Annotated in this window: 49 protein-coding genes and 2 pseudogenes (1 of these 51 running past the window's edge); 34 read left to right on the top strand and 17 right to left on the bottom strand. The window is 70.3% G+C overall.

Going from position 1 to position 56,681, the window contains the following annotated elements; genetic code table 11:
* Positions 1–1,544, top strand: a 1,544-nt coding sequence (locus ACGFWI_RS10105; RefSeq protein ID WP_393905477.1) for a hypothetical protein, incomplete at its 5' end; no start/stop codon positions are given.
* A 308-nt stretch (positions 1,545–1,852) separates the two neighbouring features.
* On the opposite strand, the gene ACGFWI_RS10110 is transcribed toward ACGFWI_RS10105, so the two are convergent.
* Positions 1,853–2,026 carry a hypothetical protein gene (locus ACGFWI_RS10110; protein ID WP_393905478.1) on the bottom strand — a complete coding sequence of 58 codons (174 nt, stop codon included), beginning with the start codon at positions 2,024–2,026 and terminating at the stop codon, positions 1,853–1,855.
* 814 nt (positions 2,027–2,840) lie between these two features.
* On the opposite strand from ACGFWI_RS10110, the gene ACGFWI_RS10115 reads away from it, so the two are divergent.
* Complete coding sequence (locus ACGFWI_RS10115; protein WP_393905479.1) at positions 2,841–3,371, top strand: RNA polymerase sigma factor; 531 nt, start codon at positions 2,841–2,843, stop codon at positions 3,369–3,371.
* Positions 3,371–4,351, top strand: coding sequence for a hypothetical protein (locus ACGFWI_RS10120; RefSeq protein WP_393905480.1), 981 nt, complete (start codon positions 3,371–3,373; stop codon positions 4,349–4,351). The genes ACGFWI_RS10115 and ACGFWI_RS10120 overlap by 1 nt, the downstream gene beginning before the upstream one ends.
* A 193-nt stretch (positions 4,352–4,544) precedes the next feature.
* Here the strand turns inward: ACGFWI_RS10120 and ACGFWI_RS10125 are convergent.
* The 3 genes and pseudogenes from ACGFWI_RS10125 to ACGFWI_RS10135 all read right to left on the bottom strand — a co-directional run bounded on the left by ACGFWI_RS10125 (position 4,545) and on the right by ACGFWI_RS10135 (position 6,899).
* A pseudogene (locus tag ACGFWI_RS10125) lies at positions 4,545–5,791 on the bottom strand (IS701 family transposase).
* Positions 5,792–5,914: 123 nt separating this feature from the next.
* Positions 5,915–6,289 (bottom strand): VOC family protein, encoded by a 375-nt coding sequence (locus ACGFWI_RS10130; protein ID WP_393905711.1) that lies wholly within the window; start codon positions 6,287–6,289, stop codon positions 5,915–5,917.
* 376 nt (positions 6,290–6,665) lie between these two features.
* A complete protein-coding gene (locus ACGFWI_RS10135) occupies positions 6,666–6,899 on the bottom strand; it encodes a helix-turn-helix domain-containing protein (RefSeq protein ID WP_393905712.1) in 234 nt (77 codons plus the stop codon).
* A gap of 184 nt (positions 6,900–7,083) precedes the next feature.
* Here ACGFWI_RS10135 and ACGFWI_RS10140 point away from each other — a divergent pair, with 184 nt between their 5' ends.
* From ACGFWI_RS10140 to ACGFWI_RS10165, 6 genes and pseudogenes are all read left to right on the top strand, one after another.
* Positions 7,084–7,401, top strand: coding sequence for a transposase (locus tag ACGFWI_RS10140; protein ID WP_393905481.1), 318 nt, complete (start codon positions 7,084–7,086; stop codon positions 7,399–7,401).
* A gap of 483 nt (positions 7,402–7,884) precedes the next feature.
* Positions 7,885–8,673: pseudogene (locus tag ACGFWI_RS10145) on the top strand (ComEC/Rec2 family competence protein); the annotation flags it as partial.
* 241 nt (positions 8,674–8,914) lie between these two features.
* Entirely contained in the window at positions 8,915–9,733 is an 819-nt protein-coding gene (locus ACGFWI_RS10150; RefSeq protein WP_393905482.1) for a winged helix-turn-helix domain-containing protein, read from the top strand.
* Positions 9,730–11,049: an MFS transporter gene (locus ACGFWI_RS10155; protein ID WP_393905713.1), complete on the top strand. Its 1,320-nt coding sequence runs from the start codon at positions 9,730–9,732 to the stop codon at positions 11,047–11,049. The genes ACGFWI_RS10150 and ACGFWI_RS10155 overlap by 4 nt, the downstream gene beginning before the upstream one ends.
* Before the next feature lie 287 nt (positions 11,050–11,336).
* Positions 11,337–11,861, top strand: coding sequence for an RrF2 family transcriptional regulator (locus tag ACGFWI_RS10160; RefSeq protein WP_393905483.1), 525 nt, complete (start codon positions 11,337–11,339; stop codon positions 11,859–11,861).
* Entirely contained in the window at positions 11,861–12,655 is a 795-nt protein-coding gene (locus ACGFWI_RS10165; RefSeq protein ID WP_393905484.1) for an arylamine N-acetyltransferase, read from the top strand. The genes ACGFWI_RS10160 and ACGFWI_RS10165 overlap by 1 nt, the downstream gene beginning before the upstream one ends.
* 24 nt (positions 12,656–12,679) lie before the next feature.
* Here ACGFWI_RS10165 and ACGFWI_RS10170 read toward each other — a convergent pair whose 3' ends face one another.
* Positions 12,680–12,946: a hypothetical protein gene (locus ACGFWI_RS10170; RefSeq protein WP_393905485.1), complete on the bottom strand. Its 267-nt coding sequence runs from the start codon at positions 12,944–12,946 to the stop codon at positions 12,680–12,682.
* A 96-nt stretch (positions 12,947–13,042) separates the two neighbouring features.
* Here ACGFWI_RS10170 and holA point away from each other — a divergent pair, with 96 nt between their 5' ends.
* Positions 13,043–14,026, top strand: coding sequence for a DNA polymerase III subunit delta (holA, locus tag ACGFWI_RS10175; protein WP_393905486.1), 984 nt, complete (start codon positions 13,043–13,045; stop codon positions 14,024–14,026).
* 345 nt (positions 14,027–14,371) lie between these two features.
* Here the strand turns inward: holA and ACGFWI_RS10180 are convergent, their stop codons facing one another.
* Both ACGFWI_RS10180 and rpsT read right to left on the bottom strand, forming a co-directional pair.
* A complete protein-coding gene (locus ACGFWI_RS10180; protein WP_393905487.1) occupies positions 14,372–15,277 on the bottom strand; it encodes a hypothetical protein in 906 nt (301 codons plus the stop codon).
* A 762-nt stretch (positions 15,278–16,039) separates the two neighbouring features.
* On the bottom strand, positions 16,040–16,306 hold the full coding sequence (gene rpsT / locus ACGFWI_RS10185) for a 30S ribosomal protein S20 (protein WP_393905488.1): 267 nt from the start codon (positions 16,304–16,306) through the stop codon (positions 16,040–16,042).
* Between the two features lie 520 nt (positions 16,307–16,826).
* Between rpsT and lepA the strand changes: the two genes are divergently transcribed.
* From lepA to ACGFWI_RS10210, 5 genes are all read left to right on the top strand, one after another.
* Positions 16,827–18,701, top strand: coding sequence for a translation elongation factor 4 (lepA, locus tag ACGFWI_RS10190; RefSeq protein WP_393905489.1), 1,875 nt, complete (start codon positions 16,827–16,829; stop codon positions 18,699–18,701).
* 377 nt (positions 18,702–19,078) lie between these two features.
* Positions 19,079–20,968 carry an AMP-dependent synthetase/ligase gene (locus ACGFWI_RS10195; protein WP_393905490.1) on the top strand — a complete coding sequence of 630 codons (1,890 nt, stop codon included), beginning with the start codon at positions 19,079–19,081 and terminating at the stop codon, positions 20,966–20,968.
* A gap of 334 nt (positions 20,969–21,302) precedes the next feature.
* Positions 21,303–23,351, top strand: coding sequence for a SpoIIE family protein phosphatase (locus ACGFWI_RS10200; RefSeq protein ID WP_393905491.1), 2,049 nt, complete (start codon positions 21,303–21,305; stop codon positions 23,349–23,351).
* A 52-nt stretch (positions 23,352–23,403) separates the two neighbouring features.
* Positions 23,404–24,636: a radical SAM family heme chaperone HemW gene (gene hemW / locus ACGFWI_RS10205; RefSeq protein ID WP_393905492.1), complete on the top strand. Its 1,233-nt coding sequence runs from the start codon at positions 23,404–23,406 to the stop codon at positions 24,634–24,636.
* Between the two features lie 109 nt (positions 24,637–24,745).
* A complete protein-coding gene (locus tag ACGFWI_RS10210; RefSeq protein WP_393905493.1) occupies positions 24,746–25,333 on the top strand; it encodes a Uma2 family endonuclease in 588 nt (195 codons plus the stop codon).
* Here ACGFWI_RS10210 and ACGFWI_RS10215 read toward each other — a convergent pair.
* Positions 25,311–26,144, bottom strand: a complete 834-nt coding sequence (locus ACGFWI_RS10215; protein ID WP_393905494.1) for a DUF3097 domain-containing protein — start codon at positions 26,142–26,144, stop codon at positions 25,311–25,313. The two genes, ACGFWI_RS10210 and ACGFWI_RS10215, sit on opposite strands and share 23 nt — an antisense overlap.
* A gap of 179 nt (positions 26,145–26,323) precedes the next feature.
* On the bottom strand, positions 26,324–27,058 hold the full coding sequence (locus ACGFWI_RS10220; RefSeq protein WP_393905495.1) for an MBL fold metallo-hydrolase: 735 nt from the start codon (positions 27,056–27,058) through the stop codon (positions 26,324–26,326).
* 194 nt (positions 27,059–27,252) lie between these two features.
* Between ACGFWI_RS10220 and hrcA the strand changes: the two genes are divergently transcribed.
* From hrcA to ACGFWI_RS10240, 4 genes are all read left to right on the top strand, one after another.
* Entirely contained in the window at positions 27,253–28,269 is a 1,017-nt protein-coding gene (gene hrcA, locus ACGFWI_RS10225) for a heat-inducible transcriptional repressor HrcA (protein ID WP_393905496.1), read from the top strand.
* Positions 28,270–29,406 (top strand): molecular chaperone DnaJ, encoded by a 1,137-nt coding sequence (gene dnaJ / locus ACGFWI_RS10230; protein ID WP_393905497.1) that lies wholly within the window; start codon positions 28,270–28,272, stop codon positions 29,404–29,406.
* 97 nt (positions 29,407–29,503) lie between these two features.
* Complete coding sequence (locus ACGFWI_RS10235; RefSeq protein ID WP_393905498.1) at positions 29,504–30,592, top strand: nitronate monooxygenase; 1,089 nt, start codon at positions 29,504–29,506, stop codon at positions 30,590–30,592.
* Positions 30,589–31,332 (top strand): 16S rRNA (uracil(1498)-N(3))-methyltransferase, encoded by a 744-nt coding sequence (locus ACGFWI_RS10240; RefSeq protein ID WP_393905499.1) that lies wholly within the window; start codon positions 30,589–30,591, stop codon positions 31,330–31,332. The genes ACGFWI_RS10235 and ACGFWI_RS10240 overlap by 4 nt, the downstream gene beginning before the upstream one ends.
* 202 nt (positions 31,333–31,534) lie before the next feature.
* Here ACGFWI_RS10240 and ACGFWI_RS10245 read toward each other — a convergent pair whose 3' ends face one another.
* Positions 31,535–31,963: an OsmC family protein gene (locus tag ACGFWI_RS10245; RefSeq protein ID WP_393905500.1), complete on the bottom strand. Its 429-nt coding sequence runs from the start codon at positions 31,961–31,963 to the stop codon at positions 31,535–31,537.
* A gap of 235 nt (positions 31,964–32,198) precedes the next feature.
* Here ACGFWI_RS10245 and ACGFWI_RS10250 point away from each other — a divergent pair, with 235 nt between their 5' ends.
* Positions 32,199–32,558 carry a histidine triad nucleotide-binding protein gene (locus tag ACGFWI_RS10250; RefSeq protein ID WP_393905714.1) on the top strand — a complete coding sequence of 120 codons (360 nt, stop codon included), beginning with the start codon at positions 32,199–32,201 and terminating at the stop codon, positions 32,556–32,558.
* A gap of 6 nt (positions 32,559–32,564) precedes the next feature.
* The gene (locus tag ACGFWI_RS10255; protein ID WP_393905501.1) at positions 32,565–33,470 is read left to right on the top strand and encodes a ribonuclease Z; all 906 of its coding nucleotides are present in this window, start codon (positions 32,565–32,567) and stop codon (positions 33,468–33,470) included.
* Positions 33,471–33,510: 40 nt separating this feature from the next.
* Here ACGFWI_RS10255 and ACGFWI_RS10260 read toward each other — a convergent pair whose 3' ends face one another.
* Positions 33,511–34,326, bottom strand: a complete 816-nt coding sequence (locus ACGFWI_RS10260; RefSeq protein WP_393905502.1) for an HAD family acid phosphatase — start codon at positions 34,324–34,326, stop codon at positions 33,511–33,513.
* Positions 34,327–34,533: 207 nt separating this feature from the next.
* Between ACGFWI_RS10260 and ACGFWI_RS10265 the strand changes: the two genes are divergently transcribed.
* The 4 genes from ACGFWI_RS10265 to ACGFWI_RS10280 all read left to right on the top strand — a co-directional run bounded on the left by ACGFWI_RS10265 (position 34,534) and on the right by ACGFWI_RS10280 (position 39,085).
* Entirely contained in the window at positions 34,534–35,841 is a 1,308-nt protein-coding gene (locus ACGFWI_RS10265; RefSeq protein WP_393905503.1) for a glucarate dehydratase family protein, read from the top strand.
* Between the two features lie 169 nt (positions 35,842–36,010).
* On the top strand, positions 36,011–37,306 hold the full coding sequence (locus ACGFWI_RS10270; protein WP_393905715.1) for an MFS transporter: 1,296 nt from the start codon (positions 36,011–36,013) through the stop codon (positions 37,304–37,306).
* 64 nt (positions 37,307–37,370) lie between these two features.
* The gene (locus tag ACGFWI_RS10275; protein ID WP_393905504.1) at positions 37,371–38,456 is read left to right on the top strand and encodes an S-(hydroxymethyl)mycothiol dehydrogenase; all 1,086 of its coding nucleotides are present in this window, start codon (positions 37,371–37,373) and stop codon (positions 38,454–38,456) included.
* Entirely contained in the window at positions 38,456–39,085 is a 630-nt protein-coding gene (locus tag ACGFWI_RS10280; RefSeq protein ID WP_393905505.1) for an MBL fold metallo-hydrolase, read from the top strand. Before ACGFWI_RS10275 ends, ACGFWI_RS10280 begins: the two co-directional genes overlap by 1 nt.
* Positions 39,086–39,266: 181 nt before the next feature.
* On the opposite strand, the gene ACGFWI_RS10285 is transcribed toward ACGFWI_RS10280, so the two are convergent.
* Positions 39,267–40,607 (bottom strand): 6-phospho-beta-glucosidase, encoded by a 1,341-nt coding sequence (locus ACGFWI_RS10285; RefSeq protein WP_393905506.1) that lies wholly within the window; start codon positions 40,605–40,607, stop codon positions 39,267–39,269.
* Between the two features lie 66 nt (positions 40,608–40,673).
* Here ACGFWI_RS10285 and ACGFWI_RS10290 point away from each other — a divergent pair, with 66 nt between their 5' ends.
* The 4 genes from ACGFWI_RS10290 (at position 40,674) to ACGFWI_RS10305 (ending at position 44,921) form a co-directional block, all read left to right on the top strand.
* Positions 40,674–41,822: a carbohydrate kinase family protein gene (locus ACGFWI_RS10290; protein ID WP_393905507.1), complete on the top strand. Its 1,149-nt coding sequence runs from the start codon at positions 40,674–40,676 to the stop codon at positions 41,820–41,822.
* Positions 41,823–41,996: 174 nt separating this feature from the next.
* Complete coding sequence (locus tag ACGFWI_RS10295) at positions 41,997–43,001, top strand: PhoH family protein (RefSeq protein ID WP_030984499.1); 1,005 nt, start codon at positions 41,997–41,999, stop codon at positions 42,999–43,001.
* 66 nt (positions 43,002–43,067) lie between these two features.
* Positions 43,068–43,565 carry an rRNA maturation RNase YbeY gene (gene ybeY, locus ACGFWI_RS10300; protein WP_393905508.1) on the top strand — a complete coding sequence of 166 codons (498 nt, stop codon included), beginning with the start codon at positions 43,068–43,070 and terminating at the stop codon, positions 43,563–43,565.
* A 12-nt stretch (positions 43,566–43,577) separates the two neighbouring features.
* Positions 43,578–44,921, top strand: a complete 1,344-nt coding sequence (locus tag ACGFWI_RS10305) for a hemolysin family protein (protein WP_393905509.1) — start codon at positions 43,578–43,580, stop codon at positions 44,919–44,921.
* 262 nt (positions 44,922–45,183) lie between these two features.
* Here ACGFWI_RS10305 and ACGFWI_RS10310 read toward each other — a convergent pair whose 3' ends face one another.
* A complete protein-coding gene (locus tag ACGFWI_RS10310) occupies positions 45,184–46,707 on the bottom strand; it encodes an MFS transporter (RefSeq protein WP_393905510.1) in 1,524 nt (507 codons plus the stop codon).
* A gap of 153 nt (positions 46,708–46,860) precedes the next feature.
* Here ACGFWI_RS10310 and ACGFWI_RS10315 point away from each other — a divergent pair, with 153 nt between their 5' ends.
* The 3 genes from ACGFWI_RS10315 to era all read left to right on the top strand — a co-directional run bounded on the left by ACGFWI_RS10315 (position 46,861) and on the right by era (position 49,244).
* A complete protein-coding gene (locus ACGFWI_RS10315) occupies positions 46,861–47,724 on the top strand; it encodes a helix-turn-helix transcriptional regulator (protein WP_393905716.1) in 864 nt (287 codons plus the stop codon).
* Positions 47,725–47,813: 89 nt separating this feature from the next.
* Positions 47,814–48,179 carry a cytidine deaminase gene (locus ACGFWI_RS10320; protein ID WP_393905511.1) on the top strand — a complete coding sequence of 122 codons (366 nt, stop codon included), beginning with the start codon at positions 47,814–47,816 and terminating at the stop codon, positions 48,177–48,179.
* A gap of 117 nt (positions 48,180–48,296) precedes the next feature.
* Positions 48,297–49,244: a GTPase Era gene (gene era / locus ACGFWI_RS10325; RefSeq protein WP_393905512.1), complete on the top strand. Its 948-nt coding sequence runs from the start codon at positions 48,297–48,299 to the stop codon at positions 49,242–49,244.
* A 40-nt stretch (positions 49,245–49,284) separates the two neighbouring features.
* Here era and ACGFWI_RS10330 read toward each other — a convergent pair whose 3' ends face one another.
* The 4 genes from ACGFWI_RS10330 to ACGFWI_RS10345 form a co-directional block, all read right to left on the bottom strand.
* On the bottom strand, positions 49,285–50,532 hold the full coding sequence (locus tag ACGFWI_RS10330) for an MFS transporter (protein WP_393905513.1): 1,248 nt from the start codon (positions 50,530–50,532) through the stop codon (positions 49,285–49,287).
* Positions 50,529–51,905, bottom strand: coding sequence for a GH1 family beta-glucosidase (locus ACGFWI_RS10335; RefSeq protein WP_393905514.1), 1,377 nt, complete (start codon positions 51,903–51,905; stop codon positions 50,529–50,531). Before ACGFWI_RS10335 ends, ACGFWI_RS10330 begins: the two co-directional genes overlap by 4 nt.
* Positions 51,906–52,022: 117 nt before the next feature.
* A complete protein-coding gene (locus ACGFWI_RS10340) occupies positions 52,023–52,289 on the bottom strand; it encodes a protealysin inhibitor emfourin (RefSeq protein ID WP_393905515.1) in 267 nt (88 codons plus the stop codon).
* Positions 52,290–52,402: 113 nt separating this feature from the next.
* Entirely contained in the window at positions 52,403–53,488 is a 1,086-nt protein-coding gene (locus ACGFWI_RS10345) for a M4 family metallopeptidase (protein ID WP_393905516.1), read from the bottom strand.
* Positions 53,489–53,815: 327 nt separating this feature from the next.
* Here ACGFWI_RS10345 and leuA point away from each other — a divergent pair, with 327 nt between their 5' ends.
* Entirely contained in the window at positions 53,816–55,594 is a 1,779-nt protein-coding gene (gene leuA, locus ACGFWI_RS10350) for a 2-isopropylmalate synthase (protein WP_393905517.1), read from the top strand.
* 120 nt (positions 55,595–55,714) lie between these two features.
* Positions 55,715–56,681: the 5' portion of an SGNH/GDSL hydrolase family protein gene (locus ACGFWI_RS10355; RefSeq protein ID WP_393905518.1), read on the top strand. 137 nt of this gene lie beyond the right edge of the window; 967 of the gene's 1,104 nt are visible here — the first part of the coding sequence; it begins with the start codon at positions 55,715–55,717; the stop codon falls past the right edge of the window.

Genomic DNA, 56,681 nt, shown 5'->3' on the forward strand with positions numbered 1-56,681 from the left:
CGGTCCGAAAGCCGGTCATCCACCGACGACTTCACCTGTCCGGGCCTTGGCACACCACTCCCAACGACCCGAACACCCCAAAGTCACCGGTATTGGGTCTAGACGAGGTCCTCATCCGCAAGAACGAATCCGGTGGCACCCGTTCCCTGGCGCTGACCGATCTGGTGCACCTGTCCGTGGTTACGGAGGACCGCATGATCGCCATGCCCTCCCCGGTCCTACGCACCGGCACCGCCAGCACCCGCACCGCGGAGACGTCGGTCATGCGGTTCCTCCTGACCGGGGAGGGAGACCCTTCCGTCGACACCGGGCCCAACGCGGGACAGCGGCGTGTAAACAGGGGACAGATCAACCTCTTGGACCAGCTCGTGATTGACTTGTACGCGAAGCTTGAGTCGGACGAGACTGAGCGCGACCTCAAGGACCGCCTGGCGCGGGTCAAAACCGCGATCGATGCGCAGAGCACTGCCCTGCGCGCGGCCGACGAAGGTCACCGCGAAGCGGTACGCGAGCGCATGAAGCACGCCCGCCGACTTGCCGGGCTAGACGAGCGGCTGGCCGAGGTCAGCGATCTGCTGGGACGGTTTAGCTTGCTGGAGGACCAGTACCGCTCCGATCTGGAGCGTTTGGTCATGGTCAACGAGGCTGGCAGCATCCTCGGCTACTTCCGCGTCGGAACCTGCGTCTTTTGCGGAGCGGATCCCGAGCACCAGCACCCCGGCCACAGCCAGCAGGAGGCCACTCAGCTCCACATTGCGGTGCAGGCGGAGGCTGCGAAGACGACTGCTTTGCTCACCGACCTCCTGCCGACTATCGCCGACCTCGCCTGCGAACAGGAAGAAAGCGCCCAGACGTGGCAGGCCGTCAAGGATGACCTGGAGGCGCTGGACGAACTCATCGCCGAAACCGAGGACCGGCTCGCACCGCTCAGGGAGGGCCTCCAGGAGCTGCTGGACACACGATCTGCAGTCGAGCGGGGGCTGGAACTGCATGCGCGGATCACGGAACTTGAGGACAAGCGCTCTCGCCTCGATGGGGAGGGAGCGGTGCCCGCTACCCGGCCTGCGGAGTACATCGCCGCCCGGGTCGTCAACGACTTCGACTCGGTCCTCCAACGCACCTTGGGCAGTTGGGAAGTACCAGCAGTCGACAACTCTGGGTACGACCAGTACAACGCCGAGATCCGGGCCGGGGGCCGCCCGCGCGCTGGTCGTGGCAAGGGCGTGCGATCCGTACTGCATTCGGCCTTCACGACCTCCCTGGCCCAATTCTGCATCGAACGAGACCTCCCCCATCTCGGCTTCGTCGTCCTGGACTCCCCCGTGGTCACCTACCGCCAGCCGGTGAAGTACACCCCAGAGGACCCCGACGTACCCGACGTGCGCATCACATCCACCGTCGTGGACCGCTTCTACGAGGACATGCTCGCCTTCCCCGGCCAAGCTGTGATCATGGAGAATGGCGATCCGCCTCTCGGCGTCCTCTCCGAGGCCACCACCTACAATTTCACCGCCGCCGACGGCCGCCCTGGCTTCCTCCCGTGAACCCCGTCGATTCCACGATCTGCAGGGCCTGCGCTGCAGCAACGAAGCCTCTGGTGCCCGAATTGAACCTCAACGTCTACGGGGGCGGGCGAATCATGCAACCGCCCTCCCCCGACCGCTCACCCGGCAAGACGGACCTGTCGCGGTGGTTGCCGGGGGATCTCCTCGGCGCGCGAGCGTTGGACTACCACTCGGCCACCGACCTTCGCGGGACTCGCAGCATGGAAGGCGGTGGGCGACCTGCTGCCCAGGGGGCCGCCACATCTGGACCGCAGGACTCTGAGCGCCGGCCATGAGACTGGTGCGGCTCAGCGCATAACGATCGGCGTCACGAGCGCTCCCAGGGCGGCTGCAGCGGCGAGGCCCACGACCAGTGGTTCGCGTGCAGCTGGATGACGGTATGCCAGGTACGCCAGTCCGCCGGAGACGAGGGCGATGACAAGAACAAGCAGGACTAGGACGAGCAGGGCGATCGTGGTCATGGTGGTGTTCTCTCCGGGGTCGGGCGTGGGCGTTTCGCATGCGAAGGCTGGAGCGTGGACGGGTCACCCCTTGCGTCTGGCGACACGACAGGGCTCGAAGACTGGCTTAGCGGGGGCTTAGCCCCCGCAAGGGCGAGTCGGTAGCCGAGCGCAACGGGCGGACCATGCGCCCAGCTTCGAGCCCGCTCACAGATGTAGGACGTCCCATTTGGGCTGCCGTTACACAGGAATCCGGGTACGGCAGTTGCCGTACCCGGATTCCTCCGGCGTGCCTGGCTGAACCGCCGTCTGACACGTGCATGTAAGAGAGTCCACTCCCGATCCACACAAGTGGCGCCCGTCTCGGTGATAATTGCAGGCGGGCAGCCAAGGCATGAGTAGGCATACTGAGAGCCGATCCACGCCCCCCACATCGCGCAGGCCGGAGTGATCTCGGTCCCCTCCGACAACGGAGCACTCGTACGCTAAGCCCGCTGCGGAGCTGGGTATACGTATCGAGTTCTACGACAGGATGGTCGCGGAGGACGCGCCGTCCGAGAGGTACCTCGTTGCCTCTCGACCGGGCCGAGGGGTACCGGCCCGCGGCGGTGCTGGTGGTCGGGACTTCGTCATCGTGCCAGTCCTGCGGTGGTCACCGTCCGTGGGAAAGGAGCCTGCGACCACTCGACCTCAACTCATTCGTGTTCGGGTGTAACAGCGGTCCAGCCACGGGCGTCCTACCCCTGTGAGCGGGTCCCCCGAGGGCTCCTCCTGCGCGTCCTTGAAGCCGGGGCGCAATGTCAGCCCGAGCGATAGATGACGGAGTCAGGGAGCTGTGAGCAGTGAAGCGCCGCGCACGGACGATGAGTTCAGGACCTTCTATCGTTGGTCCTACAACCGGACTCTGCGTCGCCTGATGGCCAAGAGCCGCCTGTCGCAGCAAGATGCCGAAGACGTCCTATCGAAGGCCTACCAGGAGACGGCACGGTACTGGCGTCAGATCCGCGATCCGCAGGGCTTCCTCTGGGACCGGGTCTCCAAGCGGCTCCTGGACCATGTGGAGAAGGCGAAACGAGCGCGCGAACGAGAGTTCCTGTGCGACATGACGGACAACGTCATCGTGCAGGCGGCGCCGGCGGAAGGGGAGCCCGAGCAGTGTGTGGGCCTCCTCCGCCTCAATGAACTTTTCGGCAAGCTGTCGGCCGACGATCAGAAAGTGATTGCCCTCGCATATTCCGGTGCCAGCAAGGAAGAGCAGGCCAAGGCTTTTGGCTCGACGGTAGGAGCGGTCAAAGTCCGCCTCAGCCGGGCAACGACGAAGCTGCGAAAGATGGTCGCGCAGGACCAGGAAGCGGAGGTGCGGTGATGTTCGAGAACGCGGATCGAACGTACGTGACGGTGTCCACGGGGGCCGGGAAGACCTACAGCCTGGCCCTGGTGGCGTACTGGCACCTCATGCAGTCGCCGCCGGACGTGGAGGAGCCGGACTTCTCCGCCGCAGATGACTTCACGCCGGTACCCGACGATGAGCTGGAACGCCGGCTGGCCGAAATCGACGGCGGCGGTGTCGAGTCGCTCCCGGAAGAAATCGAAAGCATTTCGGACAGTAGCCTATTCCTTCTGGAGCCGCAGGATCGAGTCGACGGATCTTGCGCGGAGAGCGGAGTCACCTATCGGCGCCCTCACCTCCCGTCCAGCTTCGAACAGTTTCATCAGCGGCACGTTTCGAATTTTCCCTTCTCTGCAGAAATTACACTGGAGAAAATTCGAAGCAGGTCACAGGCGAATAGCCCCATCATTTTCGTCTCCTTCAACCTGCACGCAAGCATTCGCGCATTCCCGAGCAAGCTGACCGATAAATACCGGCGGCCTGATTCGCATCATTTGAATTGGCGCATCCGTGAGCCGTACACGCATTGGCGGGAGGGCGGTGGCGACTTGAAGAGGAAAGAGCCCACCCACGACGATGAACTCTTCAGGCAGCTTCGGCATGCCGTGTGGGAGTCCATCACGAGGAATGCTTGGACGATCCTCGTGGACGAGCTTGAGGAAGTCCACGATCCACACGAGGCCTTGTACTCGCTTATCTCGACAGCGACCATGTTCACCACTGCGACGGCGTCCGACGGCAGTTGGTCGCTGGTGTTCGCCGCGCCTCCAGACCCCGGCGTGGACATGTGCCGGCACTACGTGGGGCGACGGCAGCCGCAACTTGCCGTGATGGAACTACCAGGCAATCCGCCCGTCAGCAACGAGCAGCAAAACGAGATGATGCGGCGGCGGGAAAAAGATTGGCGGGCTGAGCTATACGGAGCGGTGGCAGCTTTGAGTCGGCTACAAAAATAAATCCATGTGCTCTAACTTTGACCGTGCCAGGGCAGGCGCGGATACTGCTGTGCCCGCATTCGGGACGTCGCGGCGCGGAGATAGACCCCTGCCTGATCGACCCAAGGCGAGTGCCGCCGTGCGTACGCGTCTAGTACGCGCGGGCGGCGCAGGGCGTGCCCCTCTAGTACTCCAGTAGTACTCCAGCTGTAGATCATGATCTTCGTGTCTGGGATGCGGCTTGTCGCTGGTAGTGGCTGGTGCGGGATCGCTGCTGGTGGCGGCGTCGCCAGTCGGACCAGCTGAGTCGGTGGGCGATGTCGTGGAGGGGCTGGAAGACGAGCGTGATGAACAGGTGCTGGATCTCGTTACAGGACAGCGGGACCAACGCGTCCGAGGCGGGGTTGCGGGCGTGTTCGTCGGCGCGGACGACGGCGAGGAAGGCGTGGGCGAGCATCGTGAGGGTGACCCAGCGGGTCCAGGAGGGGTAGCGGCGGACTTGGTGTTCATCGAGTCCGGCCAGCCCTTTCTCGGTCTGGAAGGTCTCTTCCACACGCCATCTGGATCCGGCGGCCCGCACCAGCTCGGTCAGCGGCACCGGCTGGGGTGAGAAGCAGCGGTAGTAGGCGAGTTCGCTGGTGGTGCGGTTGCGGCGGATCAGGAACGGGCGGCTGCCCGGGGCCGCCTCGGTGAGATCGATGACGGCCCAGTCGTAGAACCGCTGTCCCTTCGCACCGCGTCCGGCCGAGAGCTTCTGCCAGGCCCGCTTCGGCACCTTCTTCACCAGGGCATCGGCTCGGAACGTGCCCGCACTGGTGGCCACTTCGGCCGAACAGGCCACCGCGAGGACATAGCCGATGCCGCGTTCCTCCAGAGCCGTGCGCAGTTTGGGGTTGCCGCCGTAGACCTCATCCCCGGAGACCCAGCCCACGTGGTGTCCGGCGTCCAGGAACCGTTCGATCATCGTGCCGGCCAGTTCCGGCTTGGTCGCGAAGACGGTGTCCTCGCCGAGCCCCGCTGCCCGGCAGCGGTCCGGGTCGCATGTCCACGAGCGCGCGATGTACAGCTCCCGGTCCACCGCCGCGTGTCCCCGCTCGCCCGCGTAGACGAGGTAGACGGCGACCTGGGAGTTCTCGATCCGCCCGGCCGTTCCGGTGTACTGGCGCTGGACCCCGACCGTGTGGGTGCCCTTCTTCACATCGCCGGTCTCGTCGACGACCAGCACCGCCGCCTCGTCGTGGAGGTGCTCGGCGACGTATTCGCGCATGTCGTCGCGGACGGCGTCGGCATTCCAGGAGGCCCGGCACAGCAGATGCTGCATGCCGTGCGGGCTCGCTCCCCGGCCCACTCCGCGATCGTCCAGCAGTTTTTGCGCGGTAGGTCCGACAGCAGGCCCAGCACCAACCGCCCGGCCCGCAGGCGGGGTTCGTAGCGGCTGAACCAGCCCGCGATCCGGCTCATGGCCACCTCGAACGCCTCCCGCCATCGGGCGGGATCTATGCTGTGGCCTGCGGCCACCGTCTCGTCGTCAGTCCACACAACTCACGATGATCACCGGTGGCCGCACTCCTTCGGTGCCCCCTGTCAGTCCCGGACGAGGCAGAACGGGTGACCTGCCGGGTCGGCAAAGATGCGCCAACTCCGTTTTCCGTCACCCTCGTCGAGCAGTGTGGCACCCCGGTTGAGGACGTCTTCCTGGGCTCGTTCCAGGTCCTTGACACCCAGGTCGAGGTGGAACTGCTGGGGCCGAGCGGGGTCCGGCCACCGTGGTGGCTGATGGTCTTCCACCCGCTGGAAGGCAAGCACGAGCCCGTCGGTGTGGAGCGTCGCCCAGCCGTCGCCGAGCGACCACCGCGGATCCGGCTGGTTCACTACGCCGCCGAGAAGCGACTGGTAGAACCGGGACAGCTCAAGGACATCGGCACAGTCCAACACCACACACTGCAGCTTGGCGATCATGAAGGGCAGCGTCTCACGACGTCTGATCACGATCTACAGCTGGAGTACTAGCCATGACGACATCACGCATGCAACGTCAGTAGCCACATGACCTGCGCCAGCCAACCATCCCCCCGGGCCTGCTGCGGCGAACGCGGGCAGCTCAGGTTCAGAGCCCAGCCTTGCCAAGCGGCTTCGAACGCGGATCCACGAGCTCACCACGTGCCTGTCTGCGCATAGAGGGTCACCAGAAGCGGCCTAGACCAAGCTTGAAGTCAACGTTGGGGCATTGGGGCTGCCGTCCGGGTGGCAGCCAGCGCTCGAACAGCGACGAGTAACTCTGGGAGCGCCGCCGCACGTGTGGGCCTTCACGCCATGGCAGCCTCGGTGCATCGCTTCAATCCTGTGTCGGGCTGCTGGCCTCCGGAAACAACCCCTGCTCGGCGTCGAAGACGGCTAGAAGACGAGAAGGTTGGACGTGCAGGCCTCGAGCAAGATTGATCAAGGTTGTCAAGCTTGGGTTGCGCTGGCCGTGCTCGATATAGACCACTCCGCGGAAGCTCAGGCCACTTTGGGCCGCCAGCTCTTCCAAGGTCATGCCGCGAGCCTCGCGCATGCGCCGGAGGTGCATTCCGAACGCGTGAAGCACAGGGTCGGGCAGAGACAGAGGCACGGCACCGACTTGAACACTCGCGCCTCTTTGGTCACCATGAACAGCTGTGCATAATTCATCCAGGAATGCGTGGAGACCGCTCAGTAGGCTGCCGTCCGTAAAGCTTGTCCGGCCATGCCGAACGGCTTGGAGGTAACGAATCGTGCCCGCTCAGCGCAGGTATCCGCCCGACGTCATGGAACGCGCCGTGCGCATGGTCCTCGACATCCGCGCCCAGGACCCGGACCGCGCTGGCGTGGTCGGAACTGTCGGCGACCTCATGAAGATTCATCCTGAGGTACTGCGGCATTGGGTCAAGAAGGCCGAGGCGATCCGGCGCGAGCCCACGGCCGAGGCCCCAGGGGACGATCAGCTGCGCGAGCTGGAGCGCGAAGTCCGGGACCTACGCCGTGCCAATGCAGTTCTTAGGGCCGCCGCGCTAATGTTCGCCTCAGAGCTCGAGCTTGCCCAAACCCGCTGAGTCTTCTGGGCTTCCCCACTCGTGCCGGCCGGGCCCGGCCGGCCTACCGCTGGGTCGAAGAGAGCACACGGCTGTTGGCCAACCCGCCCCGAAATGCATCGAGTTTCCTGTGGTGGGCGTGCAGCCGCCCGGCAGCGTCCGCCTGCGCTGACAGGACACCGGATTAACGATCGGTGGCGACCGGCTGGAAGCCCTAGAACTCCTTCACCACGGTCAAATTGTGGTCGATCATCCTCGGTGCGCATCCAGTGCCCGCGTACCGCTTCCCGGCGACGGTGTTCGCCGTCCCAAGTCGCAGGGCGCCCTGTTGTCGGCGCCGATCGGGCTTACGGGCTTGCTGGAGTCAGGCCACGAAGTCCTGGACCTCGCGAATCTGTTCAGCCGGATCTTTTGGCGGTGCGGACGACGGCTTGGCTGGCCGCCACCTTCGGGCAGAGCCCCCGGCTGAGTAGGCACCCACGACACGCAGAACTTGACAGAGAAGACGTGGGGCAGGGCGACGGCCTGGTGCTGGCTGCCGGGGACGGCACGGCGCTGGTGGTGGACACCGGGCCCGAGCCCCACGCCATCGACCGCTGCCTCACCGACCTGGGTATCCGACGTATTCCGCTACTGGTCCTGACGCACTTCCACGCCGACCATGTGGACGGGCTCCCCGGAGCGCTCCGCGGCCGCTCCGTCGGTGCGATCGAGACCACGACGCTGCAAGATCCTCCGGGGCAGGCACAGTTCGTGCGCACAATGGCTGCGGCGGCCCGAGTTCCGGTCATCCGCGCCGTACCGGGGGAGCGGCGCCACCTGGGCCCACTGACCTGGGAGGTCCTCTGGCCCCCCGCTCCACCCGGGCTCCCCGGCCCCGGCAGCCCCACCGGCCCCTACAGCCAACCAGCCGACCCCGACACCCTCGACGGCCCCAACGACGCCAGCGTCACCCTGCTCGTCCGTACGGGCGGACTGACCCTCCTGCTGCTCGGTGACCTCGAACCACCCGCACAGCGCGCACTGTTGGCAGCCCACCCGGAGCTGGGTGGCGTCGATGTCCTGAAGGTGGCCCACCACGGCTCCGCCTATCAGGACCCGCCGTTGATGCATCGGCTGGCGCCACGCCTGGCGCTGATCTCCTGCGGCATGGGCAATCCGTACGGCCACCCGGCGCCCCGCACCATCGCGGCGCTGCGCGCCCAGGGCGCCCGGGTGCTGCGGACGGACACCGACGGCGCCATCGCGATCCTGGGCACCACGGCCAGGCTGTCCACGACGGTCAACGGCCACCGGTCCAAGTCCCGTCCGGTCAACGACCGGAGAGCCCGTTCTCGTCCATCCGACGGCCGCCGAACCGGCGCCGGCCGAGCCGATGGCCGCCGAGCCACGCTGCGCGGGCCCGCCCGCCGCCGCTCAGGTACCCGTCCCCATGCCCTTCCCGTCGGCAACCGCCGGATCAGACGCCGCCTCCGCCCTCACCGCGGGCGGTCCCACTCTTGTAAAGGAACCTTTCTAAAGATATCTTTACTTCATGCCCAAGAGGTCGGAGCGGTCCCAGCAGTCCGAGTCGGAGCGGCCCGACGCGGTCGGCGAACTACGGCCGCAGCCGGACCCGTTCGCGGACTGCACCCAGCTCTCCGATCCGCGTGCGCTGCGCGCCTATGCCCACCCCACCCGCATGGAGCTGGTGGGGCTGCTGCGCCGCGAAGGTCCGCTCACCGCCACCCGCGCGGCCGAGCTGACGGGGGAGTCCGTCGCCAGTTGCTCGTACCACCTGCGGATGCTCGCCAAGTACGACCTGGTGGAGGAGGCCGAGGGCGGGCGCGGGCGCGAGAAGCCATGGCGCGCGACCGCGCAGTTCACCGGCTGGCCGGAGTACTCCGACGATCCCGATGTCGCCGAGGCCTCCGCGGCCCTGAACGTCGCGCTTGCCGAGAATTACTTCACCAAGATGACGCACGCCTTGGAGCAGCGCGCTGCCCTGCCCCGGGCATGGCAGCAGGCCGAGCAGTACGGAGATGTCTCGCTCTACCTCACCGCCGAGGAGCTCACCGAGCTCGGCGAACAGGTAATGGAGTTGCTCAGCCCGTATGCGGCGCGGCTGCAGGACCCGGGGTCCCGGCCGGCCGAAGCGCGGCTGGTGAGCTTCCTGCGGGTTGCTTTCGTCCGTCACATCGAGACGCGGAGCGGCAGTGCATCGCGTGCCGGGGGCGATGGTACGGGCGACGGCGAGACCTCAGTCGGCGGCAAACCCACAGCTGGAGGTGGCACCGCCATCGCGGGTGGCTCCTCGGCCGACGCCCCAGCCGTGACCGAGGTCCCGGCCCCGGGCGAAGGCGGGGTCTCATGAGTTTGCCGAAGGCCCGGGTCCCCGTCCTCTTACGGGAGCGCGCGTTCCGCCGCTACTGGACGGCTCAGTCCGTCTCCCTGATCGGTGACCAGATCTCCCTGATCGCTGTCCCGCTGGTCGCCGTCCTCGTCCTGGGTGCCGGTGCCGCCGAGATGGGCCTGCTCAAGACCGCGGAGCTGCTCCCCGCCCTGCTGCTGAGTCTGCCTGCAGGTGCCTGGCTCGACCGACGGGCCCGGCGCCGCCGGATCATGATCGCCGCCGATCTGCTCCGCGCGCTGCTGATCGTCTCCCTGCCCGTCGCCTACGCTGTTGGCGCGCTCACTCTCGCCCAGCTCTACGCCGTGGCCTTCATGGTCGGTGCGTGCACCGTCCTCTTCGACATCTGCCAGATGACTCTCTTCGTCTCACTCGTTCCCAAGAGCCGCTTCGTCGAGGGCAATTCCCTGCTCAACGGCAGTCGCGCGATGGCATTCGTCAGCGGGCCCGGCGCGGGCGGTCTGCTCGTTCAACTGCTCGCCGTGCCCCTGGCACTGCTCGCCGATGCGCTGACCTTTCTGTGCTCCGCCGCGCTGCTGGCGCGTATCGCACCGGCCGAGCCGCCGCCCTCGCCGCCGGCCAAGGGCTATGTCACCCAGGGAGCGCGTTGGGCGCTGCGGCAGCCCGTCATGCGCGCGATGTTCGCCGCCTCCGGGACGGTGCAGTTCTTCAATCTCATGTTCCACACCCTCTTCGTGCTCTACGCCACCACCGAACTCGGCCTGAAAGCAGGAATGTTGGGGGCGGTTCTCGGGAGCGGCGCGATTGGCGGTCTCATCGGCGCGGCGGCCGCGGGCCGCGTGGTGCGCGGTATCGGTGTCGGGCCGACCATCCTTCTCGGCTACGCCGGATTCACCGTGCCGCTGCTGCTCGTCCCGCTGGCCGGTGGTGCCACTCCGCTGGTCATCGCGCTGCTCTTCGTCGCCGAATTCCTGTCGAGCGTCGGCGTGATGCTCGTTGACATCTCCTCCGGCTCGCTGCTCGCCGCGCTGATACCGGACGCCTTGCGCTCTCGCGTCGCCGGCGCCTCCCGCACCCTGAACTATGGCTTCCGCCCCCTCGGTGCCATGGCCGGTGGTGCGCTCGGCGCAGCTCTGGGGCTGCGTCCCACCCTCTGGATCGCCACCGCCGGTGCCACCCTCTGCCTCCTCTGGCTGCTGCCCTCGCCCGTGCCCCGAATACGCACGCTGCCGGGAGCCACCGCCGGGCAAGAGCCGGCACCCGGGCCGGACCTCACTCCCGCCGTGCACCTCCCCGAACGCGCTGGAGAAGCCACGTAGGCGTAGGCGGTGACGCCTGGCGGTGATACGACGGGCCGGCTGCGTGGGCCGACGGCATCAAGCGGGCTCAGCAGGTGTGGCGTCAGGGGCGCCGGGCCGGAGAAGGAGGGCTGTGCCGTGCTGTGCAGCAGACCCGATGGGGCAAGCAGGCCACCCGGGCCGGACGCATCACGACAGGCCGGACGCATCACGAAAGGCTGGATGCATCACGACAGGCCGGGGATGCCTCACGACAGGCCGTACGCATCGCGGAGAGCCGTTGAATCATGATCTGTAGGCTCCAGATCATGAGGATGAGTGAAGGCGTCGAGTGGAGCCTGCACTGCTGTGTGACGCTGGCCGGGCTCGAAGGGGGTGGGCCCGTGTCCACCGCTCGGCTGGCGGCTTCGTTCGAGTTGCCGGCGGCCTACTTGAACAAGCGGCTACAGGCGCTGGTCCGGGCCGGGATCCTGAGCTCCACCCCCGGCGCGCGGGGCGGTTTCCAGTTGGCGCGGCCACCGGAACGGATCACCCTCATGGACGTCGTCGCCGCGATCGAGGGCACCGAAGACGTCTTTCGGTGTACCGAGATCCGCCGGCGAGGAGCCGGGGCCGAGGCGTCCGGGGCATCCGGGGCATCCGGGGGATCCGGGGGATCCGGGAGGGAGTTCGGACGGCCTTGTGGGATCTCCACGGCGATGCGCAAGGCCGAGCTGGCCTGGCGACGTGAGCTGGCCGCACAGACCCTCGCCGAGGTAGTTGCCGCCACGCCCGCCTCGGCGGTGGAACGGACCCGCCGCTGGTTCGCCTCGGAGAGAAGGACCCACACCTGATGGACACCGCTGCCGCTGACGCCTACCTCACCCGGATCGGCGCCGACCGCCCCACCTCCCCCGATGCCGAGGCGCTGCGCGCGCTGCACCTCAGCCATTTGCGTACGGTCCCCTTCGAGAACCTCTCCATCCACCTCGGCGAGCAGATCGTGCTCGCGGAACAGCCGTTGCTGGACAAGATCGTCGGTGCTCGGCGAGGCGGCTTCTGCTACGAGCTCAACGGCGCTTTCGCCATGCTCCTCGGCGCGCTCGGTTATGAGGTCGAGCTGCTCCCCGCCCGGGTGTTCGGCGCCGACGGGCTCGGGATTCCGTATGACCACCTTGTACTGCGCGTCCGGACGCCGAGCGGGCCATGGCTTGCGGACGTCGGCTTCGGCAGGCACAGCCACTTTCCGCTGCGCTGGGACAGCCGTGCCGAGCAGGCCGATCCCGGTGGTGTGTTCCGGATCGAGGAGACGGGTGAGGGGGACCTCGATGTCCTGCGGGACGGCGATCCGCAGTACCGCCTGGAGCAACGCCCCCGTGCCTACGCGGACTTCGAGGCCGGATGCTGGTGGCACCGGACCTCGCCCAAGTCGCACTTCACCCAGTCCCTGGTGTGCTCACGGCTGACCGAGACCGGTCGGGTCACGCTCTCCGGACGTACGCTCGTGACCACCGGGACTGATGGTGCACGCGACGAACGCCAGGTGGGCGGGGACGAGGTTCTCGCTGTCTACCGGGAGCACTTCGGGATTGTTCTGGAGCGGGAGCCCGAGGTCGGCGGGGTGCGGGCGCCCGGGAGCGGCGCTTAGGTCCGCGTCCCCCGCGGCCCGTCGTTACTCGGCCTCGCGCCAGCCGTCGTACTCGGCCGCGAGGTCGTGCAGCCGCGCCGGATCATGGGCGGCGTCCGGGTCTTCGACCACCACCAGCCACTGGGCGTCCTCGGCGTCGTCCTCACCGGCCAGGGCGTCCCGTACGAGCTGGGGCTCCTCGGCGACACCGAAGCGTTCGGTCAGGGCCTCGGCCACCTCCTCCGCGGCGTCGCGGTCGGGCAGTACCAGTACATGCCGGAGGTGTGGTGGGTGTGGGGCAGCATCATTCACCCGGCCATTGTCCGACAAGGGGGTGGCGCTCCGGTCCGGCAGGGCCCCGGAGCGGTCCGGGCGGGGCTGTCAGTGGGGCGTGGGATGCTGGACGCGATGGCCAGGAAGACAGCTCAAGACGACCCGCTCGCCCCCGTCACGATCGCGGTGGGCCAGGAAGACCTGCTGCTGGATCGCGCGGTGCAGCAGGTGGTGGCGGCTGCCCGGGCTGCCGATGCGGACACCGATGTGCGCGACCTCGCTCCCGAACAGCTCCAGCCCGGCACCTTGGCCGAGCTGACCAGCCCCTCCCTCTTCGCCGAGCGCAAGGTCGTCGTGGTGCGCGCCGCCCAGGACCTTTCCGCGGACACCATCAAGGACGTCAAGGCGTACCTCGGCTCGCCCGCCGAGGAGATCACGCTGGTGCTGCTGCACGCCGGCGGTGCCAAGGGGAAGGGCCTGCTGGACGCTGCCCGTAAGGTCGGGGCACGGGAAGTGGCCTGCCCCAAGATGACCAAGCCGGCCGACCGGCTGGCCTTTGTGCGGGGCGAGTTCCGTGCGGTCGGGCGTTCGGCGACGCCCGAGGCCTGCCAGTCGCTGGTCGATGCGATCGGCAGCGATCTGCGTGAGCTGGCCTCGGCCTGTTCGCAGCTGACCGCCGATGTCGAAGGCACCATCGACGAGTCCGTGGTCGCGCGCTACTACACCGGCCGGGCCGAGGCATCGAGCTTCACCGTCGCGGACCGTGCCGTCGAGGGCCGGGCCGCCGAGGCGCTGGAGGCGCTGCGCTGGGCGATCGCCACCGGCGTCGCCCCCGTCATGATCACCAGCGCGCTCGCCCAGGGCGTACGCGCCATCGGCAAGCTGGCCTCCGCCCCGCGCGGCGCCCGCCCCGGCGACCTCGCCCGCGAACTGGGTATGCCGCCCTGGAAGATCGACCGGGTACGGCAGCAGATGCGCGGCTGGTCGGCGGACGGTGTGGCCACGGCGCTGCGCGCGGTGGCGGCGGCGGACGCGGGGGTGAAGGGCGGCGGGGACGACCCCGGGTACGCCCTGGAGAAGGCCGTCGTGGCGATTGCCCGGGCGGCCCGCTCGCGGTGAAGTAGCGGCCGCGGTCCTCCCGTCGGCGCACCCGCGCTGTCGCAGCGGGCAGAGGCAGGCCGGCCGGCCGTCATCGACCCCGTTGCAGCGCGATCAATCGCCGCGGCGCCGATCACGATGACGATGACCAATCGCAATCGCCACAATGACCATCAATCACCACGGCGACGATCAATCGCCACGATGACTTCCAATCGCCACGGCGACGACCAACTGCGACCACTCGCGACGACGACCAACCGCCGCGACGCGTCAGCCCGTCAGCCCGTCGGGCGTCAACCGTCAGGCGTCAACCGTCAGAGCGCCCGTGGCCACTACGGCCCGCTGCTCCCTGCGGGGCGACCCTCACCGGGACCGTGAGTTCTGCAGTCGCTTGAGTGTCTCCGTCGCGCTGGTCTTCAGCATCGTGGCGACCTCGGCGGCGGTCGGCTGCTTGCCGCCGCTGCTGCTCGACGCATAGCTCGACCACGTCGACTGGTACGTCATCCAGCCGTCCCGTACGCCGAGGATCACATACGAGCTGCTGCTCGTGCTGCCCTCGTCCTTCCGGGTCACCAGATAGGCCTCGTCACCGATTCCCGGCACGGCATCGACCTTGTAGCCGACCGAGGTGTCCTGCTTCTCGTACGAGCGGTAGCCGTCGGCGAACTCCGGTGCCGGGTCGGTCTCCCGGTGCAGCGTGGCGGTGTTGTAGAGCCAGGTGGAGGAGTAGGCGGAGCTGCTTGCGGTGTCCTGCTCGAACGAGACGTTGCACGTCATCGTGTCCAGGGACTTCAGCTGGGCGCCGCTGTGCTGCGGGTTGGCGTCCTTCGAGGCGGTTCCGGTGTTCGCCTTGGTCTTGAAGTGCGCGTTCTCGAAGGGCGTCATCGAGGTGTCCGCACACAGATCGCCGGTGTAGGCGTAGCCCGCGAGGTCGGGGCTGGGCTCGGAGGAGAAGCCCCCGGTGGCGAACAACACCGAGCTCCAGATCGCGGACGCGGCGACCACCCCGCCGACGGCCCAGAGCCAGCCGGACATTCCGCGGCCCGCGCCGCCGGGTGCCGCTACAGGTGCCGCGGTGGGCGGCCCCACCGGCGGGGCGGGTACGCCGGGTGCCGGATAGCCGTATCCGCCGGCCTGCCCCTGCGGCATGGCCTGTTGTGCGTAGGGATTTTGTTGTGTGGGCACCGGATTCTGGGGTGCGGGCACCTGACCGTATGGATTGGGCTGCGGCTGGCCGTATGGATTGTTCTGGTCCCCCGATATCGACATGGCCGCAGCGTAGCGGACCCCGCGAAAAGCGAACCCGGCTCTGCGGCACGGAATTTATCCCACGGCGAGCAGACCGAGGTACGGCCCCACCTGCCCCACCACAAGCTCACGCCACCGCCGCCCCATTCCAGTAGCCGCCTATCAAGTGCCCCGCAAACAGAGGCCCGGCAAACAAAGGCCTCGCAACCGGGACCCTGCAACGGAGCTCCGCAACAACACCCCACCGTCAACAGGTCTCGACAACAGGTCCCCACAAAAAATGGCTCCGGAAAAAGGGCTTCACAACAGAAGTCCACAACAAAGGCCCATGCGAAAGGCGCGCCCCAAAAGCCCCGTGCAAAGCCACCCACAAGTAAAGCTCCACAACGAAAACTCACAACGAAGCCCCACAGTGAAAGCTCACGGGAACACCCACGGGAAACCCCACACCGAAACCCCCGACGGCAAAGCCCCCGCCGACCAAGCCGCAATGAAAGAAACCCAACGGCAGAAACCCAACGACAGAAGGCCCCGCCTCGCCCCTGGGGAAGGGGGGAGGCGGGGCCTTCGTATCAAGCTGTTGCGGCTTGGTCGGCGGTGTACGCCGAGTGGGCCGGGTGCGCCGCACCCGCGTGGCGAACGCAGGCCGTGTGCGGCGCGGTGGTGCATCGGTCAGGGAGCGGAGAGAGGGGCCGCTGGGTCCCTGCCGACAGGGGTACTACAGGTTCTGCGGTGGACGAAGATCAGACCTGGTCAGGCCGATGATCTTCGCCGGAAGGAAGGTCAGGCCTTGAGGGTCGCGACCTTCGTCGCCAGCGCCGACTTCTTGTTGGCGGCGGCGTTCTTGTGGATGACACCCTTGCTGACGGCCTTGTCGAGCTTCTTGCCGGCCTCGGCCTGGGCGGCGGTGGCCTTCTGCAGGTCACCGGCCTCCACGGCCTCGCGGGTGCGACGGATCGCGGTCTTCAGAGTGGACTTGACAGCCTTGTTGCGCTGACGAGCCTTCTCGTTGGTCTTGATCCGCTTCATCTGGGACTTGATGTTCGCCACGAAAGAGCCTTTTCAGGTTCGTTGGAGTTTCGAGTTGCGCCGCGCACCTGAGAGGGCACGAAGCGCAGTGGACCAGGCTACCAGCAGGGTCGACGGCCTCCCAAACCGGACCGGACCCACCGCCCGACCGCGGCCGAGCCCCCGCCCGGAAGCGACCCACCCTCGGCCGCTGCCCCGCTGCCCCGCTGCCCCGCTGCCCTGCTGCCCTGCTGCCCCGCCCCGAAGCGCCCGTCCCCGGGCCGACGAGCCGCGCCTGCCCCACCACCGGCCGGCGAGCCGCGCCCACCCGCCCCCGAAGCGCCCCCCGGCCGACGAGCCACCCCCGCGCCCACCCCGAAGCGTGACCCCACCCCCTGAGCCGCCCGCGAGCCCCCCGCCCCCACCCCCGAAGCGCCCGCCCGAAGCCTCCGAACCCCACCTCGCCCCGCCCAAACCGGACCGAGCCCCTCGCTCATGGGACGATGGGGGAGACGTCATATACCCGAGTCCCGCCTACCCGCGTTCACTGAATGGACCCTGCGTGCCCGCGACCCCTACGAACGTGCCGGAGCCGAGCCGTACCGATCCGGCCCTCCTCCGTAACTTCTGCATCATCGCGCACATCGACCACGGCAAGTCGACGCTCGCCGACCGGATGCTCCAGCTCACCGGTGTCGTCGACCAGCGGCAGATGCGCGCGCAGTACCTCGACCGCATGGACATCGAGCGCGAGCGCGGCATCACGATCAAGTCCCAGGCGGTCCGGCTGCCCTGGGATCCCACCGAGGGTGAAGAGGGAAGTGGCACGACCCACATCCTCAACATGATCGACACCCCGGGCCACGTCGACTTCACCTACGAGGTCTCCCGCTCGCTCGCCGCGTGCGAGGGCTGCGTCCTCCTCGTCGACGCCGCTCAGGGCATCGAGGCCCAGACCCTCGCCAACCTCTACCTGGCGATGGAGCACGACCTCACGATCATTCCCGTCCTCAACAAGATCGATCTGCCGGCCGCGCAGCCCGAGAAGTTCGCCGCCGAGCTGGCCAATCTGGTCGGCTGCGAGCCCGAGGACGTCCTCAGGGTCTCCGCCAAGACCGGCGTCGGCGTGGCCGAGCTGCTGAACAAGGTCGTCCGCGAGGTGCCGGCTCCGGTCGGCGTCAAGGACGCGCCCGCCCGCGCGATGATCTTCGACTCGGTCTACGACGCCTACCGCGGTGTCGTCACCTACGTGAAGGTCGTCGACGGCACGCTCGGCAAGCGCGAGCGCATCAGGATGATGTCGACCGGCGCCGCTCACGAGCTCCTGGAGATCGGCACGAACTCCCCGGAGATGAAGGCGGCCGACGGGCTGTCCGTCGGTGAGGTGGGCTACCTGATCACCGGTGTGAAGGACGTCCGGCAGTCCAAGGTGGGTGACACGATCACCCAGCTCAACAAGGGTGCCGAGCAGCCGCTGGGCGGCTACAAGGACCCCAAGCCGATGGTGTTCTCCGGTCTGTATCCCCTGGACGGCTCGGACTACCCGGAGCTGCGCGAGGCACTGGACAAGCTGCAGCTCAACGATGCCGCGCTGGTCTACGAACCGGAGACCTCCGCGGCCCTGGGCTTCGGCTTCCGCGTCGGCTTCCTGGGCCTGCTGCATCTGGAGGTCATCCGCGAGCGTCTGGAGCGCGAGTTCGGCCTCGAACTGATCGCCACCGCGCCGAACGTGGTCTACCGCGTCGACATGGAGGACGGGGCCGAGCACGAGGTCACCAACCCGAGCGAGTTCCCGACGGGCAAGATCGACAGGGTGCACGAGCCGGTCGTACGAGGCACGATCCTGGCGCCGAGCGAGTTCATCGGCTCGATCATGGAGCTGTGCCAGAACCGCCGCGGCAACCTCCTCGGCATGGACTACCTCTCCGAGGACCGCGTCGAGATCCGCTACACCCTCCCGCTCGCCGAGGTCGTCTTCGACTTCTTCGACCAGCTCAAGTCCAAGACCCGTGGCTATGCGTCGCTGGATTACGAGCCCACCGGCGAGCAGGTTGCCGACCTGGTGAAGGTCGACATCCTGCTGCACGGCGACAAGGTCGACGCGTTCTCGGCGATCTGCCACAAGGACAAGGCGTACGCGTACGGCGTGCGGCTGGTCGCCAAGCTGCGGGAGCTGATTCCGCGGCAGAGCTTCGAGGTGCCGATCCAGGCCGCCATCGGCAGCCGGGTCATCGCCCGTGAGACGGTCCGCGCCATCCGCAAGGACGTCCTCGCGAAGTGCTACGGCGGTGACATCTCCCGTAAGCGGAAGCTGCTGGAGAAGCAGAAGGAAGGCAAGAAGCGGATGAAGATGGTCGGCAGCGTGGAGGTCCCGCAGGAGGCTTTCATCGCGGTGCTGTCCTCGGACTCCGACGGCGATGCGAAGGCGAAGAAGTAACGCGTCGCCCGCGAAGGCCGTTCGCCGGCCCGGAAGCCGCCGGGCGGAGCGGCCACATGGCAGGAAACAGGGCGCCGGTCCCCATGGAGGGGGCCGGCGCCCTGTCGGCTTTCCCCAGCTCACCGGGGTGAATGCGGAGTGCGGAGTGCGGCGTGGCCTGCGAATGGTGTGATCTCTCCCACCTGGCGCGGCCGGTACGGGCCCTCGGGGCGGCTCACTATCGGTCGTTGCGCGTGCTACGTACACCTATCTCACTGGTCACATCCTGAACCAGTCGGCCTCAGCCCCTTACGCGTGGGCGCATCGCGCTCTAGTCTGATCACTGCTCAAAGGTTACTCGCGAGTCACCAGCATCGAAGCGGGCCACGGAGGACGCCGTGACGGACACCCACACGCTGATCGAAAACCGGCCGCCTTCAGTGGCGCACCTCTTCCTGGAACGGGTTGCGGCCACGCCCGATATAGAGGCCTATCGCTATCCGGTCCCGGCCGCTTCCGGACAGGGGGCGGACGACTGGAAGGCGATCAGCTGGGCGCAGGCCGCGGACCGCGTCTACGCCGTGGCCGCCGGGCTCATTGCGCTCGGCATACTGCCCGAGGAGCGGGTGGCGCTGGCCGCCAACACCCGCGTCGAGTGGATCCTCGCCGACCTCGGTGTGCTCTGCTCCGGCGCCGCCACCACCACGGTCTACCCCAGCACCAACGTCGAGGAGACCGCCTACATCCTGGCCGACTCCGGCAGCCGGGTGCTGATCGCGGAGGACGCCGGGCAGCTCGCCAAGGCGCGCGAGCGGCGCGCGGAGCTGCCCGAGCTGGCGCATGTCGTCGTCATCGACGAGGCGGGCGTGGAGCCCGCCGAGGGCGATCCGGAGGGCTGGGTGCTCACCCTGGCCGAGCTGGAGAAGCGCGGCACCGCCTATCTGGAGGACCACCCGGAGTGCGTCAAGGAGCGGGTCGCCGCACTGCGCGCCGACCAGCTGGCGACGCTGATCTACACCTCCGGGACCACCGGCCGCCCCAAGGGCGTACAGCTGCCGCACGACTGCTGGTCGTACATGGCGCGCGCGATCCCGTCGACCGGCATGGTCACCCAGGAGGATGTGCAGTACCTCTGGCTGCCGCTGGCGCACGTCTTCGGCAAGGTGCTCACCGCGGGCCAGATCGCGGCCGGTCATGTGATCGCCGTCGACGGCCGGGTCGACAAGATCATCGAGAATCTGCCGGTCGTCCGGCCCACGTACATGGCGGCAGTGCCGCGGATCTTCGAGAAGGTCTACAACGGTGTCGCGGCCAAGGCCCGTGCGGGCGGCGGCGCCAAGTACAAGATCTTCCAGTGGGCGGCCGAGGTGGCCCGCGAGTACGCCAAGGTCTCGCAGGACAACTTCCGCCGCACCGGCAACGCCTCGGTGCCGTTCGCGCTCGGCGCCAAGCACAAGATCGCCGATGCGCTCGTCTACGCCAAGCTGCGGGAGGCGTTCGGCGGCCGGCTGCGCGCCGCGGTCTCCGGCTCGGCCGCGCTCTCACCGGAGATCGGCTACTTCTTCGCCGGCGCCGGCATCCACATCCTGGAGGGCTACGGCCTGACGGAGTCCAGCGCCGCCAGCTTCGTCAACCCCGGCGAGGCCTACCGCACCGGCACGGTCGGCAAGCCGCTGCCCGGCACCGAGGTGCGGATTGCCGAGGACGGCGAGATCCTGCTGCGCGGCCCCGGCATCATGCAGGGCTACCACGGCCTGCCGGACAAGACCGCCGAAGTCCTGGAGGCGGACGGCTGGTTCCACACCGGTGACATCGGCGAGCTCTCCGCGGACGGCTATCTGCGGATCACCGACCGCAAGAAGGACCTGATCAAGACCTCGGGCGGGAAGTACATCGCGCCCGCCGAGGTCGAGGGCCAGTTCAAGGCGGTCTGCCCGTTCGTCTCCAATGTGCTGGTGCACGGCGCCAACCGGAACTTCTGCACCGCGCTGATCGCCCTCGACGAGCCGACGATCATGTCCTGGGCGCAGGAGCACGGGCTGGCCGGCAAGGAGTACGCCGATCTCGTCGCCACCGACCAGGTCCGCGAGCTGGTCGACGGCTATGTCGAGCGGCTCAACGAGGGGCTGCAGCGCTGGCAGCAGATCCGCAAGTTCCGGCTGCTGCCGCGTGACCTGGACATCGAGCACGGTGAGGTGACCCCCAGCCTCAAGGTCAAGCGGCCCGTGGTGGAGCGGGTGTTCAAGGACCTGCTCGACGACATGTACGCCGGCACGCGCGAGGCGTAGCCGCAAGGGCGCGGCGGTACGGGGCGGGCCGGGTCGGCGCGCCCCGCACCGCCGCGCCCGTACGGGTGAATGCGGCCGCCGGCGGGAACCGCGGCTGCCGCTGAAGTGGTCCGTACCTGCTCCCCGGGCACCCCTTTGTGCGCGTCGGCCAACTCCCGCGGCGCGTCAGCCGAATTGGCCGCTGTGACCACCCACTTCTGTGACTCAGTGCTTATGGCTGCGCTCGTTCTGTCACTCTGTCGTTGGCGCATACGGCGCCGTAGCGGAGCTGCTCGGGAGTTGCTCAATGCGGACGACAACTTCGTCTCAACGGGACGACGTCACGGCGACGCGCATGGCGAGGGCGGGAGGGTCCCGTGGCGGACCCGCGGCCGGGCCTGCCGAGGGGGCCGCGGCCCGCTCCCGGTGGGCCAGCCTGCCCGGTGATCCGCAGGCCGCTGCCGCCGCCCGCCGGTTCGTCCGGGCCACGTTCGCCGACTGGGCCGACCAGGAGCTGCCCGGCGCGGAGGGCCTGGCCGGCCGGCTCGCGGACGAAGCGGTGCTGCTGGTCAGCGAGTTGGTGACGAATGCGGTGGTGCACGCGGGCACCACCGTCGAGTTGCGCTGCCGGCTGGAGCCGGCGCGGGAGCCGGGCGCGGAGCCCTACGGGAGCCGGAGCGGGGAACCGTACCCGGCGCCGTGCGCGGAAGCCCCCGGCGCGGGCCTCGACGGCACACCCGGCCCCGGTCTCGTCGTCGAGGTCTCCGACCACCACCCCGCCCAGCCGGTCCGCGCCCACGAGGACAGCGCCGCCGCCGAGAACGGCGGCCACGGGCTCCAGCTGATCAGCGCGGTCGCCGAATCCTGGGGCATCACCTACCGCCGGGCCATGAAGACCGTCTGGTTCCGGCTGCCCGTGGGTGCCCGGGACGGCGCCGGTCCCGAGCCCGAGTTCGCCTTCGACAGCCAGCTGCTGCAGCACGGACTGCGGGCCGCCGAACTCCTCGCCCCGGCGCCGCGCCGGTCCGCCCGGCCCGAGCACGACGCCGAACAGGTCGTCAACGGTGCCCTGTCCTTCCTCGCCGAAGCCTCCGATCTGCTCTCCGGCCAGCTCGACGCCGATCAGGTCGCCGCCCTCGCAGCCCAGTTGATCGTGCCGCGGCTCGCCGAATGGTGCGCGGTGTGGCTCTGCGACGGCGACAGCGGTGCGCCCGGCCGGGGCATCGCGGCGGACGGCGAGGAACAGCGGCTCGCCCGCGTCTGGCACACCTCCGAGAGCCGGATCGATGGGCTGCGTACGGCGCTGGAGAAGCAGCCGCCGGAACTGCCGGCCGCCGGCGCGCCCAGCGTTGCGTCCGGCGCGGCGCCCTGGCCCTGGCCGTACGAACCGAGCGGTTACGGGGCGGGCGGCGCCGCACTCGCCTGCCCCCTGGTCGCCGGCGGCCGCCGGCTCGGCACCCTGCTGCTCGGCCGGGGCGGACTGCTGCACTTCCCGGACGAGGTGGTCGGCCTGATCGAGGACCTGTGCCGCCGGGTCGCCCGCGCGGTCGCCACCGCCCGCGCCTACAGCCGGCAGGAACGCATCAGCCAGGTCCTGCAGCGCCGGCTGCTGCCCCGGGGGCGGGCGCAGGTGCCCGGCGTGGAGTCGGCGGTGGTCTACGAACCGCGCGAGGGCGCCTGGGCGGGCGGCGATTTCTGGGACCTCTTCGACGCCGGGGACGGCCGCTGGTGCTTCGCCCTCGGCGATGTCTGCGGCAGCGGCCCCGAGGCGGCCGCGGTGACCGGGCTGGCCCGCCCGGTGCTGCGGCTGCTGGCCCGTGACGGCTTCGGGGTGTCCGCGGTGCTCGACCGGCTCAACAAGACCATGGCGCGGGAGGCCGCTGACTCGGTCGCGGCGGTCGCGGCGGCGGTCGCGGCGGCCGGCGCCGGGGCGGAGGCGCCGGTCGAGATCCGCGAGGAGGGCGAACAGGCCCGGTTCCTGTCCCTGCTCTACGGCGAGATCGTCCCCTACCCCGGCGGTTCCGGCGGCGCCCGCTGCACCCTCGCCAGCGCCGGCCACCCGCTGCCGCTGGTGCTGGGCGCGGACGGCACGGTCCGGATCGTCGCGGCGCCGCAGATGCTGCTGGGAGTGGTGGAGGACGCCGCGTACGTCAGTGAATCGTTCGACCTCTGCCCAGGGGAAACGCTTCTGTGCGTCACCGACGGGGTGACCGAGCGGCGCTCGGGACGGCGGCTCTTCGACGACGAGGACGGTCTGGCCACCACCCTCGCCGGGGGCGCAGGCCTGGGCGCCACCGCCCTCGCCGACCACATCCGCAACACCGTCCACGCCTTCGGCCCGGTCCCGCCCGACGACGACCTGGCCCTGCTGGTCCTGCAGGCGGCCGGGCACGGGGTGCCGTAGGGCACACCGTGCCCGGACCGGCACCGCCCCGCCATGACGGACAATGGTTCCCATGCCTTCCGCACTGCCTGATGGTGAGCCGATGCCCGAGGACGGGGCGCTGCCCGGTCATACGCCGGCGGCGGCCGCCGGCCGGCCCCTCGGCTTCTATCTGCATGTGCCGTACTGCGCGACCCGCTGCGGCTACTGCGACTTCAACACCTACACCGCGAGCGAGCTGCGCGGCTCCGGCGGCGCCCTGGCCTCCCGCGACAACTACGCCGACACCGTCGTGGACGAGATCCGGCTGGCCCGCAAGGTGCTGGGCGACGACCCGCGTCCGGTCGAGACGGTCTTCGTCGGGGGCGGCACCCCGACCCTGCTGCCCGCCGCCGACCTCGGCCGGATGCTCGCCGCCATCCGCGAGGAATTCGGCCTCGCGCCCGGCGCCGAGATCACCACCGAGGCCAACCCGGAGTCCGTCGACCCCCGCTACCTCGACGGGCTGCTCGCGGGCGGGTTCAACCGGGTCTCCTTCGGTATGCAGAGCGCCCGGCAGCACGTCCTGAAGATCCTCGACCGTACGCACACCCCGGGCCGCCCCGAGGCCTGTGTCGCGGAGGCCCGCGCGGCCGGCTTCGACCACGTCAACCTCGACCTGATCTACGGCACCCCCGGCGAGACCGACGACGACTGGCGCGCCTCCCTCGACGCCGCGATCGGGGCCGGCCCCGACCATGTCTCCGCGTACGCCCTGATCGTCGAGGAGGGCACCCAGCTGGCCCGGCGGATCCGCCGCGGCGAGGTCCCGATGACCGACGACGATGTGCACGCCGACCGCTACCTCATCGCCGACGAACGCCTCGCCGCCGCCGGTTTCACCTGGTACGAGGTCTCCAACTGGGCCACCACCGACGCCGCCCGCTGCCGCCACAACGAGCTGTACTGGACCGGCGCCGACTGGTGGGGCGCGGGCCCCGGCGCCCACAGCCACGTCGGCGGCGTCCGCTGGTGGAACGTCAAACACCCCGGCGCCTACGCCCAGGCCCTCACCGAAGGCCGCTCCCCGGGCGCCGGCCGCGAGATCCTGGCGGACGAGGACCGCCGGGTGGAGCGCATCCTCCTGGAGCTGCGCCTCTCGGACGGCTGCCCCCTGGACATCCTCGCCCCGGCGGGCACGCGGGCGGCGGCCCGTGCGCTGGCCGACGGACTGCTGGAGGCCGGTCCGTACGAGGCGGGCCGAGCCGTGCTGACGCTCCGGGGGCGGCTGCTGGCGGACGCGGTGGTGCGGGATCTGGTGGACTGAGAACGTGATGTCCGCGAACGAGTGACCGATGCGGGTGCGCTGCGCGCCTGCCTACGCTGTCCATAGGCTGCCGCCAAATGAACGCGGCGGGATATGGAGGGCCACGGAGATGACCGCTGTGGATGACCGCCTGATTACTGACGCTGCCGAGATTTTCGAGAACCTGGAGGTTCCCGAAGGTTTCAAAGCCGAGCTCCTCAGGGGGGACATCGTGATGATGGCGGGGCCGGACCGGGTCCACAACGACATCGTGGAGTGCGTGCAGGACCAGATCCCCCGTGATCGCTGGCGTCGGCTGCAGACCCAGGACATCGCCATCCCCGGTGAGAACAGTGAGCCGCAGCCCGATCTCGTCGTCCTTGAGCGAGGGTCTCAGAAAGGCCCCGGCAGGCTCATCCCGGCTCCTGCGGTCACACTGCTCGTGGAGGTCGTCTCCAAGACCAGCATCGATCGGGATTATGGCGACAAGCGCTCGATCTACGCGGCGGGCAGAGTGCCCGTGTACCTGATCATCGACCCCACCGCCGGGCAATGTGTGGTGCTCACCGAACCGACGGGCAGCGGAGAGGAAGCCGACTACCAGATGGAGTGCACCACGAAGTTCGGAGTCCCCGTTCCCTTGGATGTCCTCGGCGTCAAGCTGAACACCACCGAGTTCGAGACCCTCCCCGCCGTCACACGTCACCGCCGGCCGTAACGAAGTCGATCAGCTCCTCCACCCGTCCCAGCAGCGCCGGCTCCAGGTCCTTGTAGGAGCGCACGCAGGACAGGATCCGCTGCCAGGCGGCCCCCGTGTTCTCCGGCCAGCCCAGCGCCCGGCACACCCCCGTCTTCCAGTCCTGGCCGTGCGGGACGGACGGCCAGGCCGCAATCCCGACCGAGGACGGCTTCACCGCCTCCCAGATGTCGATGTAGGGGTGGCCCACCACCAGCGCATGGGCACCGGTCACCCCGGCCGCGATACGCGACTCCTTCGAGCCGGGCACGAGATGGTCGACGAGGACGCCGAGACGGGCGTCCGGGCCGGGGGAGAAGCCGCGGACGATCGCGGGCAGGTCGTCGATGCCCTCCAGGTACTCCACGACGACGCCCTCGATACGCAGGTCGTCGCCCCACACCCGCTCCACCAGCTCGGCGTCGTGCCGGCCCTCCACATAGACGCGCCCGGCGCGGGCGACCCGTGCGCGGGCGCCGGGCACGGCGAGTGATCCCGATGCCGTACGCGCCGGAGCGGCGGCCGCCGGCCTGTCCTGGGGACGTACGAGCGTGACCACCCGCCCCTCCAGGAGGAAGCCGCGCGGCTCCATGGGGAAGACCCGGTGCTTGCCGAAGCGGTCCTCCAGGGTGACCGTCGGGCCCTGCGCCGTCTTCTCGCAGCGGATCACGGCGCCGCAGAAGCCCGAGGTGACCTCCTCGACGACCAGATCGGGATCGGCCGGCACCTCCGGGGCGGGCCGCTGCTTCTTCCAGGGCGGGGTGAGATCGGGGCTGTAGCGCCTGTTCTGCATCGAGTAGGGCCTGTTCTCTGCGGGTGGTCGGTGTTTCGGCCGGGGGGCGTGGGGCGTCCCCGGGGGATGCAGTCAGGGCGGGGTGAGGCCGGGGCCGTGGCGCTTGCTCTGCATGGGGCCTGTTCCGTCGGGCGGGCGGGTGGTGGTCAGGACAGGGGCGATGCCGAAACGGGCGGCGGTCAGGAAGGCGCGACGCCGAAGCGGGCGGCCAGGGCGTCGCGTTGGGCACGGACGAACGGGGCGTCCACCACGGCGCCATGGCCGGGAACGTACCGTGCGTCCTCACCGCCGAGGGCCAGCAGCCGCTCCAGCGCGCCGGGCCACTGCTGGGGCAGCGCGTCGGGGCCCGCCTGGGGCTCGCCGGACTCCTCGACCAGATCCCCGCAGAAGACGATCTCCGCTTCCCCGCGCCGGCCCGGTACCAGGACGGCCAGATCGTGGGCGGTGTGCCCGGGGCCGACGTTGGCGAGCAGCACCTGCCGGTCGCCGAGCTCGACGGTCAGCTGGCCGTGCACGTGGTGGTGCGGGGCGACGAGCAGATCGGCGGCCTCCGCGGCGGCATCCGCCTCGACGCCCTCGCGGACCGCGGTCCGCCGCAGCTCGTCCTTCTCGCGCCGGAGCAGCTCGCCAAGGCCGGCCGCGCCGAACACCTCGACGCCCGCGAAGGCGGCCGTGCCCAGGACATGATCGAAATGCGGATGGGTGAGCGCGACATGCGTCACTTCCCGGCCCAGTACGCCACGGATCGACCGGCGCAGATCCGCGCCGTCGCGAAGGGTCGCGCCGGTGTCGACGATCATGACGCCGGTGGTCCCGGCGATCACCCCGACCGTCTCGTCCCAGCCCGGCATCCGGCGCCTGGCGACGCCGTCACCGAGTCGTTCCCAACCGGCCTCTTCCCAAGCAGTGTGCATACCGAGACGCTAGCGCCATCGCGATAGCGTTGCCCGACAGATCGACCGAACACGGTCATCGGGCAAGTACTCCGCGCGGCCGCCCTTGCCGCAGCCGTGCTACCCGGCCGTACACTGGCTCAGGGTCTGGCACTCGGCTTGCGTGAGTGCCAGGAGAGACGAGACGGCGGACGGCCGGACTGGAGGTGCGCGGGATGCTCAGTGAACGCAGGCTGGAGGTGCTGCGCGCCATCGTCCAGGACTACGTCGGGACGGAGGAGCCGGTCGGCTCCAAGGCGCTCACCGAGCGCCATCGGCTCGGGGTCTCCCCGGCCACCATCCGCAACGACATGGCGGCCCTGGAGGACGAGGGGTTCATCGCCCAGCCGCACACCAGCGCCGGGCGGATCCCGACCGACAAGGGCTACCGCCTGTTCGTCGACAAGCTGGCCGGCGTCAAGCCGCTGTCCAGCCCGGAGCGGCGGGCGATCCAGAATTTCCTGGACGGCGCCGTCGACCTCGACGACATGGTGGGCCGCACGGTCCGGCTGCTGGCGCAGCTGACCCGGCAGGTCGCCGTCGTGCAGTATCCGTCCCTGACCCGGTCCACGGTCCGGCATGTCGAGCTGCTGGCCCTGGCCCCGGCCCGGCTGATGCTCGTACTGATCACGGACACCGGCCGGGTCGAGCAGCGGATCATCGACTGCCAGGCACCGTTCGGCGAAACCTCCCTGGCGGATCTGCGGGCGCGGCTCAACAGCCGGGTCGTCGGCCGCCGGTTCGCGGATGTGCCGCAGTTGGTGCAGGATCTCCCGGAGTCCTTCGAGCAGGACGACCGCGGCACGGTCTCGACAGTGCTGTCGGTGTTGCTGGAAACTTTGGTGGAAGAGACCGAAGAGCGGCTGATGATCGGCGGTACCGCCAATCTCACGCGCTTCGGGCACGATTTCCCCCTGACGATCCGGCCCGTGCTGGAGGCCCTTGAGGAGCATGTGGTGATGCTCAAGCTGCTCGGGGAGGCCAACGACTCGGGCATGACCGTACGTATCGGGCATGAGAATGCCCATGAAGGCCTGGCGTCCACATCGGTCGTCACGGTCGGCTACGGTTCGGGCGACGAGGCAGTCGCCAAACTCGGCGTGGTCGGACCGACCCGCATGGACTACCCCGGAACGATGGGAGCGGTACGCGCAGTGGCACGTTACGTCGGACAAATCCTCGCGGAGTCGTAAGTGGCCACGGATTATTACTCGGTCCTCGGCATCAGCCGTGATGCCTCGCAGGAACAGATCAAGAAGGCCTTCCGTCGGCTGGCGCGTGAGCTGCACCCGGACGTGAACCCGGATCCCAAGACCCAGGAGCGGTTCAAGGAGATCAACGCCGCTTACGAGGTCCTGTCGGACCCGCAGAAGAAGCAGGTCTACGACCTCGGCGGCGACCCGCTCTCGCAGGCCGGCGGCGGCCAGGGCGCGGGCGGCTTCGGCGCGGGCTTCGGCAACTTCTCCGACATCATGGACGCGTTCTTCGGCACCGCGTCGCAGCGCGGGCCGCGCTCGCGCACCCGCCGCGGCCAGGACGCCATGATCCGGCTCGACATCGAGCTGAACGAAGCGGCCTTCGGCACGACCAAGGACCTCCAGGTCGACACCGCCGTCGTCTGCACGACCTGCAGCGGCGAGGGCGCGGCGCCCGGCACCTCGGCGCAGACCTGCGACATGTGCCGCGGCCGCGGTGAGGTCTCGCAGGTCACCCGGTCCTTCCTCGGCCAGGTCATGACGTCCAGGCCGTGCCCGCAGTGCCAGGGCTTCGGCACGGTCGTGCCGACCCCGTGCCACGAGTGCGCCGGCGACGGCCGGATCCGCTCCCGCCGCACGCTGACCGTCAAGATCCCGGCCGGTGTCGACAACGGCACCCGCATCCAGCTCGCGGGCGAGGGCGAGGTCGGCCCCGGCGGCGGCCCCGCCGGTGATCTCTATGTGGAGATCCACGAGCTGGCGCACTCGGTCTTCCAGCGGCGCGGCGACGATCTGCACTGCACGGTCACCATCCCGATGACAGCGGCGGCGCTGGGCACGAAGTGTCCGCTGGAGACGCTGGACGGGGTGGAGGAGATCGATGTCCGGCCCGGTACCCAGTCCGGCCAGTCGATCCCGCTGCACCAGCGCGGGGTGACGCATCTGCGCGGCGGCGGCCGGGGCGATCTCATCGTCCATGTCGAGGTGATGACGCCGTCCAAGCTCGACCCCGATCAGGAAGAGGCGCTGCGGCGGCTGGCCAAGCTCCGCGGGGAGGAACGGCCCACGGGGCAGTTCCAGCCGGGGCAGCAGGGCTTGTTCTCGCGGCTGAAGGATGCGTTCAACGGGCGATAGCCCCAGGTCGGCCCGGGGAGCCGAAGCCGTTCGCGCTGCGGCGCAGCGGCCTCGGACCCGGTTCGGAACGGCGCGGTGGGCGTGACACGATGTGCTCATGCCCACCGCACTGACCGATCTCTGCCGCTACCCGATCGTGCAGGCCCCGATGGCGGGAGGCGGCTCAGGACCCGGGCTGGCCGCCGCCGTCTGCGGCGCCGGCGGTCTCGGCTTCCTCGCCGCCGGCTACAAAACCGCCGACGGCATGTATCAGGAGATCAAACAGCTGCGGTCGCTGACCGGCCGGCCCTTCGGCGTCAATCTCTTCATGCCGCAGCCCTCGCTGGCCGACGGCTCCGTCGTCGAGGTCTACCGCGAGCAACTCGCGGGCGAGGCCACCTGGTACGAGACCGAGCTAGGTGACACCGACGGGCCCATCGACGACGGCTACGAGGCCAAGCTCGCGATCCTGCGGGACGACCCGGTGCCGGTGGTGTCCTTCACCTTCGGCTGTCCCTCGCGCGCCGTCCTCGACGCCTTCGCCAAGCTCGGTACGTACACGGTCGTCACGGTCACCACCGCCGCCGAGGCGCAGGCCGCGCAGTGGTCGGGCGCCGACGCGGTGTGTGTGCAGGGCGTGGAGGCCGGCGGCCACCAGGGCACCCACCGGGACGATCCGCATGCGGACGGGACCGGCTCGGGGCTGGGCCTGCTGGCGCTGCTCGGCCAGGTCCACGAGGCCGTGCAGATCCCGGTGATCGCCGCGGGCGGGCTGATGCGCGGGGCGCAGATCGCGTCGGTGCTGGCCGCCGGGGCGAGCATGGCGCAGCTGGGCACCGCCTTCCTCGCCACCCCGGAGTCGGGCGCCAACCCGCTGCACAAGCACGCACTGACCAACCCGCTGTTCACGCATACGGAGTTGACCCGGGCGTTCTCCGGGCGGCCGGCCCGCGGACTGGTGAACCGCTTCATGCGCGAGCACGGCCCGTACGCCCCGGCCGCCTACCCGGCCGTCCACTACCTCACCTCCACCGTGCGCAAGGCCGCGGCCAAGGCGGGCGACGCGCAGGGCATGAACCTGTGGGCGGGACAGGGGCACCGGCTGGCGCGGGAGCTGCCCGCCGCGCGGCTCGTGGAAGTACTGGCGGTCGAACTGGACGCGGCGCGCGCCGCGTTGAGCCTCCCGGGTGCCGGCAGAGCCTCATGACCGCGCCGGTATTCCTCGTCGATTCGCTCGCGGACGTACGGGCCGGCGGCACCCTGACCCTGGACGGCCCCGAGGGCCGGCACGCGGTGTCGGTGCGCCGGCTGCGGGTCGGTGAGGAGGTCGTCCTGACGGACGGCCACGGTGCGGGCGCGCACGGCACGGTCGCCGCCGTCGAGGGCAAGGACCGGCTCACCGTCGCGGTCACGGAGCTGCGCACCGAGGCCCCGCCGAACCCCACGATCACCGTCGTCCAGGCGCTCCCCAAGGGCGACCGCGGCGAGCTGGCCGTCGAGACGATGACCGAGACCGGGGTGGACGGCATCGTGCCCTGGGCGGCGGCGCGTTGCGTCACCCAGTGGAAGGGCGAGCGGGCCGCCAAGGCGCTGGGCAAATGGCGCGCCACCGCCCGCGAGGCGGGCAAGCAGTCGCGTCGGCTGACCTTCCCCGAGGTCGCGGACCCGCTGACGACCAAGCAGGTGGCCACCCTGCTCGCCGACGCCGATTTCGCGGCCGTCCTCCACGAGGAGGGCAGCTCGCCGCTCGCCACCGCCGAACTCCCCGCCGAGGGCCGGATCGTGCTCGTCGTCGGGCCGGAGGGCGGAGTCTCCCCGGAGGAGCTCACCCTCTTCGCCGAGGCCGGCGCCAAGCCCTACCGCCTGGGGACGACCGTGCTGCGCACCTCCACGGCGGGCACCGCGGCCACGGCGCTGCTGCTGGGGCGCACGGGGCGCTGGAGCTAGCGCACGGCTTCCGGATCGGCCCGGATCGGCCCCGAGGTCGGTCCGGATCGGACCGTGGCGTCCAGTGCGGCGCCCTATCGCGGCGGAGCATCGTCCGTGTACGGGGCGTACCCGGGCGGGGCGGCGGCGCGCCGGCCGCCCCAAGGGCCCGTCGGCGCACCCCCGTTGGGTGTGCGGTGACCGGCCCCGGGCGGCTGCCGGGTCAGATCAGCTCTGCCGCCAGCGTGATGTTCTTGACGCCCGCCAGCGCCTGGCTCACCGGGCAGTTGGCCTTGGCGTCCTCGGCCGCCGCCCGGAAGTCCTCCTCGGACAGACCGGGGACGCGGGCCTTGACGGTCAGTGCGATGGCGGTGATGCCCTCGCCCGGCTGGAAGGTGACATCCGCCCGGGTGTCCAGGGCCTCGACGGTGTAGCCCTTGCCCGCCAGGCCGTGCGAGAAGGCCATGGAGTAGCAGGAGGAGTGGGCCGCCGCGATCAGCTCCTCGGGGCTGGTGACGCCCTCGGGCTGCTCCGCGCGGGCGGGCCAGTTCACGTCGTAGGTACCGACCTTGGAGGAGTCCAGGGCGACGGTGCCCTTGCCCTCCAGGAGGTTGCCTTCCCAGTGGGTCGTGGCGGTGCGCGTGGTTGCCATGGTGCATAACTCCCGGTTGTGGGCGTAAGCGATCACCGGCCAGCTTAGGCGTGCACGCGCCGATCCGCCGTCGCGGCCGTGGCGGAGCCGGCCGCGGGCGCTCCCGTGCGGCGGGCCGTGCGGGGCGGGGAAGCCGCGCGGCGTGGGGTGGGGTGGGCCCTCGGGTGCGGCCCGCCCGGTAGCATCCGAGGCCGTGCGCACCGTGCGTACGACCAAGACCTGGGAGGTGCCGCCGGTGGCGGGAGAACCGCAGGCCGACTGCCTGTTCTGCAAGATCGTGGCGGGGGAGGTACCGGCGACCATCGTCCGGGAGACGGACACCACCGTCGCGTTCCGCGACATCAACCCCCAGGCGCCCACGCACGTCCTGGTGATCCCCAAGGTGCACTACCCGGACGCCGCGAACCTGGCCGCCGCCGAACCGCAGATCGTCGCCGACATACTGCGCGAGTCCCGCGAGGTCGCCGCCGAGGACAAGGTCGAGGACAGGGGCTACCGGGTCGTCTTCAACACCGGCGCCGGCGCGGGCCAGACCGTCTTCCACGCCCACCTGCACGTGCTCGGCGGCCGCGGCCTCCAGTGGCCCCCGGGGTAAGCGACCGTGTCCGTACGTGAATTGGTGGTCCTCGGCACCGCGAGCCAGGTCCCCACGCGGCACCGCAACCACAACGGCTATGTGCTGCGCTGGGACGGCCAGGGGCTGCTCTTCGACCCCGGCGAGGGGACCCAGCGCCAGATGCTGCGCGCCGGGGTCGCCGCCCACGACCTCCACCGGATCTGCATCACGCATTTCCACGGCGACCACTCGCTCGGCCTGGCCGGGGTGATCCAGCGGATCAACCTCGACCGGGTGCCGCACCCGGTCACCGCCCACTACCCGGCGAGCGGCGAGCACTTCTTCGACCGGCTGCGCTATGCCACCGCGTACCGGGAGACGGTCCACCTGGTCCAGCGGCCGGTGGCCGTCGACGGTGAGCTGGAGCGCTCGGCGTCGTACGTCCTGGAGGCGCGCAAGCTCTCGCACCCGGTCGAGTCGTACGGATACCGCCTCATCGAACCGGACTCCCGCCGGATGCTGCCGGAGCGGCTGGCGGCGCACGGCATCGCCGGACCGGACGTCGGGCGCCTCCAGCGGCTCGGCGAGCTGAACGGCGTCACCCTCGACGAGGTGAGCGAGCAGCGCCCCGGCCAGCGGTTCGCGTTCGTCATGGACACCCGGCTGTGCGAGGGCGTCCATGCGCTCGCCGAGGGGGCGGACATGCTCGTGATCGAGTCGACGTTCCTGGACGAGGACGTCCAACTTGCCCTCGACCACGGGCACTTGACCGCCGGGCAGGCGGCGGAGGTGGCGGCGTCGGCGGGGGTGCGGCACCTCGTGCTGACGCACTTCTCGCAGCGTTACGACGACCCCGCGGAGTTCGAGCGGCAGGCCCGCGCGGCGGGCTTCACGGGGGAGTTGACCATCGCCAAGGACCTGATGCGGGTGCCGGTGCCCAAGCGGCGCTGAACGCCCGGCGGAGGGCGGTCCGCCGGGCGCGCGCCGCTTCCTACGGCAGGTAGTACATCGGGTTCGGCAGCTTGAACGTCCGGTCCCCGGCGCCGCCGTTCAGATCGCTGTACTGGTCACCGAAGTTGGCGACGACCCGGTAGCCGAGGGACTCGATGTGCTTGCGGGTGCCCGACTTGTACTCGACGGTGGTGCAGGTGGCGCCGCAGGGCAGGTAGGCCGGCGGGTGCTCCTTGTTCTTCAGGTAGACGTGCCGGCGGTCCAGGGGCACGCCGTAGCCGACGTTCTTGAGGTTGCGGACGCTCCAGTCGCGCTGCGCCTCCTTGCGGCCGGTCAGGAAGAACACCTCGGCGCCCTTGTCGTGGGCCCAGTTGACGAGCCGGTTCATGCCGAAGACGGGGTCCATGTCGGTGTGGGCCAGGTACTTGTCCTGGCTCTCCTCGGTGTAGTGGAAGCCGACCTGGAGCTCGTAGTTGTAGGTGAGCAGGGTGGTGTCGTCCATGTCGAGGACGATGGCCGGCTTGGCCTGCTTGCCCGTCCGGCCGTGCTGCGCGAGGGCCCTGGACAGATAGCCGCGCGCCTTGGCCTCGATGCCGTGGACCTGACGTGCGTAGTTGCTGTGCGGGGAGGCGTAGTGCTCGCCGTCCGCCGTCACCGTGTCGCCGTAGTACGCCTTGATCTTGTCCTGCACCTGCGTGAGGTTGGGGATCTCCTTGTCGGTGCGCGGCACGGAGTGTTCGGCGGTGGCCTGGCCGATGCCGAAGACCGCGGTGCCGGCGACGAGGGCGGCGACCGTCGTGGCGCCGAGGCGGGCCCTTCGGGAGAGGGCGGGGCGGAAACGGGCGGGGCGCGGCATGCGCGGCTCCTCAAGAAGACATGAACGGGACTCCGTAGGTCTAACAGAGCCTCATTTCGGTATCTACGCGCGAAGATTCAACCCTTGGTAAAGGCTCATGCGGTGCGGGCTCTTGACGGTCGTGAGGCGGGCTCCCTAACCTCCAACTCCATCTGTAGACGCCATCTACATATGAAAACAGCCCTCGATCGCGTAGGAGCCTCCTGGATGACGGACGCCAAGAACCGCCTCACGATCACCGAGGTCCGGCTCACCCCGATCCTGGTGGCCGATCCGCCGCTGCTGAACATCCAGGGCGTGCACCAGCCTTATACCCCCCGGCTGATCATCGAGCTGACCACCGAGGACGGTGCCACCGGGCTCGGCGAGACCTACGGGGACACCAAGTACCTGGAGCTGGCCCAGCCGTTGGCCAGTGCGCTGATCGGCCGGTCGGTCACGGACCTGAACGCCCTGCCCGCGCTCGCCGCCGAGGTGTGCGGTGACTCACCGGCCGCGACCGGCGCCGACGCGGTGGACGTCGGCGGGCTGCGCGGCGTCCAGACCGCCGACAAGCTGCGGCTGTCCGTCCTCTCCGGCTTCGAGGTCGCCTGCCTGGACGCCTGGGGCCGGTCCGCCGGACTGCCCGTGCACGCCCTGCTCGGCGGCAAGGTCCGCGACCGCGTGGAGTTCAGCGCCTACCTCTTCTACCGCTGGGCCGGGCACCCCGGCGGCCGGGGGGAGCGTGACGACTGGGGCGCGGCGCTCGACCCGGCCGGCGTCGTCTCCCAGGCGCGCCGGTTCGCCGACACCTACGGCTTCACGTCCTTCAAGCTCAAGGGCGGGGTCTTCGCACCCGCGCAGGAGATCGCCGCGGTCCGGGCGCTGGCCGCCGAGTTCCCCGGGCAGCCGCTGCGGCTCGACCCCAACGGCGCCTGGAGCGTACGGACTTCGCTGGCGGTGGCGGAGGAGCTGCGGGACGTCCTGGAGTACCTGGAGGACCCGGCGAGCGGTACGTTCCGGATGGCGGAGGTGGCCGCCGCCACACCGCTCCCGCTCGCCACGAACATGTGCGTGACGACCTTCGACGAGATCGCCGAGGCGTTCACCCGGGGCGCCGTCCAGGTGGTGCTCTCCGACCACCACTACTGGGGCGGGCTGCGCGCCACCCGTGAACTCGCCGCCGTCTGCCGCACCTTCGGCGTCGGCCTGTCCATGCACTCCAACACCCACCTCGGTATCAGCCTCGCCGCGATGACCCAGGTCGCGGCGACCGTGCCCAACCTCGACTACGCCTGCGACAGCCACTACCCCTGGCAGACCGAGGACGTCCTCACCGAGCGGCTCACCTTCCGCGACGGCCGGGTGGACGTCAGCGACGCCCCCGGCCTCGGCGTCACCCTCGACTGCGACCGGCTCGCCGTACTGCACCGCCGCTGGCTGGCCGACGACGGCGGCCTGCGCGACCGCGATGACGCCGCGGCGATGCGGCTGGCCGACCCGGACTGGGCCGCCCCCGCCATGCCCCGCTGGTGACCCCCGGGGGCCCGCCCCAACTCCCCGGCCGTCCCTGGGCGGCCGGACGACAACGGAGTCGCATGTGAGCACCGCCCCGGACCACCCCGCCCCTCAGGAGCCCCGCGACCCGCATCTGCAGGGCGCCGTGGGGAAGATCTTCAAGCGCGTCGTCCCGCTGTTCTTCGTGATGTTCGTCGCCAACTACGTCGACCGCGTCAACATCGGCTTCGCCCAGGACCAGTTGCGCGCCGACGTCGGCATCTCCGCGGCCGCCTTCGGCTTCGGCGCCGGCCTGTTCTTCGTCGCGTATGCGCTCTTCGAAGTGCCCAGCAACCTGCTCATGGAGCGATTCGGCGCGAAGCTCTGGCTCACCCGGATCATGATCACCTGGGGTCTGGTGGCCACCGCCATGGCCTGGGTGACCAGCACCGAGATGTTCTACGCGCTGCGCTTTCTCCTCGGTGTCGCGGAGGCGGGATTCTTTCCCGCGGTCATCTACTACTTCGCCCGCTGGCTGCCGGACGCCGACCGCGGCCGGGCCACCGCGATCTTCCTGATGGGCTCGGGCACCGCCGCCGTCATCGCCGGACCGCTGTCCGGGGCCCTGCTGGAGATGCACGGGCTGCTGGGCCACAGCGGCTGGCAGTGGATGTTCTTCATCGAAGGCGTGGTCTCCGTACTGCTCGGCCTGGTCGTCTTCCGCTTCCTGGACAACCGCCTGGAGGACGCCACCTGGCTCACCGGCCCGGAGAAGGCCGCGCTCGCGACGGCGATCGACGCCGAACAGGCGGCCCGCACCGCCGCGCGCGGCACCGCGAAGGTCTCCCGCTGGAAGCTGCTCACCGACCCGCAGCTGCTCCTGTTCTGCTGGCTGTACTTCGCCATCTCCCTCGCCCTGTACGCGGTCACCTTCTGGCTGCCGAGCATCGTCGACGACATCGCCGGGCTCTCCGAGTTCCAGGTGGGGCTGCTGGTCGCGGTGCCCTGGCTGTGCGCGATCGCCGCGGTGTACGTCACGGGGCGGGCCTCGGACCGTACGGGCCGGCGCCGTCCCTTCCTGGCCTGCGCGCTGCTGGCCGGGGCGGCCGGCACCCTGCTGGCCACCCTGGGGTCCCCCTGGTTCGCCCTGGCCGCCCTGTGTCTCGCGGCGATGGGCTTCAAGACGTCCTCCCCGGTCTTCTGGACGATTCCGCAGAGCTACCTGGACGCCCGGATCGCGGCGCCCGCCATCGCACTGGTCAACTCCCTGGGCAACCTCGGCGGGTTCGTCTCGCCGACCGCCTTCGGGGTCCTCCAGGACGCCACCGGATCGACCCGCGGCGGGCTCATCGGCCTGTCGGTGGTGGGCGTCCTGGCGGCGCTCACCGTCGCGCTGGTCCGCGGCGGCGGGCACCACGAACGGGCGCGCGGCCGGCGGCCCCGGGCCGGAGATCACGGACCCGGCCGTGGTCCTGTGCCTGGTGGCCCGGCACGCGTACGGTGAGGCACGGCTCAGTGGCGGTGCGCCACAGTGGTCCCGTACGTGATCTTTGAAAGGGGCTGTCCCGATGGCACAGGAAGTGCGCGGCGTGATTGCGCCGGGGAAGAACGAACCGGTCCGGCTGGAGACCATCCTGGTGCCGGATCCGGGCCCCGGCGAGGCCGTGGTGAAGATTCAGGCGTGCGGGGTGTGCCACACCGATCTGCACTACAAGCAGGGCGGCATCAACGACGACTTCCCGTTCCTGCTCGGGCACGAGGCGGCCGGCATCGTGGAGTCGGTCGGCACCGGGGTCACCGACGTGGCGCCGGGGGACTTCGTCGTCCTCAACTGGCGGGCGGTGTGCGGCCAGTGCCGTGCGTGTCTGCGCGGCCGCCCCCAGTACTGCTTCGACACCCACAACGCCCGCCAGAAGATGACCCTGAAGGACGGCACGGAGCTGAGCCCGGCGCTGGGCATCGGCGCCTTCGCCGACAAGACGCTGGTCGCCTCCGGGCAGTGCACCAAGGTCAACCCGGAGATGGCGCCCGAGGCGGCCGGCCTGCTGGGCTGCGGGGTGATGGCGGGCATCGGCGCCGCCATCAACACCGGCGGCGTCGGGCGGGGTGACTCGGTCGCGGTCATCGGCTGTGGCGGCGTCGGCGACGCGGCCGTGGTGGGGGCGCGGCTGGCCGGAGCAGTCAAGATCATTGCGGTGGACATCGACGACCGCAAACTGGAGACCGCGCGCTCCATGGGCGCCACCCATACGGTCAACTCCCGCTCCACCGACCCCGTCGAGGCGGTGCGCGAGCTGACCGGCGGCTTCGGCGCGGATGTCGTCATCGACGCGGTCGGCCGCCCCGAGACCTACCGGCAGGCGTTCTACGCCCGCGACCTGGCCGGGACCGTCGTCCTGGTCGGCGTCCCCACCCCGGACATGACCCTGGAACTCCCCCTCCTGGACGTCTTCGGCCGCGGCGGCGCCCTCAAATCCTCCTGGTACGGCGACTGTCTGCCCTCCCGCGACTTCCCGATGCTGGTCGATCTGCATCTCCAGGGACGGATCGACCTGGGGGCGTTCGTCACCGAGACGATCGGCATCGAGGACGTGGAGCAGGCCTTCGAGCGGATGGAGTCGGGCGATGTCCTGCGTTCGGTGGTGACGCTCTGATGGCGGCCCGCATCGACCACCTGGTCACCTCCGGAACCTTCTCCCTCGACGGCGGCACCTGGGACGTCGACAACAACGTATGGATCGTCGGCGATGACGACGAGGCGATCGTCATCGACGCCGCCCATGACGCCGACGCCATCCTCGAAGCCCTCGGCGGCCGGACGCTGCGCGCGATCGTCTGCACCCATGGGCACAACGACCACATCGACGCGGCCCCGGCGCTGGCCTCCCGCACCGGCGCCCGGATCCATCTGCACCCCGCCGACCTGCCGTTGTGGAAGATGACGCACTCGGACACCTCGCCGGACGCGGAGCTGGCGGACGGCCAGGTGCTGACCATCGCCGGTACGGATCTGACCGTGCTGCACACCCCGGGCCATGCGCCCGGCGCGGTCTGCCTTTACGCCCCCGAGCTGGGCACCGTGTTCACCGGCGACACCCTCTTCCAGGGCGGCCCCGGCGCGACCGGCCGGTCCTTCTCGGACTTCCCGACGATCGTGGCCTCGATCCGGGACCGGCTGCTGGACCTGCCGCCGGAGACACAGGTCCGTACCGGACACGGCGATGCGACGACGATCGGGGCGGAGGCCCCACATCTGGAGGAGTGGATCAAGCGCGGCCACTAAGGGCATGGGCGGGCACATCCCGTAGGGGGTGCACGCGCCCCTTGCGGGCCACAACGCGGCGGGGGCGGAGGGTATTCCGTGGCCTTCCGCCTCCGTGGCCTCACACCTCCGTGCCGTTCACGCCTGCGTGGCTGCCCGCCTTCGTGCTGTCACGCCCCCGTGCCGTCCCGCCTTCGTGCCGTCACGCCTCCGTGGCCGCCCGCTCCAGAATGCGGGCGGCCACGGCGGGGGAGTCCACCAGCGGATGCAGCGCCAGCGCCCGCAGCGCGGCGTCCCTGTCCTTGTAGGTCGCCGCCTCCACGGTCGCCCGCTCCACCGCCTTGACCTGCAGCATCAGCCCCAACTGGTCCTCCCGCAGCGGCGCGCAGGGCAGCGGCCTGGCGCCCTGCGCGGTCACCTCGCACACCGTCTCCACGATCGCGTCCGGCGCCAGCTGCGGCACCGTCGTCCCGTTGCGGACGTTGAGGATCAGCCGGGTCCCGCTGTCGCCCACGATGGCGTGCATCAACGCCAGCGCCACCCGGTCGTAGCCGCCGCCCTCCAGATCGTGGCTGTCGCGCTGCCAGCCGCCGCTGGCCTCCCTGCTGTGCGCCATATACGTCTCCTCGCGCTCCAGCCGGGTGCGCTCCCACAGCTCGTACGCCCCCTCCGGGCCGCCGGCCGCCGCGGCCCGCTCGAAGAAGCCGCCCTGCTGCTGGTCGAGGAATTCGCCGCGGGTCTCCCGGGTGTCCCGTACGGAGCCGAGGGTCTCGCGGCGGAAGTAGTAGTAGTGCAGATACTCGTTGGGGAGCGCGCCCAGGGTCCGCAGCCAGTCGGCGCCGAAGAGCCGGCCCTCCTCGAAGGAGCCCAGTGCGGCGTCGTCGGCGAGCAGTCCCGGCAGCAGCTCGGTGCCGTCCAGCGTCAACGACCGCAGCCAGCCGAGGTGGTTGAGCCCCACGTAGTCGTAGCTCGCCCGGTTCGTGTCCGCCAGGGCCGCCGGGTCCGCGCCGGCCGCCCGCGCCGCCCGGCGCACCAGCCCCACCGGCGAATCGCAGATCCCGATGACGCGGTCGCCGAGCACCTGGGACATCGCCTCGGTGACCGTGCCCGCGGGGTTGGTGAAGTTGATGACCCAGGCCCCCGGGGCGAGCGCCGCCACCCGCTCGGCGATGTGCAGTGCCACCGGGACCGTCCGCAGCCCGTAGAGGACACCGCCCGCGCCGACCGTCTCCTGGCCGAGCACCCCCTCGGACAACGGGATCCGCTCGTCGCGTATCCGGCCGGCCGTGCCGCCCACCCGGATCGCCGAGAAGACGAAGTCTGCGCCGGTCAGCGCGTCGTCCAGGCCGTCCGCGACCCGTACGGGCACCGGCGCCGGATGCCCCTGCGCCAGCCGCGTCAGCACCTCGGCGATCACCGCCACCCGGCGCGGATCGGTGTCGTGCAGCACCACCTCGGAGACGGAGTGTGCCGGGTCGTCCAGCAGCGCGCGGTAGACCAGCGGCACCCGGAAGCCGCCCCCGCCGAGAATCGTCAGCCTCATGGGGCGGAACGTACCGCAGCATCAGGCACACTGGCGGCACGTGCCGATACGAGAGGAGCGAGCACGGTGAGCAGCCGACGCGATGACCAACCGCCCGCGGGCCCGGCCGCGGTGCCACCGCCCCTCGATCCGCTCGCCGGGGTGCGCGCCGCCGGCGATCCGCACACCGACGTCTATCTCACCGGCACGGTCTTCCTGGACATCATCTTCACCGGCCTGGATTCCGCACCGGTCCGCGGCACCGAATCCTGGGCCCGCGGCATGGGCTCCAGCCCCGGCGGCGTCGCCAACATGGCCACCGCGCTGGCCCGGCTCGGGCTGCGCACCTCGCTCGCCGCCGCGTTCGGCGACGACCACTACGGCGAGTACTGCTGGGAGGCGCTCGAACAGGGCGAGGGCATCGACCTGGCGCTGTCACGCACCGTCCCCGGCTGGCACTCCCCGGTCACCGTCTCCATGGCGTACGAGGGCGAGCGCACGATGGTCTCGCACGGCCATGAGGCGCCGCCGCCCGATTTCGCCTTCGACGGCAAGCACGCCCCGGGCTGCCCGCCGCCGTCCCGCGCCTGCATCGCCTCGCTGGTGCCGGGCCGCCGGCGGGAGGGCTGGCTGGGCTGCGCGGCCGGCCGCGGCAGCCGCATCTTCGCGGATGTGGGCTGGGACGACACCGGCCGCTGGGACCCGGCCGACCTCGCCGACCTCGAACATTGCGAGGCGTTCCTGCCCAACGCCGAGGAGGCGATGCGCTACACCCGTACGGACTGCCCGCGCGCCGCCGCCCACAAGCTCGCCGACCGGGTGCCGCTCGCGGTGGTCACGCTCGGTGAGGAGGGCGCCTACGCGGTGGACGGGCGGACCGGCGAGAGCGCCGAGGTGCCCGCCATCGCCGTGGAGGCGCTGGATCCCACGGGCGCCGGAGATGTCTTCGTCGCCGGGTTCGTCACCGGCACGCTCGCCGACTGGCCGCTCACCGACCGGCTCGCCTTCGCGGGGCTGAGCGCCGCGCTGTCCGTGCAGGAGTTCGGCGGCTCGCTGTCCGCGCCGGGCTGGGCCGAGATCGCCGGCTGGTGGCAGCAGGTGCGGGGCTACGAGGCGGGCGCGCCCGGCGCGCTGCGCCGCCAGTACGCCTTCCTGGACGAGGTGCTGCCCGCGGCCTACCGGCCCGCCCCGCTGGCCCGCGCCGTCCCCACGATCGGCTTCCGCCGCCCGGCCTGAGCGGTCCCGGACCGGGCCGGGCGCGCCCCGGCTGCCCGCCCCGGCAGGAAAAGCCCTCGGGCCTGTCAGTGCCCCGTCGTACTCTTGTATCCCAAGGAGTCGAGTGCAGGTCGAGTGCAGGCAGGCACCTCTACGAGCAAAGGATGGGGGTTGAGCAGGCCACCGAGCCGCCCCATGACTCAGACACCTACGCAACCGCAGGCACGCGCCCAGTTCACCGTCCCGGCCAAACACCCGATGGTCACGGTCCTGGGGTCCGGAGACTCCCTTCTGCGCGTGATCGAAAAAGCCTTCCCGGCGACCGACATCCATGTCCGGGGCAATGAAGTCAGCGCTGTCGGCGACGCCGGGGAAGTCGCCCTCGTCCAGCGCCTTTTCGACGAGATGATGCTGGTGCTCCGCACCGGACAACCGATGACGGAGGACGCAGTGGAACGCTCCATCGCGATGCTGCGCGCGGCGGAGGACGGCGAGGGAGCCGTGAGTGAGACGCCCGCCGAGGTGCTCACCCAGAACATCCTGTCCAACCGCGGCCGCACGATCCGGCCCAAGACCCTCAACCAGAAACGCTATGTCGACGCCATCGACGAGCACACCGTGGTCTTCGGCATCGGCCCGGCCGGCACCGGCAAGACCTACCTCGCGATGGCCAAGGCCGTGCAGGCGCTGCAGGCCAAGCAGGTCAACCGCATCATCCTGACCCGCCCCGCGGTCGAGGCCGGCGAGCGGCTCGGTTTCCTGCCCGGCACCCTCTACGAGAAGATCGACCCGTATCTGCGCCCGCTCTACGACGCGCTGCACGACATGCTCGACCCCGACTCCATCCCGCGCCTGATGGCCGCGGGCACGATCGAGGTCGCGCCGCTGGCGTACATGCGCGGCAGGACGCTCAATGACGCGTTCATCATTCTCGACGAGGCGCAGAACACGAACCCCGAGCAGATGAAGATGTTCCTCACCCGCCTCGGCTTCGAATCGAAGATCGTCATCACCGGCGATGTCACCCAGGTCGACCTCCCCGGCGGCACGAAGAGCGGTCTGCGCCAGGTCCGGGACATCCTGGACGGCGTGGACGATGTGCATTTCTCCCTGCTCACCAGCCAGGACGTGGTCCGCCACAAGCTGGTCGGCCGTATCGTCGACGCCTACGAGAAGTACGACAGCCGCAACGGCAAGTGAGCCCCGGCCGGCCGGGGCTACCGGCCGGCCCGTGCCCGGCAACCAGAAGCGAGAAGCAACTCCCCCATGTCCATCGACGTCAACAACGAGTCCGGCACGGCCGTCGACGAGCAGGCCATCCTGGATGTCGCCCGCTACGCCGTCGCCCGGATGCGTATCCACCCGCTCTCCGAGCTGTCCGTGATCGTCGTGGACGCCGAGGCCATGGAGCAGCTCCACATCCAGTGGATGGACCTGCCGGGACCGACCGATGTCATGTCCTTCCCGATGGACGAGCTGCGTCCGCCGGTGAAGGACGACGAGGAGCCCCCGCAGGGGCTCCTCGGTGACATCGTGCTGTGCCCGGAGGTCGCCAAGAAGCAGGGCGAGGAGGCCCCGACCGGGCACAGCATGGACGAGGAGCTCCAGCTGCTCACCGTCCACGGTGTGCTCCACCTCCTCGGCTACGACCACGAAGAGCCGGACGAGAAGGCCGAGATGTTCGGCCTGCAGGCGGCGATCATCGACGGCTGGCGGACCGAGCAGGGCCACACCGGCCCCTCGCCGGCCCCCACCGTGACCTGACGGGACACCCCGATGACCACCCAGCTGATCGCGGTCGCGGTCCTGCTCGTCGTGATCGCCTGGCTCGCCGCCTGCGCGGAGGCCGGTCTGGCCCGTACGACCAGCTTCCGGGCCGAGGAGGCCGTCCGCTCCGGCCGCCGCGGCAGCGCCAAGCTCGCCGCGGTCGCCGCGGACCCCACCCGCTATCTCAATGTCGCCCTGCTGGTGCGGGTCGGCTGCGAGATGGCCGCCGGTGTCCTGGTCACCTACGCCTGTCTGCGCTCCTTCGACAAGACGTGGCAGGCGCTGACCGTCGCCATCGCCGTGATGGTGCTGGTCTCCTATGTCGCCGTCGGCGTCTCGCCGCGGACCATCGGCCGCCAGCACCCGCTGAACACCGCCACCGCCGCCGCCTATGTGCTGCTGCCGCTGGCCCGCATCATGGGACCCGTCCCGCAGCTGCTGATCCTCCTCGGCAACGCCCTCACCCCCGGCAAGGGCTTCCGCAAGGGCCCGTTCGCCTCCGAGGCCGAGCTGCGCTCGCTGGTCGACCTCGCGGAGAAGGAGTCGCTGATCGAGGACGAGGAGCGCCGGATGGTGCACTCCGTCTTCCAGCTCGGTGACACCCTCGTCCGCGAGGTGATGGTGCCGCGGACGGATCTGGTCGCCGTCGAGCGCTTCAAGACCATCCGCCAGGCGCTGACCCTCGCCCTGCGCTCCGGCTTCTCGCGCATCCCGGTGACCGGCGAGAACGAGGACGATGTCGTCGGCGTGGTCTACCTCAAGGACCTCGCCCGCAAGGTCCACATCAGCCGCGACGCCGAGAACGAGCTGGTATCCACGGCCATGCGCCCCGCCGTTTTCGTTCCCGACACCAAGAATGCCGGTGATCTGCTGCGCGAAATGCAGCAGGACCGCAATCATGTCGCGGTGGTCATCGACGAATACGGCGGCACCGCCGGCATTGTCACCATCGAGGACATCCTGGAGGAGATCGTCGGCGAGATCACCGACGAATACGACCGGGAACTGCCGCCCGTCGAAGACCTCGGCGACGGCCGCTATCGCGTCACCTCCCGCCTGGACATCGGCGACCTCGGCGAGCTGTACGGCCTGGCCGAGCTGGATGACGAGGACGTCGAAACGGTCGGTGGGCTGCTCGCCAAGCTCCTCGGCCGGGTCCCCATCGCCGGCGCCACCGCCGAGGTGGACCTCTCCGACGACGCGACCGACCCGGGTCTGAAGGCGCTCCGGCTGACCGCGGAGTCACCGGGCGGCCGCCGCAACAAGATCATTACGGTGCTGTGCGAGCCGGTGCGTCCCCAGGGCGCGACCGCCGCCGAGGAGCCCTGGGCGGGCGGGCGCTCCGCCGGCTGAACGCGTGCGGAATTCGATGCGTAATTCCTTGTGACGGCGAAAACGTTTCCCGCCACCGCACTCCATGCGGCTACTTATCTCCAGTTCACCGGAAATGTTCTGCAAGCCATTTCCGAGGGGCCTGGATTCCGCGACGCACCGCATGGAAAGATCTTCAGGCGGTCGCCGAGAACGTGACCGCCCTGCGTGAGAGAAATCGTGAAAGAAATCTTTCCGCGCAGGCTGCCCCGGCGCGGGGGACCGGGGCAGCCTTCTTCTTCCGTCAGCCGCGGCGCGTCGTACGGACCGTCCGCAGCCCGGCCGTGACCAGCAGCGTCACCACCGCGACCAGCGCCGCGTCCAGGCCCAGTCCCAGCTTGATGCCGCCGAGCGTGGCGTCGGCGAAGCCGCTGCCGCCCGCCCGCAGCGCGGCGATATGCGCCGAGGCGGCCGCGCTCAGCAGCGGAATGCCGAGGGTGATGCCCACCTGCTGCGAGCTGGTGACCAGACCGGTCGCCAGGCCCTGCTCGGCGTCCGGGACGCCGGAGGTGGCGGTCACGCCGTAGGAGATGATCGCCCACAGATGGCCGAGGCTGGCGAAGGTCACCCCGATCAGGGCCAGCCACATTCCGCTGCCGGTGCCCAGCCCCAGCAGCGCGGCCGTGAAACCGGCCTGCAGCAGCAGCCCGGTCAGCAGGGTGCGGCGGGCGCCCAGCCGGCCGATGACCTTCGGGGCGACGAGGCCGGCGAACGCCGAGACCACGCCCTGCACACCGAAGAGCAGACCGGTCCGGAAGGCGGACAGCCGCAGCACTTCCTGGAGGTAGAGCGTCATCAGGAAGACGACGGTGCTCATCATCGCGAAGGTCGTCAGACCCGCCAGATTGCCCCAGGCGACGGTCCGGCGGCGCAGCATCGGCAGGGACACCAGCGGCTGGTCGGCCCGCGACTCCACCCGTACGAACGCGGCCAGCAGCGCCACGCCCGCGATCAGTGTCACCAGCACGTCCGGGCGGCCGAAGCCCTGCGCGGCGGCGGTCGACAGCGCGTAGATCAGCGACAGCAGCCCGCCGGTGACGGTGACCGCCCCGGGCACATCGATCCGCGCCCGCTGCGGGCCGTCCGGGCCCTGGGGGCGGGACTCGGTCAGCAGCACCGGCGCCGCGGCCAGTACGGCCACCCCGGCCGCGGACAGCAGGCCCATGGTCGAGCGCCAGCCCAGCACGTCCGTCATCACCCCGCCCAGCACCATGCCGATGGTGAAGCCCATCGAGAGCAGGGTGCCGCTGATGCCCAGGGCGCGTTCGCGCTGCGGGCCCTCGGCGAAGGTGGTGGTCAGCAGCGACATTCCGGTGGGCACGATGATCGCGGCGCCCAGTCCCTGCAGCGCACGCCCGGCCAGGAACGCCGTCGGGGACCAGGCGAGCGCGGCCAGGACCGAGGCCGCGGCGAACAGCGCGAGCCCGATGAGGAACAGCTTGCGCCGCCCGAAGAGATCGGCGATCCGGCCGGAGAGCAGCAGAAAGCCGCCGGAGGGCAGCGCGAAGGCGGTGACCGCCCACTGCAGATCGGCCTGGCCCATGCCCAGGTCCCTGCCGAGCACGGGCAGCGCCACATTCAGGATGGAGAAATCCAGCGCGACGATGAATTGCGCCGCACACAGGAGAAGCAGGATGAGCTTGGCCCGCGGGGTCAGCCGCACGTCGGCGGGAGCGGCGGCGGCTGCGGCGAGGGTCCGGGAGGCGTTCTCCAGGGGACCCGGGCCCGGCGGGGTGCCGGTGGGCAGCGAGGTCTCGGTTACTGGCATGCAATGAGCCTGCGGTCCCGGAATACGCCGTGGGGAGCGGGAACTTATCGTGGTGTCCGCACCACCAGCCACGCCGACAGGGGGAGAAACGTGGTCGTGAACGCTGCCAGACAGGACACCACGCGCCGACGCCAGGAACTGCGCGACTTCCTGATGAGCCGCCGTGCCCGGGTCACCCCGGCCGAGGCGGGCCTGCCCGACGGCGGTCGCCGCCGCACCCCGGGACTGCGCCGCGAGGAGGTCGCCGTCCTCGCCGGGGTCGGTGCGTCCTGGTACCAGTGGCTGGAGCAGGGCCGTGACATCACGGTCTCGCCGCAGGTGCTGGACTCGGTCGCCCGGGTGCTGCGGCTCAACGGCGCCGAGCGGCGTCATCTGTACGTCCTGGCCGGGCTGAACCCGCCGCCGCGGCTGGACGCCGAGGAGCTGGGTCTCACCGATGTCTGCGCGGGCCTGCAGCGGCTGATCGACGCCTGGATGCCGCTCCCGGCGCACATCATGGACCCGTACTGGAACACCATCGCCCACAACGACGCGGCGCACCTGGTGCTGGGGCACGGCCGCCCCGGTGTCTCGCCGAACTGCCTGATCGCGTTCTTCACCGACCCCGTCTACCGCGCGCGGTCGGTCAGTTGGAAGACGATCGCCCCCGTGGTCGTGGCCCAGTACCGTGCCGCGTGCTCGGCCCGGCCCGGCGACGAGGGCTTCGACGCGGTCGTGCGCGAGGCCTCCGCGCTCAGTGCGGAATTCGCCGCACTGTGGGGGCGCGGCGATGTCCAGGACGGCGGGACGCTCCACAAGGAGATGGACCACCCGCGCGTCGGCGCGCTGCACTTCGAGTCCACCCAGCTGCGGATCCCGGTCCGCCCCGACCTCACCATCGTGCTGCACAACCCGCGCCCGGAGACGGACACCGCGGCGAAGCTGGAGTGGCTCACGTCGCCGGAGGGCCGGCGATGGGGGTCCCCGCGCGTGAGCGAGGCCGAGCGTGGGGGAGGGGTGTCCTCCCTCGCGGGGTGACGCCCCGCGGGACGGCGGCCGGTGCGGCCCCGGCCTTGCCGACCGCCCCCTTTCCGCCGCCTCCCGCCGCCCCGCATATGCTCGCCCGTATGAGCGAAGCCGCACCGCTGGACCCGGAAGACCGCAAGATCATCACGCTCGCCCGCTCGGCGCGGGCCCGTAACGGCGTGGCCGAGGGCGCAGCCGTCCGCGACGAGACCGGCCGCACCTATGTCGCCGGCACCGTCGCCCTGGACTCGCTGCAGCTCAGTGCGCTGCAGACGGCCGTCGCCATGGCCGTCGCCAGCGGCGCCACGTCCCTGGAGGCCGCGGCCGTGGTCACCGACGCCGAGCGCGCCACCGACGCGGACCGCGCGGCCGTACGGGACCTCGGCGGGCCCGCGACCCCTGTCCTGGTCGCCGGCCTCGACGGCGCCCTGCGCAGCGCCGTCCCGGCGGGCGACACACAGGCCTGAGCGCGCGCCGAGCCGTACGACGGCGTACGGGGCGGCCCACCGGCCGCCCCGTTCCGAGCCGCCCCAATACCGGCCGCCAGGGGCGGGTGGTCGGAGCCGCGCCCGGCATCGGGGAGAATGGGCGCCATGAGCGTTCGTACAGAGTCCTCCGCCGCGCACCGCGCGGGCTTCGCCTGCTTCGTCGGTCGCCCCAACGCGGGCAAGTCCACCCTCACGAACGCTCTCGTCGGCACGAAGGTGGCCATCACCTCCACCCGCCCGCAGACCACCCGCCACACGGTCCGCGGCATCGTGCACCGCCCCGAGGCGCAGCTGGTCCTCGTCGACACCCCCGGTCTGCACAAGCCGCGCACGCTGCTCGGTGAGCGGCTGAACGACGTCGTACGGACCACCTGGTCCGAGGTGGACGTCATCGGCTTCTGTCTGCCCGCCGACCAGAAGCTCGGCCCCGGCGACCGCTATATCGCGAACGAGCTGGCCGGCATCAAGAAGACCCCCAAGGTCGCCATCATCACCAAGACCGACCTGGTCGACTCCAAGGCGCTGGCCGCCCAGCTGATCGCCGTCGACCAGCTCGGCCAGGAGCTGGGCATCGAGTGGGCCGAGATCATCCCGGTCTCGGCGGTCGGCGACACCCAGGTGTCGCTCCTCGCCGACCTCCTCGTGCCGATGCTCCCCGAGAGCCCGCCGCTCTACCCCGAGGGCGATCTCACCGACGAGCCCGAGCAGGTCATGGTCGCCGAGCTGATCCGCGAGGCCGCGCTGGAGGGCGTCCGCGACGAGCTGCCGCACTCCATCGCGGTGGTCGTCGAGGAGATGCTCCCGCGCGAGGACCGCCCCGCCGACAAGCCCCTCCTCGACATCCACGCGAATGTCTACATCGAGCGCCCCAGCCAGAAGGGGATCATCATCGGCCCCAAGGGCAAGCGCCTGAAGGAGGTCGGCACGAAGTCGCGAAAGCACATCGAGGCACTGCTCGGTACGCCGGTCTACCTGGATCTGCACGTCAAGGTCGCCAAGGACTGGCAGCGCGACCCGAAGCAGCTGCGCAAACTGGGCTTCTGAGCCCGGCCCGGCTCCCGGGGCCGGACGGGCGGTGCGGCCCTTACGCCACGCCCCGGATCCTGCGCACCAGCAGCGCCCCCACCAGCCCGACCGCCGCCGCGACGGCGTACAGCATCCGGTAGCCGCCGAGGTGATGCACGAGCGGCGCGGCCAGCGCAGGGGCGGCCACCTGCGGCAGCGAGTTGGCGATATTGATGACGCCCATGTCCTTGCCGCGGTGCGCGGCGGCCGGCAGCACATCCGTCATCAGCGCGAAGTCGACGGCGGTGAAGACGCCGAACCCCACCCCGAGCAGCGCCGCGGCACACAGCGCACCCGCCCAGGTCTGCCACCCGGCCAGCAGCCCGGTCGCCACCGTCATGATCACCCCGGACCACAGCACGAACGGCTGCCGCCGCCCGACCCGGTCCGACCAGAATCCCCCGACGACGACGGTGCCCAGCAAGGTCACGCCATTGACCGCGGTCAGCACCAGCACCCCGCCACCCGGGTCCGGCCGGTGCAGCACATCGCGCAGGTAGTACAGCAGGTACAGCAGGGCCAGCGCATTGCCGAGGTTGATCAGGAACCGGGTCAGCCAGGCCCACCCCAGATCCGGATGGCGGCGCGGACTGATCCAGAACCCGGCGACCAGGACCCGCACGCTCAGCGCCGGGCGCTGCTCGGCCGGCAGCACCGGGTCCCGGTGCAGCAGCACATACGGAAGGGTGCCCAGCACCGCGAAACCGGCGCAGGCGAGATAGCCCGCGGTCACCCCGCCCGCGGCCGTCGCCAGGCCCGTACCGGCCACCACGCCCAGGATCTGCGCGGCACCCAGCCAGCCGCCCACCGCCCCGCGCTGCCGGTGCGGCACCCGGTCGGGCACCGCCGCCGTGATCGCCGCGAACGCCGCATTGAGGGTGAGCTGCACCAGACACCACCCCAGCGCCATCACGGGCACCGTGCCCGCCCCGGCCAGCAGCACCAGCGCACCGGCCCCGCCCGCCACCCCCGCGACGATCCACGGCGTACGGCGCCCGAACCGCGAGGCCGTACGGTCCGACAAGGCCCCGAACAGCGGGTTGGACACCATCGAGACGGCGGCCCCCACCCCCGTCACCCACGCCAGCACCGACTCCTTCGATACCCCCGGCGGCGCAAGCTCCGCGGCCTGCAGCGCGAGCAGTATCTGCAGCGGCCCGTACCACCCCGCCCAGATCGCCCCGTTGGCCAGCGACAGCGCGGCGGTCCACGCCCGCCCGACCTTCTCCGACGGCTCCGCAAGCGCCTCGGGAGCCGGACCGCTCATCCCCGGGCCTGCTCCCGCAGCACATCCCGCAGCCAGTGGTACGAGGCCTTGGGCGTCCGCGCCAAGGTCGCGTAGTCGACATGCACCAGTCCGAACCGCCGGGCGTACCCCTCCGCCCACTCGAAGTTGTCCATCAGCGACCACACGAAGTACCCGCGGACATCGACCCCGGCCGCCATCGCCGCGTGCAGCGCCCGCAGATGACCGTCCAGGAACGCGATCCGCTCCCCGTCCTCGGTCCCCTCGTACGAGCATCCGTTCTCGGTGATCACGACGGGCGGCAGCCGGTCCCCGTACCGCTCCCGGAACGACACCAGCAGCTCGGTCAGCGCCTCCGGCACCACCGGCCAGCCGAAGTCGGTCCGTGGATAACCCTCGATCTCCCGCGGCGCGAAGGGCAGTTCAGGCGGCAGCCGGATCCCGCCGAAGTCGGCCGCCCCGGCACCGTCCGCCTCCGGGGCGCCCACCAGCGTCGGCTGGTAGTAGTTGATCCCGTACCAGTCCAACGGCTGCGAGATGACCTTCAGATCCTCCGCGACCGGCCCCGGCAGCAGCGCCGCCAGCTCCTCGTCCGGATACCGCCCCAGCACCACCGGCTCCACGAACAGCCGGTTGAGCAGCAGGTCGTACAGACCGGCCGCCGCGGTGTCCGCCTCCGACGCGCTCGCCGGCCAGGTCGGACCGTGGGAATTGGCGATCCCGACACTCCGCGCCCCGCGGGCCCGCAGCGCCTGCACGGCCAGCCCGTGCCCCAGCAGCTGGTGGTGCGCCGCAGGCAGTGCCTCGAACAGCAGCTGCCGGCCCGGCGCATGCTGTCCCAGCCCGTAACCGAGCAGCGTCACCTCGGCGGGCTCGTTGAGCGTGATCCACCGCTCCACCCGGTCCCCGAGCCGCCCCGCCACCACGTCCGCATACGCCGCGAAGCGCTCAGCGGTCTCCCGCCGGAGCCATCCGCCCCGCTCTTCCAGCGCCTGCGGTGTGTCCCAGTGGAAGAGCGTCGGCACCGGTGCGACCCCCGCGGCCAGCAACGCGTCCACCAGCCGGTCGTAGAAGTCCAGCCCGGCCCCGTTGACCGCCCCGTCCCCGTCCGGCACCACCCGCGGCCAGGCCACCGAGAACCGGTACGCCCCGACCCCGAGCTCCTTGAGCAGCCCGACGTCCTCCCGGTACCGGTGGTAGTGATCGGTCGCCACCCGGGCATCCGACCCGTCCTTGATCCGCCCCGCCTCCGCAGCGAAGACGTCCCATACGGACCGCCCCCGCCCGTCTTCCGCCACCGCTCCCTCGATCTGTGCGGCGGAGGTGGACACCCCCCACATGAAGTCACGGGGGAAGCGGGGCAGGGACGTGGGGGAGACCGGCACCGTTGTCATGGGCCGGATCTTCCAAACCGCCGGTAACACTGTCAAGAGGCGGTCAGGGACGGGCAGTTGGGGCGTGACGCGATCCCGGCCCCCGCAGGGTGCGGGGGCGCGGTGGCGCCCCGGCCCCTACGCCCCTTCCTTCATCACCTTGGTGATCAGCGTGCGCTGCTCGTCCGTGAGCCGCGGATCGGAGCAGTACACCGTCCGGCCGTCGACCGTGATCTGGTAGCTGAAGCCGTCCGGCACTCCGACGGGGGGCTCGGTGCGGGCGGTGGCGACGGCCTGTTCGGCGAGGGACTGCCAGTCGCCGGCGTCAGGGCGGCCCGAGGTGTCGACCTCGGCGCGGCGGTCCACGCCCGCAAAGCCGCCGGTGCGGTGAATGTGAATACGCATAACGGACTCCTCCGACGTCCTCCGACGGACTCCTACCCCGTACGGCCACGCTTACCGTGCGCGGGGCGGGCGTGCCTGCCGGCGCCACCCGCACCGCGGACCTCGTGGCGCCGCTACTTCGGCGTCACACCGACCTGCGTCCAGGCCTTGACCATCGCCTCGTGCTCGGCGCCGGCGCCGAAGCGGGCCTGGGCGGCCTTGATGGTGAGGGCGGCGAAGTCGGCGAACTGCGCGTCCTTGGCGAGCTTGCCGCCGGTCAGGACGTCGTACCAGACCTGCCCCGCCCGCTCCCAGGCCTTGCCGCCGAGCGCGGTGGCGGCCAGGTAGAAAGCGTGGTTGGGGATACCGGAGTTGATGTGGACGCCGCCGTTGTCGTCGGTCGTGCGGACATAGCCCTTCATCGTGGCGGGCTGCGGGTCCTTGCCCAGGACGTCGTCGTCGTACGCGGTGCCCGGGGCCTTCATCGAGCGCAGCGCCTTGCCGGTGACGTTCGGGCCGAGGAGGTCGGCGCCGATCAGCCAGTCGGCCTGGTCGGCGGTGTGGCCGAGGGCGTACTGCTTGATCAGCACGCCGAAGACGTCGGAGACGGACTCGTTCAGGGCGCCGGGCTGGCCCTCGTAGGTGAGGTTGGCGGTGTACTGCGTGACGCCGTGGGTGAGTTCGTGGCCGATGACGTCGACGGGGATGGTGAAGTCCTTGAACAGGTCGTTGTCGCCGTCGCCGAAGACCATCCGCTCGCCGTCCCAGAAGGCGTTGTCGTACTTCCGGCCATAGTGGACGGTCGCGTTGAGCGGCAGGCCGGCGCCGTCGATGGACTTGCGGCCGTAGATCTTGAGGTAGAGCTCGAAGGTGGCGCCGAGACCGGCCTGGGCGCGGTTGACGGAGACGTCCTTGGCGGGGCCGTCCGATTCCGCGTGCACCTTGTGACCGGGCAGGTCCTCCTGGTGACGGGCGTCGTAGATGGTGCGCTTCGGCTTGTCGGCGGCGGCGTCGGGCTCACCGGGGGTGAGGTCGCGGGCGGCGATCTCGCGGCGCTGGGCGCGCCGTGCGTGGTCGTGCTCCAGGGTGCGGCGGGCGGGCTCGTGCCGGGCCGGGTCGTCGGACTGCGCCAGGTTGTCGAGGATGTGCGGCGGGATGATCGTGCAGAAGACGGGCGTGTGGCAGGTGGCGGGATCTGACTGCGCGTCGTTGAGGTCCATGGACAAACGGTGGCACTGTGTAACGCAGCTGTCACTGCCTGAGGCCGAAATTCCCGAAAAAGTGTGGTTGGTCGCATTTGGGGAACAACGCGCGTCCGATCCCGCATACTGATACGCGACCGCCACACAGGGCGAACCTCGGCTAGGGTGCTGTGCATCATGCGTTTCGGGCTGCTTCTCCTTAGCTGCCGCGGCGAGGGCCTGTAGTCGTAGGCCGACCCCCTCCCCGCGGAGTTCGGTGTTGCGATCTTTTCGCCCCGTCGGCCTCTCCCTGACTCCCGAGGAGCAGGGGGACCCCCAGCGGACATACGAGGAGCCCCACGCACCATGACGAATCCGTCGAGCCCCGCAGGCAATGCCGTCGCCCGGCCCACCCCGGTCACCAACGCGACGCAGCTGCAGCGGCCCTCCGGGATGCCCGTCCACAGGTACGGCCGTTACGAAGCCGTCGACATCCCCGACCGGACGTGGCCGGACAACCGCATCACCGTCGCGCCCCGCTGGCTCTCGACCGACCTGCGGGACGGCAACCAGGCACTGATCGACCCGATGTCGCCGGCCCGCAAGCGCGAGATGTTCGATCTGCTGGTGCGCATGGGCTACAAGGAGATCGAGGTCGGTTTCCCGTCCTCCGGTGAGACGGACTTCGCGTTCGTCCGCTCCATCATCGAAGAGGGCGCGATCCCCGAGGACGTGACGATCTCCGTCCTGACGCAGGCCCGCGAGGAACTGATCGAGCGCACCGTCGAGTCTCTGCGCGGCGCCCACCGCGCCACGGTGCACCTGTACAACGCCACCGCGCCGACCTTCCGCCGGGTCGTCTTCCGCGGCTCGAAGGAGCAGGTCAAGCAGATCGCCGTGGACGGCACCCGGCTGGTCATGGAGTACGCCGACAAGATCCTCGGGGACGAGACGATCTTCGGCTACCAGTACAGCCCGGAGATCTTCACCGACACCGAGCTGGACTTCGCGCTGGAGGTCTGTGAGGCGGTCTGCGACGTCTGGCAGCCCGAGGAGGGCCGCGAGATCATCCTGAACCTGCCCGCCACCGTCGAGCGTTCCACGCCGTCCACGCACGCCGACCGCTTCGAGTGGATGGCGCGCAACCTGTCCCGGCGCGAGCACGTATGCCTGTCCGTACACCCGCACAACGACCGGGGCACCGCCGTCGCCGCCGCCGAGCTGGCGATCATGGCGGGCGCCGACCGCATCGAGGGCTGTCTGTTCGGGCAGGGCGAGCGCACCGGCAACGTCGACCTGGTGACGCTGGGCATGAACCTGTTCTCCCAGGGCGTCGACCCGCAGATCGACTTCTCGCAGATCGACGAGATCCGTCGCACCAGCGAGTACTGCAATCAGATGGAGATCCACCCGCGCCACCCCTACGCGGGCGATCTGGTCTACACCGCCTTCTCCGGCTCCCACCAGGACGCCATCAAGAAGGGCTTCGACGCCATGGAGGCCGAGGCCACCGCCGCCGGCAAGACCGTGGACGACATCGAGTGGGCGGTCCCGTACCTGCCCATCGACCCGAAGGACGTCGGCCGTTCCTACGAGGCCGTCATCCGCGTCAACTCGCAGTCGGGCAAGGGCGGTATCGCCTACGTCCTGAAGAACGACCACAAGCTGGAACTGCCGCGCCGGATGCAGATCGAGTTCTCCCGGATCATCCAGGGGAAGACCGACGCCGAGGGCGGCGAGATCACGCCCACCGCCATCTGGTCCGCCTTCCAGGACGAGTACCTGCCCAACCCCGAGAACCCGTGGGGCCGTATCCAGGTCAAGAACGGCCAGACCACCACCGACAAGGACGGCATCGACACCCTCACCGTCGAGGCCGAGGTGGACGGTGCGGAAACGGTGCTGGTCGGCACCGGCAACGGCCCGATCTCCGCGTTCTTCCAGGCGCTGCAGGGCATCGGCGTCGACGCGCGGCTGCTGGACTACCAGGAGCACACCATGAGCGAGGGCGCCTCCGCGCTGGCCGCCTCGTACATCGAGTGTGCGATCGGCGACAAGGTGCTGTGGGGCATCGGCATCGACGCGAACACCACGCGCGCCTCGCTGAAGGCCGTCGTCTCCGCCGTGAACCGCGCGGGCCGCTGACCCGGCAGTCGCACCGTCCTTCGCGCGCCCCCGTCGCTCTCACCGAGCGGCGGGGGCGCCGTTGTGCGACCCCGCCACCTGAAGGTGGGGTTTGGATTCCTGGCAGATCACAGTAAGTAAGTGGATCAGTACGTTTGGCGATCGGCGCTCGTCGGACAGGCCGCGACGCCGGACACCAAGGACGTGCAGATGAGCAGAAATGGCATGCCCGCACTCTCCCGGCTTCTGGTCGCGGCGGCCGCCTCGCTGGCCGTGGTGGCTTCCGCCTTCGCCCCGGCGGCCTCCGGCGCACCGGCCGACGCGGCGGACCGTCCGGAGTACGTGGCGCTCGGGGACTCGTACAGCGCCGGGGTGTTCGTCCGCCCCTGGGAGTCGCACGACGGCTGCGGGCGCTCCGCGCGCAACTATCCGCACCAGGTCGCCGGGCAGCTGGGCTTCCATCTGAGGGATGTGACCTGCGGGGCCGCCGAGGTGGTCGACGGGGTCCTGGGGCCCCAGCCGGCGTCCAAGATCTACGGACCGCCGTCGGTCCCGCCCGAGGGCGGCTGGTCCGATCTGCCCCCGCAGCTCGACGCGTTGTCCCCCGACACCGACTACGTGACCGTCGGCATCGGCGGCAACTCCCTCGGTTTCGGCTCCATCGTGAGCAAATGCCTCGAACTGGGCATCACCAAGCCCCTGCAGCTCAAGCCCTGCACCAACTACTACACCGGCGGCGGTGCGGGAGCGAGCTGGCTGAACGAGCGGTTCGCGCAGCTCGACGCCGACCTCGGCCACATGATGACGGCGATCCACCGCCGCGCACCGCATGCGCGGGTCGCCGTCGTCGGCTACCCCGCCATCGTCCCGGACGGCTCCGGCTGTTCGTTCCTGCACTGGAACCAGCTCGGCAGCGTCAAGAAGGGCGACATGCCCTGGCTGGACGGGCTCGAAAAGCAGCTGAACGGGCTGCTCCACCGGCACGCCGACGAGCACGCCGCGCTCTACGTCGACACCTACGGGCCCAGCGTGAACCACGGGGTGTGCCAGAGCGGGGACGCGAAATGGATGTACGGCGTCCGGGACAACCTCACCGGTGACGGCGACC

It is taken from the genome of Streptomyces sp. NPDC048434 (genome assembly GCF_043200375.1).
In the GTDB taxonomy this organism is placed as follows: Bacteria; Actinomycetota; Actinomycetes; order Streptomycetales; family Streptomycetaceae; genus Streptomyces.

Bases quoted from the DNA above. Each gene is read 5' to 3' on its own strand.
- ACGFWI_RS10150 (WP_393905482.1), top strand. From the start codon at position 8,915: ATGCCCAAGAGGTCGGAGCGGTCCCAGCAGTCCGAGTCGGAGCGGCCC.
- ACGFWI_RS10275 (WP_393905504.1), top strand. From the start codon at position 37,371: ATGGCACAGGAAGTGCGCGGCGTGATTGCGCCGGGGAAGAACGAACCG.
- ACGFWI_RS10280 (WP_393905505.1), top strand. From the start codon at position 38,456: ATGGCGGCCCGCATCGACCACCTGGTCACCTCCGGAACCTTCTCCCTC.
- ACGFWI_RS10165 (WP_393905484.1), top strand. From the start codon at position 11,861: ATGGACACCGCTGCCGCTGACGCCTACCTCACCCGGATCGGCGCCGAC.
- holA (WP_393905486.1), top strand. From the start codon at position 13,043: ATGGCCAGGAAGACAGCTCAAGACGACCCGCTCGCCCCCGTCACGATC.
- ACGFWI_RS10220 (WP_393905495.1), bottom strand. From the start codon at position 27,058: ATGCACACTGCTTGGGAAGAGGCCGGTTGGGAACGACTCGGTGACGGC.
- ACGFWI_RS10330 (WP_393905513.1), bottom strand. From the start codon at position 50,532: ATGAGCGGTCCGGCTCCCGAGGCGCTTGCGGAGCCGTCGGAGAAGGTC.
- ACGFWI_RS10265 (WP_393905503.1), top strand. From the start codon at position 34,534: ATGACGGACGCCAAGAACCGCCTCACGATCACCGAGGTCCGGCTCACC.
- ACGFWI_RS10245 (WP_393905500.1), bottom strand. From the start codon at position 31,963: ATGGCAACCACGCGCACCGCCACGACCCACTGGGAAGGCAACCTCCTG.
- ACGFWI_RS10315 (WP_393905716.1), top strand. From the start codon at position 46,861: ATGAGCCGCCGTGCCCGGGTCACCCCGGCCGAGGCGGGCCTGCCCGAC.
- ACGFWI_RS10110 (WP_393905478.1), bottom strand. From the start codon at position 2,026: ATGACCACGATCGCCCTGCTCGTCCTAGTCCTGCTTGTTCTTGTCATC.
- ACGFWI_RS10345 (WP_393905516.1), bottom strand. From the start codon at position 53,488: ATGGACCTCAACGACGCGCAGTCAGATCCCGCCACCTGCCACACGCCC.
- ACGFWI_RS10320 (WP_393905511.1), top strand. From the start codon at position 47,814: ATGAGCGAAGCCGCACCGCTGGACCCGGAAGACCGCAAGATCATCACG.
- ACGFWI_RS10310 (WP_393905510.1), bottom strand. From the start codon at position 46,707: ATGCCAGTAACCGAGACCTCGCTGCCCACCGGCACCCCGCCGGGCCCG.
- ACGFWI_RS10120 (WP_393905480.1), top strand. From the start codon at position 3,371: ATGTTCGAGAACGCGGATCGAACGTACGTGACGGTGTCCACGGGGGCC.
- ACGFWI_RS10235 (WP_393905498.1), top strand. From the start codon at position 29,504: ATGCCCACCGCACTGACCGATCTCTGCCGCTACCCGATCGTGCAGGCC.
- ACGFWI_RS10305 (WP_393905509.1), top strand. From the start codon at position 43,578: ATGACCACCCAGCTGATCGCGGTCGCGGTCCTGCTCGTCGTGATCGCC.
- hemW (WP_393905492.1), top strand. From the start codon at position 23,404: ATGCCTTCCGCACTGCCTGATGGTGAGCCGATGCCCGAGGACGGGGCG.
- ACGFWI_RS10215 (WP_393905494.1), bottom strand. From the start codon at position 26,144: ATGCAGAACAGGCGCTACAGCCCCGATCTCACCCCGCCCTGGAAGAAG.
- ACGFWI_RS10200 (WP_393905491.1), top strand. From the start codon at position 21,303: ATGGCGAGGGCGGGAGGGTCCCGTGGCGGACCCGCGGCCGGGCCTGCC.
- ACGFWI_RS10340 (WP_393905515.1), bottom strand. From the start codon at position 52,289: ATGCGTATTCACATTCACCGCACCGGCGGCTTTGCGGGCGTGGACCGC.
- ACGFWI_RS10135 (WP_393905712.1), bottom strand. From the start codon at position 6,899: ATGCACCTCCGGCGCATGCGCGAGGCTCGCGGCATGACCTTGGAAGAG.
- ACGFWI_RS10155 (WP_393905713.1), top strand. From the start codon at position 9,730: ATGAGTTTGCCGAAGGCCCGGGTCCCCGTCCTCTTACGGGAGCGCGCG.
- ACGFWI_RS10260 (WP_393905502.1), bottom strand. From the start codon at position 34,326: ATGCCGCGCCCCGCCCGTTTCCGCCCCGCCCTCTCCCGAAGGGCCCGC.
- era (WP_393905512.1), top strand. From the start codon at position 48,297: ATGGGCGCCATGAGCGTTCGTACAGAGTCCTCCGCCGCGCACCGCGCG.
- hrcA (WP_393905496.1), top strand. From the start codon at position 27,253: ATGCTCAGTGAACGCAGGCTGGAGGTGCTGCGCGCCATCGTCCAGGAC.
- ACGFWI_RS10270 (WP_393905715.1), top strand. From the start codon at position 36,011: ATGTTCGTCGCCAACTACGTCGACCGCGTCAACATCGGCTTCGCCCAG.
- ACGFWI_RS10210 (WP_393905493.1), top strand. From the start codon at position 24,746: ATGACCGCTGTGGATGACCGCCTGATTACTGACGCTGCCGAGATTTTC.
- ACGFWI_RS10335 (WP_393905514.1), bottom strand. From the start codon at position 51,905: ATGACAACGGTGCCGGTCTCCCCCACGTCCCTGCCCCGCTTCCCCCGT.
- ACGFWI_RS10130 (WP_393905711.1), bottom strand. From the start codon at position 6,289: ATGATCGCCAAGCTGCAGTGTGTGGTGTTGGACTGTGCCGATGTCCTT.
- ACGFWI_RS10180 (WP_393905487.1), bottom strand. From the start codon at position 15,277: ATGTCGATATCGGGGGACCAGAACAATCCATACGGCCAGCCGCAGCCC.
- ybeY (WP_393905508.1), top strand. From the start codon at position 43,068: ATGTCCATCGACGTCAACAACGAGTCCGGCACGGCCGTCGACGAGCAG.
- leuA (WP_393905517.1), top strand. From the start codon at position 53,816: ATGACGAATCCGTCGAGCCCCGCAGGCAATGCCGTCGCCCGGCCCACC.
- ACGFWI_RS10295 (WP_030984499.1), top strand. From the start codon at position 41,997: ATGACTCAGACACCTACGCAACCGCAGGCACGCGCCCAGTTCACCGTC.
- ACGFWI_RS10285 (WP_393905506.1), bottom strand. From the start codon at position 40,607: ATGAGGCTGACGATTCTCGGCGGGGGCGGCTTCCGGGTGCCGCTGGTC.
- ACGFWI_RS10160 (WP_393905483.1), top strand. From the start codon at position 11,337: ATGAGGATGAGTGAAGGCGTCGAGTGGAGCCTGCACTGCTGTGTGACG.
- ACGFWI_RS10240 (WP_393905499.1), top strand. From the start codon at position 30,589: ATGACCGCGCCGGTATTCCTCGTCGATTCGCTCGCGGACGTACGGGCC.